Source organism: Kineococcus sp. AC630 (assembly GCF_979255925.1).
The window spans coordinates 55869-112372 of the sequence record NZ_CEEDMJ010000004.1; the positions used below are offsets into that span (position 1 = coordinate 55869).

General features: G+C 71.8%; 60 protein-coding genes (2 of these 60 cut by a window edge). 33 read left to right on the top strand and 27 right to left on the bottom strand.

The annotated features are described in order from the left end of the window. Both AC0I8G_RS05450 and AC0I8G_RS05455 read left to right on the top strand, forming a co-directional pair. A protein-coding gene (locus AC0I8G_RS05450; protein ID WP_471729028.1) for an asparaginase crosses the window boundary here: on the top strand, positions 1–160 show its 3' portion. The gene continues 776 nt to the left of window position 1, outside the view; only the last 160 of its 936 coding nucleotides appear in the window; the start codon falls outside the window, past its left edge; the stop codon is at positions 158–160. A 79-nt stretch (positions 161–239) separates the two neighbouring features. Beyond that, entirely contained in the window at positions 240–2633 is a 2394-nt protein-coding gene (locus tag AC0I8G_RS05455) for an excinuclease ABC subunit UvrA (RefSeq protein ID WP_471729029.1), read from the top strand. A gap of 1 nt (position 2634) precedes the next feature. On the opposite strand, the gene AC0I8G_RS05460 is transcribed toward AC0I8G_RS05455, so the two are convergent. From AC0I8G_RS05460 to AC0I8G_RS05480, 5 genes are read right to left on the bottom strand one after another with little or no spacing between them, the layout of a single operon-like run. Beyond that, positions 2635–2934, bottom strand: coding sequence for a hypothetical protein (locus AC0I8G_RS05460; RefSeq protein WP_471729030.1), 300 nt, complete (start codon positions 2932–2934; stop codon positions 2635–2637). Next, on the bottom strand, positions 2927–3547 hold the full coding sequence (locus AC0I8G_RS05465) for a hypothetical protein (RefSeq protein WP_471729031.1): 621 nt from the start codon (positions 3545–3547) through the stop codon (positions 2927–2929). Before AC0I8G_RS05465 ends, AC0I8G_RS05460 begins: the two co-directional genes overlap by 8 nt. Then, the gene (locus AC0I8G_RS05470; protein WP_471729032.1) at positions 3544–4302 is read right to left on the bottom strand and encodes a hypothetical protein; all 759 of its coding nucleotides are present in this window, start codon (positions 4300–4302) and stop codon (positions 3544–3546) included. The genes AC0I8G_RS05465 and AC0I8G_RS05470 overlap by 4 nt, the downstream gene beginning before the upstream one ends. Before the next feature lie 53 nt (positions 4303–4355). Next, the gene (locus AC0I8G_RS05475; protein ID WP_471729033.1) at positions 4356–4961 is read right to left on the bottom strand and encodes a hypothetical protein; all 606 of its coding nucleotides are present in this window, start codon (positions 4959–4961) and stop codon (positions 4356–4358) included. After that, complete coding sequence (locus AC0I8G_RS05480) at positions 4958–5701, bottom strand: hypothetical protein (protein WP_471729034.1); 744 nt, start codon at positions 5699–5701, stop codon at positions 4958–4960. Before AC0I8G_RS05480 ends, AC0I8G_RS05475 begins: the two co-directional genes overlap by 4 nt. An 88-nt stretch (positions 5702–5789) precedes the next feature. Between AC0I8G_RS05480 and AC0I8G_RS05485 the strand changes: the two genes are divergently transcribed. After that, positions 5790–7085 carry a Kelch repeat-containing protein gene (locus AC0I8G_RS05485; RefSeq protein WP_471729035.1) on the top strand — a complete coding sequence of 432 codons (1296 nt, stop codon included), beginning with the start codon at positions 5790–5792 and terminating at the stop codon, positions 7083–7085. A 19-nt stretch (positions 7086–7104) separates the two neighbouring features. Here the strand turns inward: AC0I8G_RS05485 and AC0I8G_RS05490 are convergent, their stop codons facing one another. Beyond that, complete coding sequence (locus AC0I8G_RS05490; protein WP_471729036.1) at positions 7105–8010, bottom strand: epimerase; 906 nt, start codon at positions 8008–8010, stop codon at positions 7105–7107. 35 nt (positions 8011–8045) lie between these two features. Here AC0I8G_RS05490 and AC0I8G_RS05495 point away from each other — a divergent pair, with 35 nt between their 5' ends. Next, positions 8046–8453 (top strand): ester cyclase, encoded by a 408-nt coding sequence (locus tag AC0I8G_RS05495; RefSeq protein WP_380257063.1) that lies wholly within the window; start codon positions 8046–8048, stop codon positions 8451–8453. Positions 8454–8460: 7 nt separating this feature from the next. On the opposite strand, the gene AC0I8G_RS05500 is transcribed toward AC0I8G_RS05495, so the two are convergent. Next, positions 8461–9324 (bottom strand): GmrSD restriction endonuclease domain-containing protein, encoded by an 864-nt coding sequence (locus AC0I8G_RS05500; RefSeq protein ID WP_471729037.1) that lies wholly within the window; start codon positions 9322–9324, stop codon positions 8461–8463. Then, a complete protein-coding gene (locus AC0I8G_RS05505) occupies positions 9321–9731 on the bottom strand; it encodes a helix-turn-helix domain-containing protein (protein WP_471729038.1) in 411 nt (136 codons plus the stop codon). The genes AC0I8G_RS05500 and AC0I8G_RS05505 overlap by 4 nt, the downstream gene beginning before the upstream one ends. Before the next feature lie 95 nt (positions 9732–9826). Between AC0I8G_RS05505 and AC0I8G_RS05510 the strand changes: the two genes are divergently transcribed. From AC0I8G_RS05510 to AC0I8G_RS05540, 7 genes are all read left to right on the top strand, one after another. Next, complete coding sequence (locus AC0I8G_RS05510; protein ID WP_471729039.1) at positions 9827–12640, top strand: Na+/H+ antiporter subunit A; 2814 nt, start codon at positions 9827–9829, stop codon at positions 12638–12640. Further along, a complete protein-coding gene (locus AC0I8G_RS05515) occupies positions 12637–13074 on the top strand; it encodes a Na(+)/H(+) antiporter subunit C (protein WP_328293844.1) in 438 nt (145 codons plus the stop codon). Before AC0I8G_RS05510 ends, AC0I8G_RS05515 begins: the two co-directional genes overlap by 4 nt. Continuing rightward, the gene (locus tag AC0I8G_RS05520; protein ID WP_471729040.1) at positions 13071–14672 is read left to right on the top strand and encodes a Na+/H+ antiporter subunit D; all 1602 of its coding nucleotides are present in this window, start codon (positions 13071–13073) and stop codon (positions 14670–14672) included. Before AC0I8G_RS05515 ends, AC0I8G_RS05520 begins: the two co-directional genes overlap by 4 nt. Further along, positions 14669–15271 carry a Na+/H+ antiporter subunit E gene (locus AC0I8G_RS05525; protein ID WP_471729041.1) on the top strand — a complete coding sequence of 201 codons (603 nt, stop codon included), beginning with the start codon at positions 14669–14671 and terminating at the stop codon, positions 15269–15271. The genes AC0I8G_RS05520 and AC0I8G_RS05525 overlap by 4 nt, the downstream gene beginning before the upstream one ends. Continuing rightward, positions 15268–15546, top strand: a complete 279-nt coding sequence (locus AC0I8G_RS05530; RefSeq protein WP_471729042.1) for an MrpF/PhaF family protein — start codon at positions 15268–15270, stop codon at positions 15544–15546. The genes AC0I8G_RS05525 and AC0I8G_RS05530 overlap by 4 nt, the downstream gene beginning before the upstream one ends. Further along, the gene (gene mnhG, locus AC0I8G_RS05535) at positions 15543–15905 is read left to right on the top strand and encodes a monovalent cation/H(+) antiporter subunit G (protein WP_471729043.1); all 363 of its coding nucleotides are present in this window, start codon (positions 15543–15545) and stop codon (positions 15903–15905) included. Before AC0I8G_RS05530 ends, mnhG begins: the two co-directional genes overlap by 4 nt. Positions 15906–16008: 103 nt before the next feature. Then, a complete protein-coding gene (locus tag AC0I8G_RS05540) occupies positions 16009–16230 on the top strand; it encodes a LuxR C-terminal-related transcriptional regulator (RefSeq protein ID WP_471729044.1) in 222 nt (73 codons plus the stop codon). Between the two features lie 13 nt (positions 16231–16243). On the opposite strand, the gene AC0I8G_RS05545 is transcribed toward AC0I8G_RS05540, so the two are convergent. Continuing rightward, complete coding sequence (locus AC0I8G_RS05545) at positions 16244–16951, bottom strand: metal-dependent hydrolase (RefSeq protein ID WP_380162305.1); 708 nt, start codon at positions 16949–16951, stop codon at positions 16244–16246. 221 nt (positions 16952–17172) lie between these two features. On the opposite strand from AC0I8G_RS05545, the gene AC0I8G_RS05550 reads away from it, so the two are divergent. The 3 genes from AC0I8G_RS05550 (at position 17173) to AC0I8G_RS05560 (ending at position 20015) form a co-directional block, all read left to right on the top strand. Next, positions 17173–18483, top strand: a complete 1311-nt coding sequence (locus AC0I8G_RS05550) for a Kelch repeat-containing protein (protein ID WP_471729045.1) — start codon at positions 17173–17175, stop codon at positions 18481–18483. 707 nt (positions 18484–19190) lie between these two features. Then, the gene (locus tag AC0I8G_RS05555; protein WP_471729046.1) at positions 19191–19445 is read left to right on the top strand and encodes a hypothetical protein; all 255 of its coding nucleotides are present in this window, start codon (positions 19191–19193) and stop codon (positions 19443–19445) included. 168 nt (positions 19446–19613) lie between these two features. Then, positions 19614–20015 (top strand): hypothetical protein, encoded by a 402-nt coding sequence (locus tag AC0I8G_RS05560; RefSeq protein WP_471729047.1) that lies wholly within the window; start codon positions 19614–19616, stop codon positions 20013–20015. A gap of 76 nt (positions 20016–20091) precedes the next feature. On the opposite strand, the gene AC0I8G_RS05565 is transcribed toward AC0I8G_RS05560, so the two are convergent. Continuing rightward, entirely contained in the window at positions 20092–20754 is a 663-nt protein-coding gene (locus tag AC0I8G_RS05565) for an SMI1/KNR4 family protein (RefSeq protein WP_471729048.1), read from the bottom strand. Positions 20755–20962: 208 nt separating this feature from the next. Here AC0I8G_RS05565 and AC0I8G_RS05570 point away from each other — a divergent pair, with 208 nt between their 5' ends. The 4 genes from AC0I8G_RS05570 to AC0I8G_RS05585 all read left to right on the top strand — a co-directional run bounded on the left by AC0I8G_RS05570 (position 20963) and on the right by AC0I8G_RS05585 (position 23712). Further along, on the top strand, positions 20963–21196 hold the full coding sequence (locus tag AC0I8G_RS05570; RefSeq protein WP_471729049.1) for a hypothetical protein: 234 nt from the start codon (positions 20963–20965) through the stop codon (positions 21194–21196). A gap of 195 nt (positions 21197–21391) precedes the next feature. Continuing rightward, complete coding sequence (locus tag AC0I8G_RS05575) at positions 21392–22117, top strand: hypothetical protein (RefSeq protein ID WP_471729050.1); 726 nt, start codon at positions 21392–21394, stop codon at positions 22115–22117. Positions 22118–22490: 373 nt separating this feature from the next. Continuing rightward, on the top strand, positions 22491–22862 hold the full coding sequence (locus AC0I8G_RS05580; RefSeq protein WP_471729051.1) for a VOC family protein: 372 nt from the start codon (positions 22491–22493) through the stop codon (positions 22860–22862). A 634-nt stretch (positions 22863–23496) separates the two neighbouring features. Then, positions 23497–23712 carry a hypothetical protein gene (locus tag AC0I8G_RS05585; protein WP_471729052.1) on the top strand — a complete coding sequence of 72 codons (216 nt, stop codon included), beginning with the start codon at positions 23497–23499 and terminating at the stop codon, positions 23710–23712. Positions 23713–24416: 704 nt separating this feature from the next. On the opposite strand, the gene AC0I8G_RS05590 is transcribed toward AC0I8G_RS05585, so the two are convergent. The 5 genes from AC0I8G_RS05590 to AC0I8G_RS05610 form a co-directional block, all read right to left on the bottom strand. Continuing rightward, on the bottom strand, positions 24417–24833 hold the full coding sequence (locus tag AC0I8G_RS05590) for a PIN domain-containing protein (RefSeq protein ID WP_471729053.1): 417 nt from the start codon (positions 24831–24833) through the stop codon (positions 24417–24419). After that, the gene (locus AC0I8G_RS05595; protein ID WP_471729054.1) at positions 24830–25195 is read right to left on the bottom strand and encodes a type II toxin-antitoxin system Phd/YefM family antitoxin; all 366 of its coding nucleotides are present in this window, start codon (positions 25193–25195) and stop codon (positions 24830–24832) included. The genes AC0I8G_RS05590 and AC0I8G_RS05595 overlap by 4 nt, the downstream gene beginning before the upstream one ends. A gap of 131 nt (positions 25196–25326) precedes the next feature. Then, positions 25327–25701: a hypothetical protein gene (locus tag AC0I8G_RS05600; RefSeq protein ID WP_471729055.1), complete on the bottom strand. Its 375-nt coding sequence runs from the start codon at positions 25699–25701 to the stop codon at positions 25327–25329. Between the two features lie 114 nt (positions 25702–25815). Next, positions 25816–25995 (bottom strand): hypothetical protein, encoded by a 180-nt coding sequence (locus AC0I8G_RS05605; RefSeq protein ID WP_471729056.1) that lies wholly within the window; start codon positions 25993–25995, stop codon positions 25816–25818. Between the two features lie 65 nt (positions 25996–26060). Continuing rightward, a complete protein-coding gene (locus AC0I8G_RS05610; protein WP_471729057.1) occupies positions 26061–28397 on the bottom strand; it encodes a putative bifunctional diguanylate cyclase/phosphodiesterase in 2337 nt (778 codons plus the stop codon). Between the two features lie 202 nt (positions 28398–28599). Here AC0I8G_RS05610 and AC0I8G_RS05615 point away from each other — a divergent pair, with 202 nt between their 5' ends. After that, a complete protein-coding gene (locus AC0I8G_RS05615) occupies positions 28600–29190 on the top strand; it encodes a dihydrofolate reductase family protein (protein WP_471729058.1) in 591 nt (196 codons plus the stop codon). A 560-nt stretch (positions 29191–29750) separates the two neighbouring features. Here AC0I8G_RS05615 and AC0I8G_RS05620 read toward each other — a convergent pair. The 3 genes from AC0I8G_RS05620 to AC0I8G_RS05630 all read right to left on the bottom strand — a co-directional run bounded on the left by AC0I8G_RS05620 (position 29751) and on the right by AC0I8G_RS05630 (position 31485). After that, positions 29751–30182, bottom strand: a complete 432-nt coding sequence (locus AC0I8G_RS05620) for a hypothetical protein (RefSeq protein WP_471729059.1) — start codon at positions 30180–30182, stop codon at positions 29751–29753. Between the two features lie 195 nt (positions 30183–30377). Next, on the bottom strand, positions 30378–30836 hold the full coding sequence (locus AC0I8G_RS05625) for a DMP19 family protein (RefSeq protein ID WP_471729060.1): 459 nt from the start codon (positions 30834–30836) through the stop codon (positions 30378–30380). Next, positions 30829–31485 (bottom strand): TetR/AcrR family transcriptional regulator, encoded by a 657-nt coding sequence (locus tag AC0I8G_RS05630; RefSeq protein ID WP_471729061.1) that lies wholly within the window; start codon positions 31483–31485, stop codon positions 30829–30831. The genes AC0I8G_RS05625 and AC0I8G_RS05630 overlap by 8 nt, the downstream gene beginning before the upstream one ends. 99 nt (positions 31486–31584) lie before the next feature. On the opposite strand from AC0I8G_RS05630, the gene AC0I8G_RS05635 reads away from it, so the two are divergent. Together AC0I8G_RS05635 and AC0I8G_RS05640 are read left to right on the top strand one after the other, a co-directional pair. Next, positions 31585–32046, top strand: a complete 462-nt coding sequence (locus tag AC0I8G_RS05635; protein WP_471729062.1) for an SRPBCC family protein — start codon at positions 31585–31587, stop codon at positions 32044–32046. Continuing rightward, positions 32043–32447, top strand: a complete 405-nt coding sequence (locus AC0I8G_RS05640) for a DUF1304 domain-containing protein (RefSeq protein WP_471729063.1) — start codon at positions 32043–32045, stop codon at positions 32445–32447. The genes AC0I8G_RS05635 and AC0I8G_RS05640 overlap by 4 nt, the downstream gene beginning before the upstream one ends. A 351-nt stretch (positions 32448–32798) precedes the next feature. On the opposite strand, the gene AC0I8G_RS05645 is transcribed toward AC0I8G_RS05640, so the two are convergent. Continuing rightward, on the bottom strand, positions 32799–33620 hold the full coding sequence (locus AC0I8G_RS05645) for a sugar phosphate isomerase/epimerase family protein (RefSeq protein WP_471729064.1): 822 nt from the start codon (positions 33618–33620) through the stop codon (positions 32799–32801). 107 nt (positions 33621–33727) lie between these two features. After that, positions 33728–34291 (bottom strand): hypothetical protein, encoded by a 564-nt coding sequence (locus tag AC0I8G_RS05650; protein WP_471729065.1) that lies wholly within the window; start codon positions 34289–34291, stop codon positions 33728–33730. 223 nt (positions 34292–34514) lie between these two features. Between AC0I8G_RS05650 and AC0I8G_RS05655 the strand changes: the two genes are divergently transcribed. Further along, a complete protein-coding gene (locus AC0I8G_RS05655) occupies positions 34515–34910 on the top strand; it encodes a hypothetical protein (protein ID WP_471729066.1) in 396 nt (131 codons plus the stop codon). Between the two features lie 148 nt (positions 34911–35058). Here the strand turns inward: AC0I8G_RS05655 and AC0I8G_RS05660 are convergent, their stop codons facing one another. The 3 genes from AC0I8G_RS05660 to AC0I8G_RS05670 all read right to left on the bottom strand — a co-directional run bounded on the left by AC0I8G_RS05660 (position 35059) and on the right by AC0I8G_RS05670 (position 37665). Beyond that, positions 35059–36183 (bottom strand): baeRF2 domain-containing protein, encoded by a 1125-nt coding sequence (locus tag AC0I8G_RS05660; protein WP_471729067.1) that lies wholly within the window; start codon positions 36181–36183, stop codon positions 35059–35061. A 70-nt stretch (positions 36184–36253) separates the two neighbouring features. Then, complete coding sequence (locus tag AC0I8G_RS05665; protein WP_471729068.1) at positions 36254–36649, bottom strand: YchJ family protein; 396 nt, start codon at positions 36647–36649, stop codon at positions 36254–36256. Beyond that, on the bottom strand, positions 36646–37665 hold the full coding sequence (locus AC0I8G_RS05670; RefSeq protein WP_471729069.1) for a LacI family DNA-binding transcriptional regulator: 1020 nt from the start codon (positions 37663–37665) through the stop codon (positions 36646–36648). Before AC0I8G_RS05670 ends, AC0I8G_RS05665 begins: the two co-directional genes overlap by 4 nt. A gap of 92 nt (positions 37666–37757) precedes the next feature. On the opposite strand from AC0I8G_RS05670, the gene AC0I8G_RS05675 reads away from it, so the two are divergent. Then, positions 37758–38753, top strand: coding sequence for a Gfo/Idh/MocA family protein (locus tag AC0I8G_RS05675; RefSeq protein ID WP_471729070.1), 996 nt, complete (start codon positions 37758–37760; stop codon positions 38751–38753). Positions 38754–39037: 284 nt separating this feature from the next. Next, positions 39038–40372, top strand: a complete 1335-nt coding sequence (locus AC0I8G_RS05680; RefSeq protein WP_471729071.1) for an EAL and HDOD domain-containing protein — start codon at positions 39038–39040, stop codon at positions 40370–40372. Between the two features lie 116 nt (positions 40373–40488). Here the strand turns inward: AC0I8G_RS05680 and AC0I8G_RS05685 are convergent, their stop codons facing one another. Beyond that, entirely contained in the window at positions 40489–41754 is a 1266-nt protein-coding gene (locus AC0I8G_RS05685; protein ID WP_471729072.1) for an ROK family transcriptional regulator, read from the bottom strand. A gap of 221 nt (positions 41755–41975) precedes the next feature. Between AC0I8G_RS05685 and AC0I8G_RS05690 the strand changes: the two genes are divergently transcribed. From AC0I8G_RS05690 to AC0I8G_RS05730, 9 genes are all read left to right on the top strand, one after another. Beyond that, the gene (locus tag AC0I8G_RS05690; protein ID WP_471729073.1) at positions 41976–43709 is read left to right on the top strand and encodes an ABC transporter substrate-binding protein; all 1734 of its coding nucleotides are present in this window, start codon (positions 41976–41978) and stop codon (positions 43707–43709) included. A 4-nt stretch (positions 43710–43713) separates the two neighbouring features. After that, positions 43714–44700, top strand: a complete 987-nt coding sequence (locus AC0I8G_RS05695; RefSeq protein ID WP_380256998.1) for an ABC transporter permease — start codon at positions 43714–43716, stop codon at positions 44698–44700. A 10-nt stretch (positions 44701–44710) separates the two neighbouring features. Continuing rightward, positions 44711–45694 carry an ABC transporter permease gene (locus AC0I8G_RS05700; RefSeq protein ID WP_471729074.1) on the top strand — a complete coding sequence of 328 codons (984 nt, stop codon included), beginning with the start codon at positions 44711–44713 and terminating at the stop codon, positions 45692–45694. Continuing rightward, positions 45691–46569 (top strand): ABC transporter ATP-binding protein, encoded by an 879-nt coding sequence (locus tag AC0I8G_RS05705; RefSeq protein WP_471729075.1) that lies wholly within the window; start codon positions 45691–45693, stop codon positions 46567–46569. Before AC0I8G_RS05700 ends, AC0I8G_RS05705 begins: the two co-directional genes overlap by 4 nt. Then, positions 46566–47495 carry an ABC transporter ATP-binding protein gene (locus tag AC0I8G_RS05710; protein ID WP_380256992.1) on the top strand — a complete coding sequence of 310 codons (930 nt, stop codon included), beginning with the start codon at positions 46566–46568 and terminating at the stop codon, positions 47493–47495. The genes AC0I8G_RS05705 and AC0I8G_RS05710 overlap by 4 nt, the downstream gene beginning before the upstream one ends. Positions 47496–47519: 24 nt before the next feature. Continuing rightward, entirely contained in the window at positions 47520–50003 is a 2484-nt protein-coding gene (locus AC0I8G_RS05715) for a glycoside hydrolase family 2 protein (protein WP_471729076.1), read from the top strand. Positions 50004–50026: 23 nt separating this feature from the next. After that, a complete protein-coding gene (locus AC0I8G_RS05720) occupies positions 50027–50860 on the top strand; it encodes a LacI family DNA-binding transcriptional regulator (RefSeq protein ID WP_471729077.1) in 834 nt (277 codons plus the stop codon). A 143-nt stretch (positions 50861–51003) separates the two neighbouring features. Continuing rightward, positions 51004–51357, top strand: coding sequence for a hypothetical protein (locus tag AC0I8G_RS05725; protein ID WP_471729078.1), 354 nt, complete (start codon positions 51004–51006; stop codon positions 51355–51357). A 76-nt stretch (positions 51358–51433) separates the two neighbouring features. Further along, entirely contained in the window at positions 51434–53827 is a 2394-nt protein-coding gene (locus AC0I8G_RS05730; protein WP_471729079.1) for a diguanylate cyclase domain-containing protein, read from the top strand. A 51-nt stretch (positions 53828–53878) separates the two neighbouring features. On the opposite strand, the gene proS is transcribed toward AC0I8G_RS05730, so the two are convergent. From proS to AC0I8G_RS05745, 3 genes are all read right to left on the bottom strand, one after another. Next, positions 53879–55306 (bottom strand): proline--tRNA ligase, encoded by a 1428-nt coding sequence (gene proS, locus AC0I8G_RS05735; RefSeq protein ID WP_471729080.1) that lies wholly within the window; start codon positions 55304–55306, stop codon positions 53879–53881. A gap of 81 nt (positions 55307–55387) precedes the next feature. Next, on the bottom strand, positions 55388–56149 hold the full coding sequence (locus AC0I8G_RS05740) for a hypothetical protein (RefSeq protein WP_471729081.1): 762 nt from the start codon (positions 56147–56149) through the stop codon (positions 55388–55390). 206 nt (positions 56150–56355) lie between these two features. Next, positions 56356–56504, bottom strand: partial view of a VOC family protein gene (locus AC0I8G_RS05745; protein ID WP_471729082.1) — the 3' portion only. The gene runs 235 nt beyond the window's last position; only the last 149 of its 384 coding nucleotides appear in the window; its start codon lies off the right edge, out of view; its stop codon occupies positions 56356–56358.

Genomic DNA, 56504 nt, shown 5'->3' on the forward strand with positions numbered 1-56504 from the left:
CGCCTCCAGCTACGGCGCGGGCGGCGGCGGGTCGGAACTCGCCGCGGTGGGCGCCGTCCCCGCCGGGCGGTTGCGGGCCGGGCAGGCGCGGGTCCTGCTGGCGACGTTGCTGCGGTCCGGCCCCGGCGACCTGGCCCGGGAGTTCGCGCGGCGCGGTTGATCGCGATCGGAGAAGCCCCGGGACCCGGCACCCCGCTAGCGTGGCGCGGAGGCGACGGCGTGCGAGGGACGGGGACACGATGGCCAGGGTCACGAAGCAGGCCGCGACGAAGGCCGGGGCGGAACCCGCCGCGGACACCCACGACGTCATCCGGGTGCACGGGGCCCGGGAGAACAACCTCCAGGACGTCAGCGTCGAGATCCCCAAGCGCCGGCTGACGGTGTTCACCGGGGTGTCGGGTTCGGGCAAGAGTTCACTGGTGTTCGGGACGATCGCGGCGGAGTCGCAACGCCTCATCAACGAGACCTACAGCGCCTTCGTCCAGGGTTTCATGCCGACGATGGCCCGTCCGGACGTCGACGTCCTCGAGGGCCTGACGACGGCCATCATCGTCGACCAGCAGCGCATGGGCGCCGACAGCCGGTCCACCGTGGGGACGGCGACGGACGCGAACGCGATGCTGCGGATCCTCTTCAGCCGCCTCGGCGAACCCCGCATCGGATCGCCGCAGGCGTTCTCGTTCAACGTGGCCTCGGTCTCGGGTTCGGGCGCGTTCACCGTGCAGAGGGGGGCCGCGACGAAGGCCGTGAAGGCCAGCTTCTCGCGCACCGGGGGGATGTGCCCGCGGTGCGAGGGCCTGGGCAACGTCTCCGACCTGGACCTCTCGCAGCTCTACGACGACTCGAAGTCCCTCAACGAGGGTGCGCTCACGATCCCCGGGTACAGCGTCGACGGCTGGTACGGGCGGATCTTCAGCGGCTGCGGGTTCTTCGACCCGGACAAGCCGATCGCGAAGTTCACCAAGAAGGAACTGCACGACCTCCTCTACCGGGAACCCACGAAGATCAAGGTCGACGGCATCAACCTCACCTACGAGGGTCTGGTCCCGAAGATCCAGAAGTCGATGCTGTCCAAGGACGTCGACTCGCTGCAGCCGCACATCCGCGCCTTCGTCGAACGCGTCGCGACGTTCGCGGTCTGTCCGGAGTGCGAGGGGACCCGGCTCAGCGAGGGCGCCCGCTCGTCGAGGATCGACGGCGTCAGCATCGCCGACGCCTGCCGGATGCAGATCAGCGACCTCGCCGGGTGGGTCCGCGGGATCACCGATCCCTCCGTCGCACCGCTGCTGGAGACCCTCACGGGAACCCTCGACTCGTTCGCCGCGATCGGGCTGGGCTACCTGTCGCTGGAACGCCCGTCGGGGACGTTGTCCGGGGGCGAGGCGCAGCGGGTGAAGATGGTGCGCCAACTGGGTTCGGCCCTGACCGACGTCACCTACGTGTTCGACGAACCCACCACGGGGCTGCACCCGCACGACATCGCGAACATGAACGACCTGCTGCGGCGGTTGCGGGACAAGGGGAACACCGTCCTCGTCGTCGAGCACAAACCCGAGACGATCGCGATCGCCGACCACGTCGTCGACCTCGGTCCCGGCGCCGGCGCCGGCGGTGGCCGGGTGTGCTTCGAGGGCAGCGTCGACGGTCTGCGCGCCAGCGGCACCGTCACCGGGAGGCACTTCGACGACCGCGCCCGGTTGAAGCCCACCGTCCGGACGTCGACGAGTTCGCTGCCGATCCGGGGCGCGTCGCAGCACAACCTCAAGGACGTCGACGTCGACGTCCCGCTCGGGATCCTCACCGTCGTCACCGGCGTCGCGGGATCGGGCAAGAGTTCCCTCGTCCACGGTTCGCTGCCGCCGGGGGCGGACGTCGTGTCGGTGGACCAGGCGCCCATCCGGGGTTCGCGCCGCAGCAACCCCGCCACCTACACCGGGTTGCTGGAACCGATCCGCAAGGCGTTCGCGAAGGCGAACGGGGTGAAACCCGCCCTGTTCAGCGCGAACTCCGAGGGGGCGTGCCCGGCCTGCAACGGCGCCGGGGTGGTCTACACCGACCTCGCGATGATGGCCGGGGTGGCGACGACCTGCGTCGAGTGCGAGGGCCGCCGGTTCGACGACGCCGTGCTGGAGCACCTGTTCGACGGGAAGAACATCGCCGAGGTCCTGGCCATGTCCGTCGCCGAGGCCGAGGAGTTCTTCGGCTCCGGGGACGCGGGGATCCCCGCGGCGCACGCGATCCTCGACCGTCTCGCCGACGTGGGACTGGGGTACCTGACGCTGGGACAACCGCTCACGACGTTGTCCGGCGGTGAACGTCAGCGCCTCAAGCTCGCCGTGCACATGGGCGGCAAGGGCGCGACCTACGTCCTCGACGAACCCACGACCGGGCTGCACCTCGCCGACGTCGAACACCTCCTCGGCCTGCTGGACCGGCTGGTGGACTCGGGGAAGTCGGTCATCGTCATCGAGCACCACCAGGCCGTCATGGCGCACGCCGACTGGATCATCGACCTCGGCCCCGGCGCCGGGCACGACGGCGGAACCGTCGTGTTCGAGGGGACCCCCGCGGAACTCGTCGCCGACGCCTCCACGTTGACCGGCCGCCACCTCGCGGCCTACGTGGGTTCCTGAGTCAGTCCTGCGGGGTCCGGCCGGCGAGCAGGGCCCCGCAGGTCCAGTAGGCGAGGGCAGCGAGACCGCCCCAGGCCAGGGAACCGATCGCGAGGACGAGGGTCACCACCGCGGCGACCGGGGAACCGTCGACGGTGCCCGCAGCGTGGGAGAACTGCGCTGCAGCCGCCACGAGCAGGAGGATGGCCAGGCCGAGACCCGCGATGGCCGAGTCCTTCAGCCGGTCGAGGTTCCTCTCCACCGGGTTCGACCAGGCCGCGTCACCGTCGGTCCAGCCGCGCTCACCGTCGAGTTCACTCATCGGGCCATCGTGGCGGGTCCGGGGAGTCGACGGGACGGGAACGGCCAGGTCCACGGCTGACGACGCAGAGGACGACCGCCGCCAGTGCGAGGACGACCGCGAAGAGTTGCGGAGCGGCTCCCGGAGCCCAGTCCACCCAGGTCGTGGGGGTCGAACCGTCCTGGGCCTCGGCGAGTTCACGCGCCGTCGGTTCTCCCAGCGCCGCCCACGCCGAGAGGGTGGCGGTGGCCGCCGTCCACAGCGCGCACACCAGGCCCAGCGCGGCGACCGCCCACCGCGCCCCGGGCGCGAGCAGCCAGCCGGGCCGGCGGCTCGCGACGACCCCGGCCAGGACCACGACGGCGACGGCGGTCAGGGGCCCGGCGGAACCCACGGTCGACAGCGACTCGACGAGCTCCCACCGGTCGGAGAAGACCGCGGAGGGGTAGCCCGGACCCGCCAGGTACGGCGCCATCACCGACGCGTCGGCCCGGAGGTGCTGCACCGAGGCCACCGCGAGGAACAGCGGCAGCGCGGCCGTCCCGAGGAGGACCCAGAAGACCCACGACCACCGGTCGCCCGGGTCGTCCGGCTCGAGGTCGTCGTCGACCGGGGACGGGACGTCGCAGCTCATGCGCCGGGCCGGCGGTAGTGGGCGTACTCCTCGGCCGTCGGACGGGGGAACGCCGGCGGGAGCTCGGCGACGACGGGCTCCCGCTCCTCCGGTGCGCCCTCGTCGACCGCGCCCACCTCCTCGGCGTCGACCACGACGGGCGCGGACTCCGGTTCGCCCGGGTCGACGTCCGCCGCGCGGTCCGGCTCCCCCCGCGGGGCGGGAGCACCCAGCAGCACGACGCCGACCACCACGCCGAACACCACGACCGTCCCCAGCGCCGACAACGGCCACGCGAGGTCGAGCAGGGTCGACGTCGTCGAGTACCAGCGCCGGTCGTCCTGCGGGACCTGCAACCGGAGGACGTCCACGACGAAGACCACGGCCGCGCACACGGCGGACAACGCCCCCGCCCCGACCGCCAGCCGGCGACAGCCGCGGTGCAGCGGCCACCGCCGTCCCCCGGCGAGGTGCAGAACCGCGACCACGACGCAGACCGCCACGGAGGCCAGCAGCAGCCGGTCCGGCGGGGCGGTGTAGTCGAGGACGCTCCACCGGTCCCAGAAACCGATGTCCGGTTGGAGCGACGTCGACTCGTTCCCGGACCCGTCGGAGGTGTAGGTCAGGAAGTAGTTCCGGTCCCGCGCGCCGCTGAGCACGCGCTGGTCGACGACCAGGAGCAGGACGGGCAGCAGGACGGCGACGACGGCGAGCGCCCACGCCACGACGTGCAGCCCGAGCGGCGTCTTGGGCGGGTCGTGGATCTCCTGGGACACCCTCCGACCCTAGTGATCGTCGGCGGGGAACGGGCCGCTCCGCGGAACTCGACTCAGCCGGTCGCGGGTTCCCCACCGCTCGCCCTCCGAGGCCGGGTGGCGAGGCAGAGCCCGAGCGCCACGAGCGCGACAACGGCCGCGAGGAGCGTGAGGCCGGCCGCCGGGAGCCACTGCAGCGGGACCACCCGCAGGTACCCCTGCGCGTCGCCGTCCTGCTGCCGCGCCGTCGGCCCGCGGAACTCCGCCCACGCGGACACCGCCGTCGTTCCGAGCGCCCACAGCGCGCACCCCGCGGCGAGCGCCCCGACGGCGAGTCGCCGCCGGGCCACGACCAGCCACTCCGGTCGTCCGCTCACCACGACCGCCGCGAGGACGAGCAGGGTGAACGCGCTGATCGCCGTGGGCCAGCTCAGGGGGTCGTAGGTCAGCAGCGTGCCCCAGCGGTCGGTGAAGACGGAGGGTGGACGCTGCAGGTCGCTCGCCTCCTCGACGACGTCGGGAGTGGTGAGGACCCGTTGCGTCGCAGCGACGGACAGGGCCAGCGGTGTCGCGGACGCGGCGAGGAGCAGCCAGAACACCCACGACCAGCGGGAGCCCGGCCGTTCCGTCTGGACATCGTCGAGCTCGTCGGGTTCGAGGGGTCCGAGGTCGGTGCTCATGCGCCGGGCCTGCGGTACCGGGCGTAGTCCTCCGCGCTCGGGCGGGGGAACGTGACGGGGACCTCGTCGGGTTCAGGCTCCACCGGCACCGGGGCCTCCGGGAGTTCCGGGGGTTCGCCGAGTTCCGCGGGTTCCGCAAGTTCCTCGGAGTCGGGTTCGGGTTCGGGTTCGACGAACGGGAGGGGACCGCCCACGAGCACGATCACCGCGACCACCCCGAAGACGACGACCGCGACCATCGCCGACACCGGCAGGACCAGCTCCACCAGCCCCGTCGTCGGCGTGAAGTAGCCGCCGTCCTCCGGGGACCGCTGGGAGACGGCGACCGTGACCCCCAGCACCGCGAGCGCGACGAGGGCGGACACCGCACCTCCCGCGGCCGCCACCCACCGGCAGGGACGCGGCACCGGGAACCGGTTCCCGGCCGCGACGTGCACCGCCGCGACGAGGACGCAGACCGCCGTCGCGGCCAGCAGCACCCGGTCGATGGGGACGACGTAGGAGACGAGGGTCCACCGGTCCCAGAAGGTGACCCCGGGGGCCTCGGTGACGATCGAGCTGCCGTACTCGTCGGAGCTCGAACTGGTGAAGTACTGGGCGTCGAGGGCGCCGGCCAGCACGTGCTGGTACACCCCGACGGTCAGCACCGGCAGCGCCAGGCCCACGGCGGCGAGCGCCCACACGGACACGGTCAGGGCACGCGGAGTGCGGGGCGGGTGCTCGACGGTCTCCTGCGACACCCTCCGACCCTAGTGATCCAGGACGCTCGCAGGGGCGGCTCGGAGCAGAGCGCTGCGGGGCGGACGGCGCACCCGTCACCATCGGGGGGTGCGGACGTGGAGGTTCCCGGCGGTGGGTCTGGTGGCGTTGTTGGTGACGTTGCCGGTAGCGGCGGCGTGTTCGGGCGGCGACGGGTCCGCCGAACCGCCTGCCCCGGACACCCGCGGCTGGACGGCGCTCCCGGCCCCGCCGGTCCGGGCCCCGGTGCTGCGGCGCGGGCAGGCCGCGGTCTGGACGGGTACGGAGGCGCTCGTCTGGGGCGGACTCCCCGTCGGCACCGACGGCTGCTTCTTCACCCCACGACCTGACGGAGCGGCGTGGGACCCGGCCACGCGGACCTGGACGGCGATGGCGCCGTCGCCGATCGGCGCCCGGCAGGACGCCGAGATGCTGTGGACGGGGAGCGGCGCGGTGCTCGTCGGGGGCCGCGATCCGCTGGCCGACTGCGAAGGCCGGCCCGGGGGTGCCCTCAGCAGCGCGCTGTTCACACCCGGTCCCGCCGGCGGCAGCTGGACGGGGCTGCCCGACCTGCCGTGGCCGGCGGACGCCGTGGTGGCGACGAGCGCCTGGGCCGGCGACCGGGTGCTGGTGTGGTCGCCGGCCCAGGGCGGGTGGGGCTTGCGACCGGGCGACCCGGCCTGGACCGCGCTCCCCACACCCGGCACCGAGGTGACCCGGCCGGGCGGAGAGAACGCCTTCGCGACGGCGCACAGCGTGTGGACGGGTGCGGAGTGGATGGTGTGGTCCAGCGAGGCGTCCACCGCGGGAACCGTCGAGGCCGGGTTGGCCTACGACCCCGCGGCGGGTTCGTGGCGTGACGTCGCCGTCGGACCCGCGCTCGCGCAGGGCACCGACGTGGTGTGGACGGGGAACCAGGTCCTGGCCTACGACCCGCTCGCCGGGGTGCTGGCCTACGACCCCTCGAGCGACCGGTGGAACCGTGGTGAGGAAGGGCCGATCCCGCTGCTGACCACCGGCTCCGGCAACGGTGGACCCGTCGTGACCTGGGCCGGGACCCGGTTGCTGGTGTGGGGTGGCTCGCGCGAGCGGGATCTGAGCCGTTGCACCGACGGTGACGGGCTGGACGACTCCGCCTCCGACTACGGCGGCGTCTGCAACCCCGCGACCGGTCCGCTGGGCGCGGTCTACGACCCGGCCACGGACGAGTGGACGGAGATCACCGACGGTCCCTGGCCGCGCCGGACGGAGACCGCGGCGGTGTGGACGGGTCGCGAACTGCTGCTCGCGGGGGGCCGCGACCTGGAGGTGGAACGGGACGGGCGGCCCCGTCCGTACCCGGACGCACCCGCGGAGGCGGTGGTGACGTTCACCCCTCCCGCGTGACCCGGGGCGCGCTGCGCCGTCACCGACGCGCCAGCAGGTCCTCCAGCGCCCCGTCCAGGTGGGGGTGGGTGAAGCGGAACTCGGCGGCGGCGAGCTTCGCGGACACCGCCCGGCGGCCCGTGAGCCCGAGGGCGGGGTCGGTGCGGAGCAGCACGGCGCCGACGTGCAGCAGCGGCGCGGGGGTCGGCGGGGCCGGTGGGCGGTGCAGGACCCGCCGCAGGCTCCGCATGAGGTCGGCGTTGCGGACGGGGTTCGGGGCGGTGACCACGAGCACGCCCTCGGGGGGCTCCTCGGACCCCAGGCACCACGACACGACCCGCAGCCAGTCGTCGACGTGGATCCAGCTGAACCACTGCCGGCCGCTGCCGACCCGGCCGCCGAGGCCGATCCGGGTCAGCCACCCGAGCCGGTCCAGCGCGGGGGTCCCCCGGTCGAGGACGATGCTGGTGCGCAGCACCACCTGACGTCGGGCGTTCACGCCGGCGGCGGCGGACTCCCAGGCGGTGGCGACGCCCGCCATCTGCGGCGGGCCGTCGGCGGGCGGGGAGGACTCGGTGATCAGCCGGTCCCCGGCGTCACCGTGGATGGCCAGCGTGCTGGCCTGCACCCACACGGGAACGGGTTCGTCGAGGGTGGCCGCCGCGGCGGCCAGGGCGCGGGTCGGGTCGACGCGGGAGGAGGTGAGCAGGTCGACGTTCGCCCGCGTGGGGCGGCGGTCGACGAGTTCGCCGGCGAGGTTCACCACCGCGGCCCCTTCGAGTTCCCGCGCCCACGGGCCGAGCGTCCGCCCGTCCCAGCCGACCTGGCGGTGCGGACCGTCGACGGGTCGGCGGGTGAGGACGACGACCTCGTGACCCGCGTCGGTCAGGTGCGCGCTCAGGCGTCGGCCCAGGGCGCCGGACCCGCCGGCGATGACGATCTTCACCACCGCAGGCTAGGGAGAGGTGATCGGATGTGCGCATGACTGGAGAACCTTCGGACGTCGTCGCCGTCTACGAGCAGTACCTGGCCGCCTGCAACGAACGTCGCTTCGACGACCTGCGGAACCTCGTCGCCGCGGACGTCAGCGGGTCCGGGCCCACCGACGGGATCGACGCCTACGTCGAGGGCGTCGCCGCGGTCGTCCGCGGCTTCCCCGACTACCGCTGGGACCTGCAGGAGCTCCTCGTCCAGGGGGACACGGTCTGCGCGCGTCTCACCGGCCGGGGCACCCACACGGGCACGTTCAGCGGCGTCGCCGCCACCGGCCGGGCGATCGAGGTGCAGGAACTGGTCGTCTACCGCATCCGGGACGGCCGGATCGTCCACTGCTGGGGCGACCTGTTCCCCGTGGTGCGCGACGCGCTGACGGCGACGGGCGGGTCGTGACCGCGGGTCACTCGCAGGCGGTGCCGTCCCCGTCGCCGTCGAGGTCGGTGCTGTACCCGGGGTCGCCGCGGTGCAGCGGGACGGCCCCGGCGGCGCGGGCGGCGGCGCAGCTCGTGAACGCCACCGGGGGCGCGGAGGTGGTGCTGGTGGCGGTCGCGGTGGACGTGGCGGTGGACGTGGCGGTGGCGGTGGAGGTGGCGGGGCAGTCGGCGAGGACCGCGGCCATCGCGTCCCGCTCGGCCGGGGTGACCCACAACCCGTACTTGGCCTTCACGTCCACCTGGCGCTGGACGTAGGTGCAGCGGAAACCCCGGTCCGGGGGGAGCCAGGTCGCGGCGTCACCGTCACCCTTGGCCGAGTTGATCGGGCCGTCGACGGCGAGGAGTTCCAGCGGGTCGTTGGCGAACTCGACGCGCTTCGCGGCGTCCCAGGACCGCGCGCCCTTCTGCCAGGCGTCGGACAGCGCGACGACGTGGTCGATCTGCACGGCCTCGCTGGTGCCCTGGCCGCGGGTGAAGGAGATCGTCGCGCCGCCGTAGGGGTCGTCGAGGGTTCCGGTGAGGACGACGCAGTCCTGCGTGCCGGGTTTGAACGTGACGTCGGTGAGGTCGCGGGCGAGGACGTCGTCACGGGTGTCGCAGCCGTTGTGGTCGGTGTCGACCCAGCCGTTGCCGAACTCCTCGCGGGAGTAGCCGGTCTTGGCGGCGCGGCCCTTCACGGTGAGGGCGTCGAGCGTGGGGTCGACGGGCGCGTCGTCCTTCGCGGTGCCGCACCCGGCGAGGAGGACGCCGGCCAGCCCCAGCACGAGGACCCGTCGGACCCGTCGCACCCCCCGGTCACCGGCCCGTGCGCGGCGGAACGTGAGCCTCACGCGGGGCGGGGTCCGGGCGTGCGCAGGTGGCGCTGGCGCTCGGCGTAGTCGAGGACGTCCTCGAGACGGACCCGGCGGTGGGTCCCGGGTTTCGTGAACGGCAGGGCGCCGGACTCGAGCAACCGGACCATCGTGGGCCGGCTGACGCCGAGGACCTCCGCGGCCTCCTGGGTGGTGAGCAGGGCCTCGTGCGGGGTGAGCGTCACGGCCTCGCCGTGGGAGAGGGCGATCACGGCCTCGCGCAACGCGGCGGCGAGTTCCGCGGGCACCGCGGCGGAACGCCGTCCGACCTTGAGCACCAGAGGGCTGTCCGGTTGCGCGGCAAACAGTTCAGCGAGTCCGGTCAGCCCCTCGAGAGCGGGGCGGACGGTGACCTCAGCGCCGTGACAGGCGACGGTGGACGACACCCCGCCACGGTAACAGGATCGTCTCGAATCGAACAGAACGAAAGTTGGGGGTAGGCTGTGCGAACCGACCTGCCCCCCGATCGTGAGGACCGGCCGTGCTGACACTGCTGATCGTCCACGCTGTCGCCGCGGTCCTCGCTGTGCCCCTGGTGCGGTGGCTGGACCGGCGCGCGTTCACCCTGCTCGCCCTCGCCCCGACCGCCACGACCGTCTGGGCCGCCGTCCAGGGTCCCGCCGTCCTGGCCGGGAACGGCCCGGAACTGCTCGTCCCGTGGGTCCCCTCGCTGCACGCCGAACTGGCGTTCCGCCTCGACCCGCTGTCCTGGGTCCTCATCCTGCTCGTCGGCGGTGTGGGCGCGCTCGTGCTGTTCTACTGCGGCAGCTACTTCCACCGCGACGACCCCGGGACCGCGCGGTTCGCGGCCGTCCTGACCGCGTTCACCGGCGCCATGACCGGCCTCGTCCTGGCCGACGACCTGGTGCAGCTGTACGTGTTCTGGGAACTCACGACGGTGTTCTCGTACCTGCTCATCGGCTACGACTCGCACAAGAAGGCGGCGCGGCGCGCCGCCACCCAGGCCCTCGTCGTGACGACGCTGGGCGGGCTCGCGATGCTCGTCGGGTTGATCGTGCTGGGTCAGAGCGCGGGCACCTACCGGATGTCGGAACTGCTGGCGGACTTCCCGCCGGGAACGGCCGCGACGGTCGCCGTCGTGCTCGTGCTGGTCGGTGCGGTCTCGAAGTCCGCCCTGGTCCCGTTCCACTTCTGGCTGCCCGCCGCGATGGCCGCGCCGACCCCCGTCAGCGCGTACCTGCACGCCGCCGCGATGGTGAAGGCCGGCGTCTACCTCGTCGCGCGGTTCGCCCCCGCCGCAGCGGTTCTCCCCGCCTGGCAGACCACCGTGATCGGGCTCGGCCTGGCCACGATGCTCGTCGGCGGGTACCGCTCGCTGCGCCAGCACGACGTGAAGCTGCTGCTGGCCTTCGGCACCGTCTCCCAGCTGGGGTTCCTCGTCGTGCTCGTCGGGGCCGGCACGCAGGCCGCCGCGAGCGCGGGGATCGCCCTGCTCGTCGCCCACGCGACGTTCAAGGCCGCGCTGTTCCTCGTCGTCGGGATCGTCGACCACCAGACCGGCACCCGCGACCTGCGCGAACTCTCCGGGCTCGGACGGCGGATGCCGCTGCTCGCGGTCGTGGGGACGGTCGCGGCGGCGTCGATGGCCGGGTTGCCGATCACCGCGGGGTTCGTGGCGAAGGAGGCCGCGTACACGGCGTTCACGCACGACCGGCCGTGGATCCTCGCCGTGCTGGTCCTGGGGTCCGTGCTCACCGCGGCGTACTCGGCGCGGTTCGTGTGGGGAACGTTCTGCCGCAAACCCGGGGTCCCCGACTCGACCGCCCCGCGGCCCTCGGCCGGGCTCATCGCCGCACCGCTGGTCCTCGCCGCCGTGACGTTGCTGGTGGGGCCGCTCGCCGGGTTCCTCGACCGCCCCGCCGCGCTCGTCGCGCACGAGAACTCCGGGGAGGAGGCCGAGCACCTCGCGCTCTGGCACGGGTTCACGCCCACCCTGGGGTTGACCGCCCTGACGTTCGCGCTGGCCGCCGCGCTGTTCCTGGGGCGTTCCGCGGTGGAGCGGTTCCAGGCCCGGATGCCCCACCCCGTCGGGGCGGACCGCGCGTACCGGCGCAGCGTCCACGCCGTCGACCGCGTCGCCGTCGAGGTCACCGGCGCGACCCAACGTGGTTCGCTGCCGATCTACCTGGCCTCGATCCTGCTGGTCGTCGTGATCGTGCCGGGCGGGGCGCTGTTCTGGAACCGACCGTGGCCGGCGGACGTCGTGCTCGCCGACAACGCCGGGCAGGTGCTCGTCGGGATCGTCGTCGTCACGGCCGCCGTCCTCACCGTCCGGGCCCGTCGTCGGTTGCGGGCGGTCATGCTCGCCGGGGTCACCGGCTACGGCGTGACGCTGCTGTTCGTCCTGCACGCCGGCCCGGACCTCGCCCTCACCCAGGCACTGGCCGAGACGATCACCCTCGTCGTGTTCGTCCTCGCGCTGCGCCGGCTGCCCCCGTTCTTCTCCTCCCGGCCGCTGGTCGGCACCCGCTGGGTGCGGATCGCGATCGGGATCGCCGTCGGGGTCTGCACGTCGTGCTTCGCCCTCGTCGCCTCCGGAGCGCGCATCGCGACCCCCACGTCGATCGCGCTGCCCGAGTTCGCGTACGAGTACGGAGGCGGCAAGAACGTCGTCAACGTCACGCTCGTCGACGCCCGCGCCTGGGACACCATGGGCGAGATCTCGGTGCTGCTCGTCGCGGCGACCGGCGTCGCGAGCCTGGTGTTCCGCCGCCGGATGGGCTCGATCGACCGGGCCCTCGCCGCGCACCACGAGGAGGCCCCCGAGGCGCCCCAGCGCAGCCGGCTCGCGAACTGGCTCCCGGCCGGCAGCACCGTCTCCCCGGAGCGCCGGTCGGTGGTCTTCGAGGTCGTCACCCGGCTCACGTTCCACGCGATCGTCGTGCTGTCGCTCTACCTCGTGTTCTCCGGGCACAACGCCCCCGGCGGAGGTTTCGCCGGGGGGCTCGTGGCGGGGCTCGCGCTCGTCGTCCGCTACCTCGCGGGGGGTCGCTACGAGTTCAACACCGCGGTCCCGATCAACGCGGGCTGGCTGCTGGGCTGCGGGTTGTTCCTGTCGGCCGGCACCGGCCTCGTGGGGATCCTGCTCGGCGGGAACGTCCTGCAGACCGCGATCATCCAGTTCGACGTCGCCGTCCTCGGCCACGTGAAGCTCGTGACGTCCGTGTTCTTCGACGTCGGGGTCTACCTGCTCGTCATCGGCCTCGTCGTCGACGTCATCCGCAGCCTGGGCGCCGAGATCGACCGCCAGATCGAGGAGGAGGTCTCCGCGTGAGCCCCAACCTGACGCTGATCGTCATCTCCGGGGTGCTCGTCGCCAGCGGCGTCTCGCTGCTGCTGGAACGCACGCTGACCCGCGTCCTCATCGGGGTCGTGCTGCTCGGCAACGGCATCAACGTGCTCTACCTGGTGGCCAGCGGCCGACCCGGCCGGGCGCCGATCCTCGGCGGGGGCACCACGGCGGAGAACATGAGCGACCCGCTGCCGCAGGCGATGGTCCTGACCGCGATCGTCATCACCCTCGGGATGGTCGCGTTCGTCCTCGCGCTCGCCTACCGGAGCTGGCAGATCGACGGCCACGACGAGGTCCAGGACGACGTCGAGGACCGCCGCATCGTGCGGCGGGCGGAACTCGACGAGACGTCCGGCAGCTACGACGACGACACCCACGAGACCAGCGAGGACGAAGGGGAGGGGGTTTCGCGGTGACTCCGTGGACGATCGACCTGGCGACCGAGTGGCCGCGCGTCCTGCTGCCCCTGCCCGTCGTGCTGCCGCTGTTCGCGGCGGGCCTCACGCTGGCCCTCGCGCGGCGGCCGCGGGCGCAGCGCACCATCAGCGTCACCGCGCTGAGCATCGTCGTGATCGCCTCGATCACCATGCTCGTCCTCACCGACCGCGGGACGGGCACCTACTCCATCGACGTCGGGGGCTGGCCCGCCCGCCTCGGGATCCCGCTGGTCGCCGACCGGTTGTCGACCCTCATGCTCGTCGTGAGTTCCGTCGTCACCCTCGCCGTCCTCGTGTACTCCCTCGCGCAGGGTGTCGCCGACGGCGAGGAGGGGACCCCGGTCTCGATCTACCACCCGACGTACCTCGTGCTCTCGGCCGGGGTGTCGAACGCGTTCCTGTCCGGGGACCTGTTCAACCTCTACGTGGGGTTCGAGATCCTGCTGGCGGCCAGCTACATCCTGCTGACCCTGGGCGGGACGAAGGCCCGCGTCCGGGCGGGGACGACCTACGTCGTCGTCAGCCTGTTGTCGTCGATGGTGTTCCTCACCGCGATCGCGCTGGTCTACACGGCGACCGGCACCGTGAACATGGCCGAACTCTCCGTCCGGCTGCAGGAGATCGACCCCGACGTGCGTCTCGTGCTGCACCTGCTGCTGCTCGTCGGTTTCGGCATCAAGGCCGCGGTGTTCCCGCTGTCGGCCTGGCTGCCCGACTCCTACCCGACGGCGCCCGCGCCGGTCACCGCGGTGTTCGCCGGGTTGCTGACCAAGGTCGGCGTCTACGCGATCATCCGGACCGAGACGCTGCTCTTCCCCGGCAGCGAGGCGAACACGCTGCTGCTGTGGGTGGCGCTGGCGACGATGGTCGTCGGGATCCTCGGCGCGGTCGCGCAGAACGACGTGAAACGTCTGCTGTCGTTCACGCTCGTCAGCCACATCGGGTACATGGTGTTCGGGATCGCGCTGGGGACGACGGCCGGGTTGTCCGGTGCGGTGTTCTACGTCGCGCACCACATCACCGTGCAGACGACGCTGTTCCTCGTGACGGGTCTCGTCGAACGCCACTCCGGCAGCACGTCCCTGGACTCCCTCGGGGCCCTGGCGCAGAAGGCCCCGCTGCTGGCCGTCCTGTTCTTCGTCCCGGCGATGAACCTCGCGGGGATCCCACCGTTCTCCGGGTTCCTCGGGAAGCTCGGTCTGCTGCAGGCCGGCGTCGACGTCGGAACCCCGCTGGCCTACGGGCTGGTCGCGGGGGGCGTCGTCACGAGCCTGCTGACGTTGTACGCGATCGCCAAGGTGTGGAACCGGGCGTTCTGGCAGGAACCCCTGGTCGATCCGGACGACGACCCCGACGACGCCGGGAACACCGGTCTGGCGACGGCCACCGAGGTCGGGGTCCGCACGCCGGTCGGGATGCTGGCGCCGACCGCGGCGCTCGTCCTCGTCGGGGTGGGGATCACGTTCGTCGCGGGCCCGCTGTTCGGGATCAGCGACCGCGCGGCGCAGGACCTGCTGGACCGCACGCCCTACACGTCCACCGTCCTGCACGACCGGGTCCCGGAGGTCGCCGAGTGAGCGCGAAGGTGCGGTCCCTGCGCGAACGCGTCAGCCTGCCGATCCTGGTGTGGCTGGTCGTCCTGTGGTTGCTGCTGTGGGGTGACGTGTCGTGGGCGAACGTGATCTCGGGAACCCTGCTCGGGTTGCTCGTCACGGTCGTCCTGCCGTTGCCGCGGGTGCGGTTCGGGATGCGCCTCCGCCCGCTGCGGATCGTCGCGCTGCTCGCCCGGTTCCTGGTGGACCTGGTCGCGGCGAGCGGTCAGGTCGCGTGGCTCGCGGTGCGGCCGGGCCGCCAGCCGCGGAACTCCGTGGTGCGCGTCCCGCTGCACAGCGGCTCCGACCTGTTCGTCGCGATGACCGCGGAACTCGTGTCGCTGGTCCCGGGGAGCGTGGTCGTCGAGATCGGGGCGCCGTCGGCCCGGGGTGGGCAGGGGTCCATCTACATCCACGCGCTGGGCGTCACCGGCGAGGAGGGCCGGGAACGCATCCGCCGCGAGGTCCTGCTCACCGAGCGCCGCATCATGACGACGTTCGCCGAACCCGCGGCCTACGCCGAGTACCTGGACCGCTGCCGCGCGGACGGTTCGGCCGCCCTGTGCGAGAGGAGTCCGCGATGACCGTCGTCGTCGGAGCGTGCCTGGCGATGCTGACGGTCGCGGCCTTGCTCGCGCTGCTGCGGGTCGCGAAGGGCCCGACGATGCTGGACCGGGTGGTCGCCCTGGACGTCCTCGTCGCGATCGTCGTCATCGCGCTGTGCGTCGAGGCCGCGACGAACCGGCACGCGACGACGTTGCCGGTCATCGTCGTCCTCGCGCTGGTGGGTTTCGTGGGATCGGTCAGCGTCGCGCGCTACGCGTCGAAGGAATCTCCGGAAGAGAGGGGTGAACGGTGAACTGGTCGCTGATCGCCGATGTGGTCTCCGCGGTGTGCCTGCTCCTCGGGTGCCTGCTCACGTTGCTCGCCGCGATCGGGTTGCTGCGGTTGTCCGACGTCCTGGCCCGGATGCACACGACCGCGAAACCCCAGGTGCTCGGGGTGCTGCTGGCGCTGACCGGGGTCGGGCTGCAGCTGCGGCAGGGGACCGACATCGCGACGCTCGTCGCGATCGGCGCGTTCCAGCTGCTGACCGTGCCGGTCGCGGCGCACATGGTGGGGCGCGCGGCGTACCGGACGGGTCAGGTCGACCCGGCGATGCTCGACCGGGACGAGCTCGCCGAACGGTTGGCGGAGGAGGAACGCTCACCGTCCTGAGGAACCGCCGTCCCGGGCGAACAGGTGGGCCGAGCCCCCTGGTGCGGTCACCGGGCCCTGACGTAGCGTCACGGTCGAGGCCCACGGCGACAGGGAGCGACCAGTGACCGGTGACCACCAATTCCCCCGGCTGTCGCGCACCGAAGCCCGACTGCTCGAACTCGTCGCCGACGGACGCGCCCTCACCACCGCCGGCGCGGAACTCGCCCTGTCCCCCACCACCGTGAGCTCCACCGTCGTCGACCTGCGGGAGCGGTTCGGCGTCGCCAGCACGGCGGCCGTCGTCGCGGCCGCCCGGGACGCGGGGATGCTGGCGGGCGGATAGCCCGCCCGCACCCTCACAGCAGCGGCGCGAGCAGCTCCCGGACCGGGCCGACGTGGCGCACCAGACCCAGCAGGGTCAACGCCGGGAAGACGAGGTACTGCAGCAGCGGTTCCGGACCGCGCCCCGCGTCGAAGAGCCGCAGGCCGACCGTCCGCTTGCGTCCGCGGAGCCACGTCGTGAAGGGCAGCGGGACACCGTCGGTGGTCAACGCGTCACCCGCGATGTGGACGACGATCCCACCCGCCACCGCGACGGGCAGCCAGGGCAGCACCACCCCCTGCGCGGTGAGCCACCAGGCACCCAGCCCCGAGATCAGCAGGTTCCCGAGCGCGGTCTTCTCGGCGTTGCCCGGGACGAGCTGGGCGACGGCGTGCAACGCGAGCCCGATCGCGAGCGCCAGCACCACCAGGGCGGACCAGCGGTGGTCCGCGGCGAGGGCAGCGAGGACCCCGAAGACGAGGGGCGCGACGATCACGTCGTGGGTGCCGCCGCGGTGGCGGACGGCGAGCGCCCCGATCGCGCGGGAGAGCAACCTCGTCGGCGGTCCCCACATGGAACCCGCGGTGGAGCCCTTCTGGTCGAGGTCGGGCAGGTAGGCGAACCCGCCCCAGCCCACGACCCAGGCGAGTTGCTCGAGGGGGGCGTCGACGCCGACGTGCGTCGCGAGGCCGAGGGTGAGAGCTCCTGCCGCCAACCCGCTGGCGGCGTGCGCCGGGCCCATCACGTGCGTCCAACCTCCAAGATCAGCTGGGGTCAGCCTACCGACGGTGCATCGAGATCCGTACCGAGCGTGCAGGTCCAGGGTGTCGAGGCAGTTCTGCAGGACCGTGACGTGGCGCCAGGGAGGTCGCCCGGCTCACCACTCGTGCCGAGGAGCAGGAGGTTCCTGGCGAACAAGGCTCCAGGCCGTCATCAGCAGGCATCGTCAGGCAGTCTGGAGGGGTGAGCCACGACCCGCAGATCGCCACCGAGGGCGTCGCGAGGTACGCCCACGATCCTCCGCCGCGACGACGGACCGTACTCCGCACCGGTGCACTCGCGGTGCTCCTGTCCCTCACCGCCTGCGTCAGCGCCGACGCCGGCTCGAGCGAGTCCGAAGCCGTGCCCGCCGCCGCCGCCGAGGGGGTTCCGGTGACCGACGCCTGGCGTTGGTCTGCAGTGCCTGAACCGCCGACGACCCCACGATGGCACGCGGTCACGGCGTGGACCGGCAGCGAAGCCTTGTTCCTCGGAGGGTCCAGCGAGCCGGCGTGCCCCTCGGACTCGCACACCCCCTGCTTCACCGAGTACGACCCCTCCACCGCTCACCGCGACGGAATGGCCTACAACCCCACCGAGAACCGGTGGCGGCGCACCGCAGCAGCTCCGCAGGGGATCCTGGACAGCCCGCACACGGTCGTCGGCCAGCGGGTCTACGTCCTGGCCGACGACGCACTGCTCGTCTACGACGCCGGACGAGACGACTGGACGCAACTGCCACTGCCTCCCGGTCACCCGGCGAACTCCAGCCCGGGCTACTCCCTGACCGCCTTCGACGGAAAGCTGCTGGCGCTGGCTCCCGGCTCCTTCGCAGCCCCCGGAGAGACGCCGCCCCCGCAGCTTCCCGACTCCACCTACGACCTCACCCACGGCGACGGCGGCCAGTGGCTCCCCCTGCCCGATGACCCCTTGGACTCCATGGTCTTCCGCAACGCACTGCCCACCCCCCACGGGCTGCTGCTCGTGGCCAGCGACATCGCCCGCTCAGGCCCCACCGACCCGCCTCCCCTGGCCCGGGCGGCCCTCCTGGACTCGACGTCCTCCACCTGGCGACGCCTACCCGACAGTGATCAGCTCTTCGCCGGGAACTGGACGTGGACCGGTGAACGCGCTCTCGACGCCACCCCCGGCGGTGACGCCGGCCTGGACGGCTCCTACGGGCGCCTCGTCCCCTACAGCGGGGCGCTGACCCTGCCCGCCGGCACCTGGAGCTCCGTACCCCAACCCCCCGATCCTGGGTCCGGCTCCCGGGGGTGGCCGGTGGAGGCGACCGCTGGGGCGCGCGTGACCACCCGCGGTTCCACCTACGACGACACCACCCAGACCTGGACACGCATCCCGGCACCGGAGAAGGACCGCGCCGCTGAGGAACCTGGTCCTGCGGTGTGGACCGGCCAAGGACTCCTCGTCCTGGGCAGCCGCGCCATTCCCACGATCAACGAGGAAGCCGTCATGCCCACCCGGAGCGCGTGGGTCTACCACCCCTCGCGTTGATCACCAGGATGAGCTGCACACTCCGCCACGACCTACCGGTCATCCGCTGTCGCGGACGTCGTCGACCGCCCGGATCTGCCGATGTCCGCTCGGTTGCTGAGCCGTGAACCCCACCACGACGATCTTCATGTTCACCACCATGGGCGGAGTCGGGCAACCCGCGCCCGAGGCCTTCGTGCCCTGGACCTGTCGAGTGCGCGGGTCGTCAGCATGCAGCGTTCCACTGAACCCACTGTCGCCGAGACCGCCGTCTCCACTTCACCTCATGACGCAGAGGAACCAGGGCCACCCCCAGGCCCGGTACTCCGCTTCTCCATCGACAGCTGGGAAATCCTCGGCGGGTCACCACGCCCTGTCGTCGGTCAGCCCCTGGACGGCTTCCGCGTCATCTTCCGTCCTTGCGAGCCCGAGGATCCGTACGGCCTGGCTGCCCTGGACGAAGACATCGACGTCGACGCACTACCACCTCAGGTAGCAGTACCTCCCGAGGCGCGAGGCGGAGTGCGCCGCGGACACCTGCACGCCGAATGGCACGTCACTCCGAGCGAAGGAGCGCTCTTCGACGCTGGGAGGTTGTCGGGCCTGGTGGTACGCACTCGAATCATCAGCCTGGATCGTCGCCTGGAGGTCGTCGAGGGCCTCGGTCCTGCAGGAGAGGCGATGGGGGTGTGGTCGGCGATCCCGGGCCCCTTGCGCCTTCGCGAGGTGTGCGCGGCACCCCGAACAACGGGCGTCCGGTCCTCCATGTCGTCCACCGCCACCCTTGGTGGACCTTCACCACCGGTCTACGCCGCTGGCTCGACACCGACGACTACCCGCCAGCGGGTGACCCCAGCCTCGATCTCGATCCCGCCCGACAGCTGGCCATCGCCGTGGTCCGCGACGACATCAGCGAACCCCTGGCCACCTACGCCGACAACCTCGTCCCGGACGACCGATGGCACCTGGTGGTGGGGCGATGAGCCACTGCCCGGTGAGAACCACCGCCGAGGCCAGCGACCGCCCGGAGGCTGAAGTCGACGTCACGGTCATCCCGCAGGTCGTGCGTGCGTGCTCAATGCGCGGTCCGCGGGATGAGCACGATGTGCCCGATGCGCCCGCGGCACCCCAGCATGAGCAAGGCTGCGGGTGTGTCCGACGCCAGGCGACTGATCACCTCCATCGACATCAACGAGGCGACAGGAGAGGAGTTCAACAACGACCACCGCTCCTCCATCTCGGCGCTGCACGAGCTCGAGCTCACCGATGGGCGGCGGCTGACCCTTCTCGACGACCGCGGCTGGTCCACCGGGGGTACAAGCGACGTCTGGGCCTACGAATCGCTGGACGGCCTGGCAGAGACCGCACGCACGGTGGTCGGGCCCGATGAGCCGCCCGAGGGACGTTCCTACGAGGAGGAGGCGGCGCTGCACTGGGCCTACCTGGCGGGCATCGCCCAAGAGCACGGGGTGAGCATCGAGGCCGGCGAGCTGGCGGCGCTGCCGCACGACGTGAACGTCAGCCCCGGGATCCGAGCACGGCTGACCCGCTGAGGCGCGGTGCGGTGCGGTGCGGTGCGGCCAACGTCACGGTCATCTCGTGCTGCGGGCGGTGACCCAGGTAGCAGCCTCAGCCCGATCCGCGGGCCAGGCACCGCGACACCGACCCCAACGACTCGTCGATGTCCCAGCGCAAGACGCCATCGACGACTTGCGGCCGCCAGAACCGGCACGCCGTCTGGTTCTCCAGATGGTCAGCCACATCGCTGAACATCTGCCCGATCGACCACCACCCCACTCCGGCGGAATCGAAGTTCTCCTTCATCCACTCCGTCACGCATCCCTGCCGAGGACCAGGACGGCAGTCCACGAACAGCACGTCACCGCTTTGGTCCTCATCCAGCGGCACGAAAGAAGGCAGGAAGACCCCGGCCATCTCCCCGGCGTCCTCACCAGCCGCATCGACCAGCTGCGCAGCGACGTCCTCGTCGCCACCGGCCAGGTCCGCCCAGATCTCCTGCTGCATCCGCCAGTCGTCCAGGCAGCGCTGCAGGGACATCGGCGACGACCAGCCGGGCAGGATCGAAGGCCAAGCATCACGCTCCCAGCCGTCGTGCAGCCCGAACCACTCCTGCAGCTCTGACGGCCAGCTCACTCCGGTGCGCTCCTGTGCTGCCGCCAGCTCTGCGGCCGGGGCCGGCGGTCGCAGAGCCTGTGCGGTGGCGGGAGCGTGGGTCTGCAGCCAGGTCATGATCCGAGTCCACGAAGTGGTCACGGGGGCAGTGCTGTTCATGGCGCCATCCTGGCTCCTCGATGTTCACGCGGCGGGCGGTTCGCGATCACGTCACACGATCAGGTCGCGGCGCCATCCCGGCTCATCCAGTTGCGGCGCTGCGTACGCTCATCGTGCGGTGCGCACGAAGCGCACGGTCATCCCGCAGAACGGGTGCTCTCTGAGACTGTCGACCGTCTCGACTCGAACGATCCGCAATGCTGGGCGCGTGGCCCGTCAGAAGAACCCGTGGTGGAGCATCACCCGTACGCGACGACAGTCCTTCGTCCTCGGCCTGCTGATGCTGGTGCTGTCCTTCCTGCAGATCACCCGGCTCGTCATCGAAGACAGCACGTCCTGGTGGCGTTGGGCACTTGGCGTCCTGATACTCGCCACGGCTGCCTACTACCTCACTGCCTGGCGGGTCCGCGGCGGCCGTGAGACGAAGCCTTCCAAGTCCTGAACTGCAGTCGTGGCGCGCAACGGGACGCACGGTCATCCCGCGCTGCGCGTGACGTCGCGGCTCGGGCGCTGCCACGGACGATGCAGACCCTCCGAACCTGTCGACGCCCTCGCGACAGCAACCCCCTCGGCTCCCCGTAGATCCGTCTGAAGAAACGCCACACGCCCTCATCACTCCTCCGGCACAGTCAAAAGCGTGCCCCGCTGGTTCCTCCTCCTCTCCGCCCTCGCCGGCCTCAACTTCGCCGTCCCGGCCGGGCACGCTGCCCTGACCGGCGACCTGCGCCTGCTGGTGATCGGCGTCATCCTCACCGGGTTCTGCTGGTGGCCCCTCGTCACCTGGCTGAGGTACCGCAACGCCACCACCGACACCGACATCGACGCTGACACCGCCACCGACGGCACCGCGCCGGAGAACCTCCGAGCACGAGGACAACGGCGCTGGATCGTGCCCGTACTGCTCCTGCTCGTCGTTGCAGTGCTCGGTCTGGTGCGACACCCATTCGCCAGCCTCATCCCTCTGTGGGCGCTGGTGCTGGCCGCAGTGACGATCTGGCAGATGCGCAGCGGAGGCGACCAGATCGACTTCACCGACGAAGCCCTCGTCGTGCGCTTCCGCAACGGCCGAGAGAAGCGCTACCCCTGGTCGGACGTGCTGGAGCTGTCGTGGTCCTCCCCGCACTGGGCCAACACCGGATCAGGTCCGGTGGCCCGGGTCCGCGGGAGCGCCTTCGACAGCCCCGGACCGACCAGCCCCACCCAGCTGGGTGCCGTCCTGCTCGCCGGTCACGAGAACCGCCTCTGGGGACGCCAGCAGGTTCGCAGGGCTGCGGCCGCACACGGCATCCCCTTCACCGACGACCTCATCACCGCCATCAACTCCGGGCGACGGAAGGCGCGGCTGCCAGGGGAGGCCTCCTGAACGAGAACCACCAGGACGCTCACCACCTCGCGGTGAGCTCGCTCAGGAGATGGGGGCAGACGTCGAGGACTTGATCATCTCGACGACCCAGCCGTTCGAGAGCTGCTCGAGCTCGCCTTGACCGATCAGCTGGCCGCGAGGTTGTCGATCCGGTTCCTGCGCGGGACCGCACCATCACCGGGCAGCTGTACGAGCGGATGGTCTTGCTGCTGGCCTGAGCCTTGGGCAAGAGGTCGCCGAGCGTTCCAGAGGACGTCCTTCCCACCCTGAGATCCGAAGACCCCACATAGCTCTGGAACTTCAGCGCCCTCGACACGACGGGCGCCTCAGTGGATGGTGAGCCGCAGAACACCACTCGACCGAGGAGCCGAAGATGACGACGCTGCAGGCAGAACTCTGGGTGGACCACCCCGAGGAGGCGATCCGCTTCTACGAGGCCGGGTTCGGAGCGCACGTCGCACACTCGATGGGCACCGGGGATGAGCGACTGGCTCAACTCGACGTGGACGGGGCCCGATTCTGGGTCGGAGCCGCCGATCCCGACCTGCACCGCGCCAGCCCCGCATCCGGATCCCTCACGAACCGGACGTTGCTGGTGGTCGACGACCCCGACGGCTTCGTCGCCCGAGCCGCCGCCGCGGGCGCCGAGGTGACCTCCCCGGTGGGGGACGAGCACGGGTGGCGTCTGGGACGGCTCGTGGATCCGAGCGGTCACGAATGGGAGATCGGCCACCCACAGGACTGAGCTCGTCACCGAACGGACTGGCCGCGTCAGACACGTCCGACGCGACCAGACGCGGCCGACGGTCTCCTTCTCCTCTTCCGACCCGGCGCGAGCATGCCGCGGTCAGCGTCCTTGCCGGGCTGGCCCTGTCCGCCGCCGGCGTCGCACTTGCAGTCACCCTCGACACCCGAAGGCGACAGCCACCGGCGCGTTACGGCGGGGAGGAGCACGTGTGGTCCTTCCCCGCGCTGCCCGCGCTGCCCGCCGCGGGCGCCGCCGTCACCCTGGCTCGCTTCAGCCTCCACACCGTGCTGCGGCGCCGCTGACCAGGTCAACCCCGACCGCCGATCCTGATCATCAACACCACCGGCAGGTTGGGTCGGCTCCCCGATGACCGCACGGTCATCCCGCGATGCGCACCAACGACGAACGGCAGGTCCTGATCCTCAACTCTCCTCCAGGTCGCCCACCGTGCAGTCCCCAGCCAGATGTCGCCGTCGCAACAGACTGATCCCAGCAGACAGAGACCCCCATGCCCCGGCGTCCTGACACGGTGACCGATCGCCCTACGCCGCCACCCGTTCTTGCCCGGCTGCTGGGTCGACGGCGCGGAACAGATCCCAAGAAACCCCTCCTGGTCGCCCTGGACTGCCTCATGGCTGCCATCGCCCTCTACCTGGCCTTCATCGGCTACCTGGGCTTGCCGCCCTGGTTCGCCGTGGCCCTCACCCTCTTGGCCGGCCTCGCGATCTTCTACGCAGTGCGAGAACTGTTCCTCTGGCAGCAGCACCTGCGCCTCACCCACCGACGAGGCATCCCTGACGCCGCGTCGCCGCGGACGCTCCCGACGTCTGACACCCCACAGTGGTAGGCCACGCACGCCACTGCGCCCCAACTCGTCGCCGATCACGTCGCGGTAGCAGTACGACGATCTTCCCGTACCTCACTGACTCCACCAGGGCCGAAAACGCACGGTCATCCCGCTGATGGAGCGCACTCCAACTCAGGCGTTAGCCCCGGCGTCGTCACCAACGTCATCGTGGTCACCGTCGCCACCCACCAAGACTCCGACGCCCTCACCTCCGTCCTCCGTACCGTGCTCCTGCTGCCGTCCCCGACCCGTCTCGCTCACCGCCAGCCCCTCAACACCTCACACCGTTCGCGTCGAGAAACCCATGCTGTCCTCAGGGACACGACGGTGCCGGATTTCACGGTCATCCCACTCATGACCCAGACCCGGCTCATGGCCCATCGTGATGGTGCTGACGATGGTGGCCCGGCTCGCCCTGTCGCCGGGAAGACGGTAGACGAAGCTCGCGTCGATCTCGACCGCGTCCAGGGGAAGACCCCCGGCGGTTCAAGGAGGAACACTGCTGCCGAAGTCGTCCAGCCACAGCTGCCCTCCAAGGCTGCCAGGCTCAACACGTCCACAGAACGAGTGTCATCGCGACGGTCGAACTCCGCTGGACCCGAACTCCATCGCACGACGGGGTCACGTTCCCTCCTCGCGAGCGCCGAGGCGAAGCAGGGCAAGGCCTTCGCACCTCACCGCCTCACCGCCATGGAGTCATGGAGTCAGCGCAACGTGGTGACCGCCACGACCCCCTCCACCGCCCGCGCCAACGCTTCATCGTCAGTGACCAAAGTGAGACCGTGCACCAGCGCAGTCGCGGCGATCATCAAATCGTTCATCCGTTTGCGGGGATGCTGCCCCGCCCCCAACGCCGCCTGGCTCACCTGCCCAAACGCCAACGCCACGGCCATGTCCACCGGGATCGGACGCCACTGACTGGTCGCGAACAACCGCTGGTTCTCCCGCAACGCCAAATCGCCACTGCCGGACCGGCGGGCGTTCTCCACCCCAAAGGTCAACTCCACGATCGTGACGATGCTCAACTGCGTACTCACCGCCGCCGGGACCCCAGCGAAGCTCTCCCCCGGCACCGCCTCCAACACACTGATGACGGCATTGGTGTCCAGCAGGTGAGTCACCGGCCAGCCCGACGCGACCGGCGGCGCGGCTCACTTGGCGACTCCCCCGACGGCTTCTTGCTTCTCGACTGCTCACTCGAGGGAAAGGGATCGCGAGCGTCGGTGTCCAGCCTCTCGTCCACGTCACGGCGCAACTCCATCGCCTTCCCCGGCCCCATGAAGTGCAGTGCCCCCACCACCTCACTCAACGGCACCGCATCCCGCGGACCACCGCCACCCAGCCGGGCGCTGAACGCGCCCACCGGGGCGATCTCCGCCACCGGACGACCCCGGTTGGTCACCGTGAAGGACTCCCCCGCCTCCACCTCCCGCAGCACCCGCGCGTAGTCGTTGCGCAAGTCTCGGGCGTTGATGCTCTGCATGGCTACAAGCGTAGCCATGCAGTACACCGCGCACCAGCCCGCGAGCGCCGGCGACGCCACCCACGCTGGAATCGAGACGCACCGACGTCCCGGACATGACGATGAGCAAGCGGGCCACCAGCCCCGATCAGTCAGCCATTGCCTGCCTCAGCGATCAGCCACGGCTCCTGGTCACCGTGCCGGACCAGCACGTAGCCCCACCCGGAAGGTTCGCCAGTGGAGAAACCCTGGTCGGGATCGGTCACGGTGAAAGTCACCTGTACCGACACCACCTGCTCGTAGGCCTTCAACTCATCCGGGCTCCACGTGGTGTCGTAGGGCACGACCTCGGAGGAGACGTCCACGTCCTTCAAGCCCGGGTCCTCCCCGTGCTGCCACTGGTCCTGCGCAGCGAACCCGGGAGTCGACACCTGCGCCGCGCTGTCCTCGTCCTCGTGCTGGACCGCGTCGAGGTAGGCGCGGACCACATCATCGGGCGCCTCGGAGGCTGTGGGCTGCTGGGCCACCTCGGCTCGCGCCTGCCCTGAGGGACCGCAGCCGGCCACCGCCACAGCGAGCGCCAACGTCAAGCCCACCGAGGACCATGTGAACACGCGGCGTTGATCTCTCACCACTCCGGTCTAGCAGCCGTCGCGCAGGTTCGTTGGAGCTTGCCCCGGTAGGCCGGACACCTTGATCATGACCGACACCTTGCTCGGCGCAGTCTCCACCGTGCCGACTCCACCCGAGGCATCGGATGACCAAAGGTTGCCGTGCACGGCTTCGGCGTTCAGCACGTCCATCGCCGGGTTCGGCGTCACGATCGAAACGGTGCCGCCAGCTCACAGGAACCGCAACGACTGCTGACGGTTGAGCCCACCCTCCTTCAGGTGGCGAGGAGGAGGGAGGCGGTGAGCTGCTGGGCAGGTTGGGGGCGTGCGTGGTGGAAACCCTGGGTGTACTCGCAGCCCAAGTCGACGAGCGTGGCCAACTGCTGCGCCGTCTCCACCCCTTCAGCGAGAGTAGCGATACCGAGCTTGGGGGCCAGGTGCAACACCGCCTCCACGATGGCCTCGCCGGCGGGGCTCCCCAGCGTGGCCGTGAAGGAACGGTCCAGCTTGAGGACGTCCATCGGCATCTGCTGCAACCAGGCCAGGGCGGTGTTGCCGGCGCCGAAGTCGTCCAGGGCGAGGCTGAGACCACTGTCGTGCAGCAGGTGCAGCAGCGGCAGGATGCGCGGTAGGTCCTCGGCGAGGATCCGCTCGCTGATCTCCAGGGTGAGCCCGACGGGGTCGGTGCCGTGGGCGGCGGCGATCGCGGCGAGCTGGGGCAAGAGATCGTGGTTGTGCAGCTGATGGCGATCCAGGTTGATGAACACCTGCGGCGGATCGGTCAGTTCCCGCGACCAGCGGGCCCTCTGGGCGGCGGCTTGGTGAAGCACCCACTCGCAGATGGTCGGCATCAGGGCGGCGTCCTCGGCAGCGGGGATGAACGCCGCGGGCGCGAGCAGGCCAAGCTGCGGGTGGTGCCAGCGCAGCAGAGCCTCCGCGCCGGTGACCGCGTGGTCGCTGGCGCGCAGGATGGGCTGCCAGTACAGCTCCAGCTCATCGCCGGAGGTGGCCCGGCGCAGGTCGCGCTGCAAGCCGAGGCGGTGCAGGAGGTGCTCGCGCAGGTGGGGCTGGAAGACCTCCGCCCGGTCGCGCCCCCGTCGCTTGGCCTCGTAGAGGGCGTGGTCAGCGGTGGAGAGCAGCGTGTCGGGATCACCGGGGCCGATCATCGTGCTGACCCCGATGGAGATGCTGACCTGAAGTTCCCCGTGATCGCGGGAGTGATCACCGGGCCCGAGGGGGTAAGCGCCGCCCGCGGCGACGTTGACGCGCTCGGCGAGGAGCAGGGCCTCGTCGGGGTGGTGCAGGTCCTCGGCCAAGACGACGAACTCGTCCCCACCCAGGCGGCAGACGGTGTCAGCCGGACGCACGGCGGAGCGCAGACGCTCAGCGAGGTCGATGAGCAGCCGGTCACCGGCGGGGTGGCCGTGAGCGTCGTTGACGTTCTTGAAGTGGTCCACGTCCACGAGGAGGAGGGCCACAGGGTGCTCGCTTCGAGCACTGCGGGCCAGAGCGTGGTGCAGGGCCTGGGTGAAGTAGCGCCGGTTGGGCAGGCCCGTCAACGGGTCGCGCACCGCCTCCTCGGCGAGGAGCTCACTGGCGTGCTGCTCCTCAGTGACGTCACGGCAGTTGATCACCACACCCGCCACACCAGGGGTGTGCAGGTGATTGGTGGCCTGAGCCTCGATCCAACGCGTCTGCCCGTCCCCGGTGATCACCCGGGCCCGGTCACGCAGAACCTGCCCCGGCTCCGCCGCGCGAGCGCGCTCCAGCAGGTCCTGGCCCCGTCCTTGGTCCTCCGGGTGCAGGGGAAGGCCGTACGGAGTCCCGGCCAGGGTGTTTCCGTCGGGGGTGAAACGCTGCGTCGAAGGGCTCGCGTAGGTGATCGTCTTGTTGCGGTCCACGACGACGGTGATGTCGCTGGAGTGCTCCACCAGGGCACGGAAGCGTTGCTCGCTGGCCACCCGTGCCGCCTCCGCGGCCCGCAGATCAGTGACGTCCTGCCAGATCGCGACCAGCAGATCACCCACCCGCGTGCGAGTCACCTCCAGCACCCGCCGCTCACCCCGGGCATCGAGGTGGTCCTCATCGCGGCGCAGCGGATGTTCTGAGGCGAAAGCCTCACGGCGCAGTGCGAGCCAACGCTCGCGCTGCTCGAGCGTTGTCACCTCGCCCAGTCGAGGCCATCTACCGTCGGCGCGGGGATCGGCCGCGACGCCCAGGCCGAGCCCGGCAGCGGAAGCCTCGATTCCTGCGGCGGACCCGGACATGGATCCGGACATGGTGAGCAACTCGAAGTCGGTGACTTCGCCCGACTCCATCACCGGTCGCATCACGACGACCAGTACCCGGCCATCGGTGTCCAGCCCTTCGAGCAGCGCCGTCAGCACCACCTCAGCGGTGACATCGCCTGCACTCACCGCGCCACGCTCCCTGCCGCCGCTGGGAGAGAGCTCCGTCGCCCCCACGCCAGTGTTCACTTCCCAGCTACGACTACACCACGCGATGTCCCAATTGCTCTCAGCGAGATGTCCGGGGTGAGTCTGTCCCTTGTTTCGCGTCAGCGTCTTGGTGGCACCTCGGAAGGTGGAGTTGCAGCGCACTCCGATGTTCACGGTCATCCCGCAGTGCGCGTGCTCGCCAGCGGTCGGCCACGTCCGCCCGTGTCGATGACCGAGTGGTCAGGCCATCCAGTACCGCGCGCGTTGTACGCCGCCGACTTCGACGGCCGCTCAAACCCCCTCCGATGCGGTGGACGATCACGATCGCCGTCACAGCCCTCACGTGCGACCGCCCCGCGGCGACTACCGTTCGATCGTGGCGAAGATCGTCGTGGTCAACTTCACCACCCTCGATGGCGTGATCCAGTCGCCGCTCTCCCCCGACGAAGACCGAGACGGCGGATTCGCAGCCGGCGGCTGGGTGCAGCCTCACATGGACGACGTCGTCGCCCGCGTCATGAGCGCCGCCACCACCAGCGCCAGTGCCTTCCTGCTAGGACGCAAGACCTACCTGACCTTCGCCGCGACGTGGTCGGTGGCCGACCAGGAGGAACCAGCGGTCGCAGCGCTCAACGACCTCCCCAAGTACGTCGCCTCCACGACCTTGACCGCCACCCCGTGGCAGAACAGCCACATCCTCGGCCCCGACGTGAGGACCGAACTGCTTTCCCTCAAAGAACACCCCGGCGGTGACATCGTCGTCTTCGGCAGCAGCGGACTGCTGACGACGCTGGCTGCCGAGGACCTCATCGACGAGTACACCCTGCTGGTCTTCCCGCTCCTCCTCGGCGCGGGGAAGCGGATGTTCCAGGACACCGCGCCCACGCGGCTGACCCTGCTGTCCACGATCACGTCACCGACCGGTGTGATCATCACCCGGTACGCCCGCCACCGCGACCACCCCTGACAGCAGGCACCTCAACACCGGGCGCGATACCGCGACGCTGTCCTCAGCGGTGCACGATCACGCCGCGATACGGGCGGACCGTCAGCGGCCGACGACGTCGCGGGCAGGGCCGCGACAGCCCAGGCCTACCTGCCTCGACGCTTTCTCACGAACGACGCGATCCCCAGGGGTCCGACGGTGGCCGCGAAGATCGCGGCGAGTCGCCACCAGAAGGGCACGGAGCTCTCCGCGGAGGAGACCCCTGCGATCGCCGCGAAGAGCACTGCAGAGACGAGGAACCTCGGCCAGCGGGGCGAGTCCAGGTCCATCTCCCAGGAAGCTCGCTCGGACTTCGGTCGGGAATCCATCCACCCGGACAGGGCAGAGGCGACAGCCGCAGGCACGAGCCACAGCATCCAGAGCACAGCGACACCCTCCCGGATCTGCTCGAGCCCTGCTCGGCACCACGACGAAGCTGGTCCATCTGCCGTGACGATCTACCGGTCATCCCGCCGTCCGCGCGGTCATCCTGCGAAGTTCACGCACATCACGACGCTGACAGCCGCGTCGGGAACGACGCTTCAGGCGGCGAGCAGCTGCCGAAAGCGCGCATCGGCAGCATTGACCGGCTCATCGGAGACGTCGGCGAGGAAGAAGGCGCAGAAGCGGGTCTGCGGACCAGCCTCGGCCAGCAGCTGACGCCATGACCACAGGTTGGGATGCGGCATGTGGGTCGCCGCCTCGGCTGGCGCCAGGAGCCCAACCGCCTGAGCGAAGCGCTCACGGGTCAAGGCGAAAACACCGGTCGTGGCGACGTAGCCGCAGATTGAGGCCAGGACCACCGCTGGAAGCGGTCGCACCGCACCGAAGTGGTTGATGTGTCCGAAAGTGAGCTCTGCACCCTCCTGGCGGGCCACGGTGTAGGCGGCGGGCATGACGAGCCCGGGGACGCTGGTGGCGAAGCGATCGAACGCGGCCTGCAGGTCTTCATCGCTCACCCAGGCTTCGACCACGCTGCCCTCCCATGGGTTCTGCACCAGCGTCCGCCCCCGCGGATCAACCGGATCTACCGTACTAAGCGCTCCGCGATCTCGCGGTCATCCCGCATTGTGCGCGCTGTCGCTGGCAGTCGACGACGTCGCCGTCCTGCCGATGAGTGCTGACCGTCTCCACGCTCGACGTGGGGTGGAACTCCTCACCCGCAGCAGTCAGGACGGCAGCAGCTCGGGGATGATCTCACGCAGGCGAGCAGCCACCGCCGCTTCCAGCCGCTCCGAGCGAGCGATCTCGAAGAACGCCGCGTCGAGCTGCTCCCACAACAGAGCGTCCACATCGCAGAGTTCCTCCCTGCCGGTGGGCCGGAACCGCAGGTACTCCTCGCGGGCGCAGGCGACGAGCCCGGCGACGTCGCTCAGACCAAGCCAGCGGTAGCCCTCGATCGCGTCCTCGATCGACTGCATGTTGTCGCTGAAGAAGATGTTCTCGATGCCTCCACCGACCAGTCCGCCGTTCTCGGCAATGCCGTGCAGGGCCATCGCCGCGCCAAGGGATCGAAGGCCGGGAAGGGCCGAGACGTCCTGGCGTTCGTAGGCGTAGATGGCGCGAACGTTCAACGCGTCGATCAGCGGGGTCATCGTCGCGGGCCTGATCGTTTCCTGCTCAATCACCAGCCGGTTTGCTGCTGCTCCGGTCCACGAGGTGGCGGACGAGCACGCGCGCGGCGTCCACGGCGACCTCGACGACGTCCTCGTCGCTCGTGTCCGCGTCGACCGAGGCGTTGACGGCGGTGTTGATGCTCAGGACGGCCATCCGCAGCAGCAGCGTGTCGGCGGGTACCGGTGACGGAAGGCACGCGACCAGCTCGTCGACGAACTCCGTCAGCCCGGTGCCGATGCGCCGGCCGTCGGCAGCGCTCACCGTTCCCGCGATCAACGGGTTCGCCGCGGCGAAGCGGATCCCGCGCAGCTTGTCCGCGGAGGAGGAGCCCACCCAGCGCAAGACCGCCGCCTCCAGAACGTCAAGAGTCTTCGGCTGCTCGCGCACCCACGCCAGGAGTTCTTCCGCCTCGAGGGCACGGTCGGTGAACAGGGAGCGCAGGATCGCCTCCTTGCTGGGGAAGTGGTAGTACAGCGACGCCTTGGTGATCCCCAACGTTTCCGCGATCTCGCGGAGCGAGGTCGCCGCGTAGCCCTGAGCAGTGAAGAGCTCCAGCGCGATGCGCTGCGCCTCCTGCCGGGTCTGGTCACCACTGCGACGAGCGGTCGTCATGCGCACGTCGGGACGGGCGGCCTTGTTCACGTCACTGTCGACACCCATGCGCAGCAGCCTACCGGGCGGCAGGCTTGACACCAACCTGCCGCACGGTAGGTAATGGATTCAAGACACCTCATCGTTCGCCCTCCCCAAGGAGTCACTGTGAGTGAGTACGAAGTCGTCCGCGAGTACCCCTACCCCCTCGAAGAGGTGTGGCGGGTGCTGACCGATCCCGTCCAGGTCGCGCAGTGGACCACCACCGGCCGAGGAGGACGCCCTGAGGGCTTCGCCCCTGTCGCCGGCACGAAGTTCCGCTTCGTCGGCAAGCCCACGATGGGCTGGTCCGGTGTCGTCTACTGCGAGGTCCGCGACGTCGATGCACCCCGCGCCCTGCGTTACACCTGGAAGGGGGACGAGGACTCCGACGACGTCACCGACGTGACCTATCTGCTCGAAGCCACCCCCACAGGGACCCGCTTCACCTGGAAGCACACCGGGTTCACCGGCGCGGGCGGGTTCGCCATGTCCAAGCTGCTCGCGAGTGTGCGCCGCAAGATGCTCACCGAAGGTGTGCCCCCCGTCCTGGCCACCTTCCACGCCGGTCGCCCTACGGACGCTGGGTGATCTCCCCCACCCTCGCAATCACCGTGGCCGCCAGCACGGTGGCCGCGGTGATGCACGGATGGATCTTCATCCAGGAGAGCGTCCTGTTCACCCGGCCCGCCACCCAACGCATGTTGGAGGTCGCACCGCAGCACGCCTCCGCGGTTCGCTTGTGGGCCTATCACCAAGGCATTTACAACCTCCTCCTGGCCCTGACCGCCCTTGTCGGAGCCGTGGAAATCGTGATCGGTGCCGTACTCATCGCCCAGACCATGATCATTACTGCCAGCGTCTCGATGGTCGTCGCCGCCGTCGCTCTGCTGCTCATCGACCCACGCCGAGGCCGCCTGCCCGGCTTCCTCGCTCAGGCACTACCGGCACTCATCGCACTCACCTGCCTCGTCGCCGGGTTCTCTGGCTGACGTCGGCGGACCCGCACCAGTTCCAGTCCTTGGCCGAAGCCGCACCGCGAGTCTCACGGTCTAGCGGGACGCTCGGTCATGCCGATGTCCGGGCGTTCAGCCCTGGCCGTCGCACCCACCGCTGTCACCACATGAGGTCACCCGTGGGTGAACCGAAACGGTCACCCGGGCGACCAGATCGGCGCACCCACGTCTTCCCCCACGACGGGGGTCGCCCTGTTGCACCGACGTCACGGTCATCCCGCTGTCATGGACGTCGACGACGTCGACGACGTCGCGCTCATGGCTCCCCCGACCCGCGCGGTCGGTGCCGAGCGGCCACGTCCGAAACACGGCCGTCCAGTCGAGCGCTCAGCTGAGGACGTCCTCCACGATCGCGCGCTGGACGGCCAGCCCCGCCCACTCATCATCACCGACCGCGTCGTAGACCAGGGCCAGCGGACCGCTGTAACCGGCGTCGAGGATCGAGGACAAGCTCGCGCGGTAGTCGACCTCATCGACCTCGCCCCCGTCCCAGTGGGCCTTGGCGTGGCAGGTCTCCGCGTAGGGGGCGACCTCGGCCAGGTCGGCGTACTTGCCCGGACCGCTCCAGTTCCCCAGGTCCACCAGCAGTCCCACCGCTCCGTCGAGGGGGTCGAGGACGGCCTGCACGTCCGCGGCATCGCGCGTCACGACACCCCAGTTCTCGGTGACGACGCGCAGATCCCCGGCACGGGCGGCGATGCGCCCCAGCGCCGCGGAACTGTCGGCTTGCGCGGTGTCGGTGCGGGTCTGGCCGGCCACCACCCGGATCCGGGCGGCCCCCAGGGCGACGGCGTCGGTGAGGTAGGAGGAGATCCACGCCTCCTCGCGCGCGGCCTCGCTCGGGTGGGTCAGATCACCGTCGTCCACCAGCAACGCGTCCAGCACGACACCGGCCTCAGCCAGCGCCGCGCGCAGTTCGGCGAGGTAGCTGGCGTCGCGGTGCGGGAGGTGGAAGTGGCACAGCTGCACCATGCGGTAGCCGTGCTCGCGCAGCGCGGCGGGCAGCTCGAGCAGCGCCAGCCCAGCGGGTTCGGTGGTGGTTGCGGCCCGGAAGCGGCCCAGGGTGCGGTCCAGGGACCAGGCGTGGACCGCCGTGGCCGGCAGCAGGTCGTGGCCGGGACCGGGATTGGTGTCATCGCTGACCGTCATGTCCCCAGCATCTCGTACGCGCACCTCCCCGCCCTTGGCCGGACCCCACGCCCACGGGCATCACGGTCATGACGATGAGCGGGATGCCGACCAAGTGGGTGAGGACATCAGCTGACCGCGGCCAGCGGCTCCCAACGGGCCGCGCCAGCAGCCACGTCGATCACCACCCGACCCAGCGGCTGCGTCGCTGCATCCACCACGAAGTCCGGCCCACCCCGACCGGCATCCTCACCCGGACGCCGGTCCAGGTACGGGGTGAGGGTGAAGACCACCTCACGCGCACCGCCGGGCAACGGATAGGGGCCATAGCTGCCCCGGGAGTACGGCTGCCCCGGCTCACCGGTGACGCTGCCGCCGCCGATGTTCCCCGCCTCCTGCACCTCCCGCGGCAGGGGCGGGTCGACCTCGTACTCCACATCAGCCACCGGGCTGACGAACCACTGCCCGGCGTCGGGATCGCCCTCATGGACCGCCGGGGCGATCTCGTAGTCCAGCGACACCATCTGCCAGGACTCACCAGCTGGCTCAGGCAGCCGGTTGCCTGCGGCGTCGGGCCAGTGGCCTTCGTCGCGCAGGTTCCGCAGGTGCAGGTGACGACCCGGGACCACCTCACCGCAGTCCACGTCGAAGGCCACCAGCAGCGTGCCCTGCTCGTTGTCGATGTCGCTCATGCAGTGAGCGTCGTGGGTCGCCCCGACCAGGCGCATCAGGGATTCCCCTGAGCGCACCCCGGGATCGAGGTACCCAACCGCACGGTCATCCCGCGGTGCGCGCGAAGCGCACGGTCATCCCGCGGTGCGCGCGGTCGGCGACGTCGCGGTCCTGGCGAGAGTCGGACGGTCCGCAGGCGCTGGACCGGCAGTGGACCGGCTGCCGTCCTGCCACTCTGCTCACGTGGACCACCCCGCACGCCGCGCGCTCCCGCTCCTGGTCCCCCTGCTGCTGATCGCCGCCTCGACCGGCTGCTCGGGGGAGGGGACAGGCGAGGTCATGGTGGAGACCACCCTGCACCTGTGCCGCCAGCAGGAGTGCCGAGACCTACCGGCAGCGGGGGCAGAGGTCACCTTCTTCGCCGGCGGCAGCGAGGTCGGGACCGCGACCCTGGACGACGCCGGCCGCATCACCAAGACCTTCGGCCCCGGCACGTACACCGTGGACGTCTCGATGCCCGAGTTCGGCCTGCACATCACCCAGGACCAGGTGACCCCCACCGGCCTGGAGGCCGACGGGGGCGTCACCTTCGCTCTGGCCTTCCCCGGCACCCTGGACCTGAGCGCCGACGCGTCGTAGCCCGACGCCGCGGTCACCCGAGAACTGCGTGCACCCGCCTCAGAAGAGAGCCCTCACTGCGGGCCCCGAACCAGACCGACCCCCGTGGATCGTCGAGCTCCCGCGTTCCGGGCGGGATCACGGCTGTTCACGACCCGCAGGACGGGCCCTAGTAGCGCAGGAGGGCGCCGATGCCGTCGGCCATCGCGACCAGGGGCGCCTCACCGTCCTCCTCCGGGAGCGGGACGAGGTGGATCTCGGCGTCGGAGGCGGCCAGGGCGCGGACGAGGGCCGCGTCGGCGCGGACCTGCACGGCGTCCTCGACGCCCAGGGCGTGCAGGTCCATCGTCGTGGTGCTGATCTCCAGCGGTCCCCGGCCGGCCCAGAGGAGTTCCGTCGAGCTCGGGTCGTCGAGCAGCAGCATCGTCGCCACCTGCCCCTTGCGCAGGGCGGAGACGACCGCGGCCATCCCCTCGACGGCCCGGCCCGCCCGGCCGCGTTCCTGGACGAAGTCGTCGATGACGGTCTGGCGCCGCGCCGCGCGGACGACGTCGAGGACCTCGGCGACGGCGGCCGTGAACGCCTTCTCGTGGGTGCCGGCCGCCCGCGAGCCGCCCTTGACGTCGCGGAGCAGGGCCCGCAGCGGGGCGGGGGCCTTCTCGCGCAGCGCGGCGGCGGCCTTCGCGTCACCGGTGAGCAGCACGACCTCGGGGTGCTCGCGGCGGACGAGGTCGGTGAGGTCGGCGGCGACGGCGGCGGCGTTGTGGTCCCAGGAGTCCTGCACGGACCGCTGGTAACGGTGCTCGGCGCGGTTGTCCCCGGACCCCTTGTGCAGCAGGTCGTGTCCCCCCTCGACGGAGTGGACCTCGGCCCCCTGGACCGCACCGGTGCGGGTGAGGGTGATGTCGGCGCCGGCCCGGTCGAGCTCGACGAGCACGTAGCGGACGTCGTCGGCCCTCGACCGCACGAGCGGCATGAGGTGCGCGACGGGGCCGGTGCTGACCTCTTCGCGCAGCGGCGGGGCGGGCAGCACGACGTCGAGCTGCAGCCCCTCCTTCGTGGCGAGCATCGCGCGTCCGACGTGACCCCCGACCCCCGTCGGTTCGGTGGCGACGGCGTCGAGCGCGGTCAGCGCGGTCTCGGGGGCGCCCTGGCCGGCCAGGGCCGACCGGGCGTCCTGCCAGCGCAGGTCGATGTCGTGGGCGCCGGTCGCCCGGTCGCGGGTCGCGTCGACGTAGACGGACACGTGCGGACCGGGGTCCAGCGCCAGGTCCTTGAGCCAGTCCAGCTTCACGGGACTCCTCCTCATCGCGGATGGTGCTCAACGCTCTTACCCGTGACTCAGAGTTTCAACCGGAGCGCGATCACGCGACCAGGTTTCCCACCGGCCCCACGTAGAGCCAGACGCCGGCGACGCGGGTGAAGGCCGAGTTCTCCTGCTGGACACCGCGGCGGCCCGCCTGGCGGTAGTGCGCCTCGAACTCGACGGTCCCGGTGTCGTCGAAGGGGCTACCGCCCGTGGTGGCGAGCACGAGGAGGCGGCGCCACTCGACGCCGGGGTCCAGGTCGAGCTCGTCGGGTCGGGTGGCGGGGTCCCAGGTGCGGAGCAGGTGCTCGCGGTCGCCCACGGCGAAGGCCGTGTAGCGCGAGCGCATCAGCGCTTCCGCGGTCGGCGCCGCCTGGCCCCCCAGGTACCGGCCGCAGCACCCGGCGAACGGCTCGCCCCAGCCGCACGGGCACGGTCCCTCGGGAGTGGTCACCCCGTCATCCTGCCCGGCGGCGGGGCCGTGGTGGAGCGCACGACGAGACGCGGGGCCACCAGCCGCAGGCCGACGGGCAGCTCGGGGTCCTCGAGGCGGGCCAGCAGGCGCTCCCCCGCGATCCGGCCGACCTCGCGGGCGGCGTTGTCGACGCTGGTCAACGACACCGCCCGCAGCCGGGCCAGCGAGGTGTCGTCGTAGCCGGCGACGGAGACGTCTGCGGGGACGTCGAGGCCGAGGTCGGCCGCGGCGGCGAGGACCCCGACGGCGCAGGCGTCGTTCGCGGCGAGCACGGCGGTCGGCCGCTCGGCGGCACGTCGGGCGTCACCGAGCAGGACGAGACCCGCGCGGTGGCCGGCGTCCTCGGTCATCTCGGCGACGGCCACCAGGGGTGTCCCGCCGCCGGCCCGGACGGCCGCCTCGAAGGCCTCGCGGCGCAGCCGGCCGACGGGCCCGGACCCGCCGACGTGGGCGATGCGGCGGTGGCCGAGGGCGAGCAGGTGGTCGACGACGAGCCCCACCCCCGCCGGGTCGTCCCCGGCGACGACGTCGAGGTCGGTCCCGGGCGGGGTGCGGGTGCCGGCCAGCACGACCGGCAGGTGCACCGCGACCTCCTCGACGAGGGTGAGGTCGGGCAGGGTGCCGATGACGACGAGCCCGTCGACGCGCAGGTCGGCGAAGGTCTGCGGGGCCTCGGGTTCGCTGCGGACCTCGGCCAGCACCGGTCGCAGCCCGGCCGCGCGCAGCACGGGCCGCAGTCCGTCGAGGACGTCCACGAACCACGGGTTGCGCAGGTCGTCGAGGACGAGCCCGACGGCCCGGGTGCGGCCCTGCGCGAGGCTGCGGGCGGTCGGGTCGGGGCGGTAGCCGAGCTCGTCCATCGCGCTGAGCACGGCGGCGCGGCGTTCGGGCGAGACCTTCGGGCTCTCCTGCAGCACGAGCGAGACCAGCGACTTGGAGACCCCGGCGCGCGCGGCGACGCTGCGGATCGTGGGTCGTCCCCCCGGATCGCTCACGCCTCTACCCTCCTTGACATCGGGTTGGTGGTGGGTCGATCGTAGAGGGCGTTGGACCGGTCCAACGACGATGACGTCCTGAAGGAGTCCCCTTGTCCGACCTGCACCTCGGCCTCGCCGGCGTGGGCCGCATCGGCGTCATGCACGCCCGCAACGTCGTCACGACCCCCGGCGTGGGCCGGCTCACCGTCGCCGACGTCGACACCGTCCGCGCGCGGTCCGTGGCCGACGAACTGGGGGTCGAGGCCGCCGTCGACGTCGACGCCCTGCTCGCCTCCGGGATCGACGGGCTGATCGTCGCGACCGGCACCGCGCAGCACCCCGAACTCATCCGGGCCGGCGTCGAGGCCGGCATCCCCGTGTTCTCCGAGAAACCCGTCGCGCCGGACGTCGCGCTGTCGCTGCCCGTCCTGGACTTCATCGCCGCCCACGACGGTGTCGTCCGCATCGGTCACCAGCGCCGCTACGACGCCGGCTACCTCGAGGCCAAACGTGCGCACTCGACCGGCGAGCTCGGCTGGCTGCACGCGATCCGGGCCGTGACCTGCGACGTGACCCCGCCGCCGGTGTCGTTCCTCGCGACCTCGGGCGGGTTGTTCCGCGACTGCTCCGTCCACGACTTCGACGTCATCCGCTGGATCACCGGCCGGGAGGTCGTCGAGGTCTACGCCCGGGGCAGCAACAACGGCGACCCCGATATCGGGGCCGTGGGCGACGTCGACACCGCCCTCGCCGTCTGCACCCTCGACGACGGGACCCTCGCCGTCGTCACGGCCTCCCGCTACAACGGGGCGGGCCACGACGTCCGGCTGGAACTGCAGGGCTCCACCGGGTCGCTGCTGGTCGGCCTCGACGAACGGAGCGCGCTGCGCTCGGCCGAACCCGGCGTCGAGTTCCCCGCCGGAACCCCGCACACGACGTTCGCCGAACGCTTCGCCGACGCCTACCGCGCCGAGATCGCCGCCTTCGCGGACCTGGTCCGAGGGATCGACGGGGAACTGTGCCGGCCCGAGGACGCCGTCGCCGCGTCCCGGGTCGCCGACGCCGCGCAGGAGTCGCTCGCGAGCGGGACGCCGGTCCGGGTCTGACCTCGGGAGCCGCCGGGGACACGAGCGGACGGGACGAACGGTCGGCGTCTGGTGATCGCCCGGATGCAGCAGTCAAGTACCGCGCCGTGCCGTCCGATCCTCCAGTGTCGAAGGAACCACGCGCGACGACGCGGACGCCGCACGTCCCCTGCAGACACCCCGTCGGAGACCCAGGACCGCGTCGGCGTGACTTCCCGCCTCGTCGCGAGACGGTGGCCGACAACGGCTTCGTGGTTCGGCACCGGTGAGGCGGCGGGTTCGAGGTGGGTGAGGAGGTGGTCGGTGTGACGACCGGCGTGGGAGCCGTGTGGGTCGGTGTCCAGGCGATCTGCACCGCCCAGCGGGAGGTCTACGGCTACGAGCTGCTGCACCGGACCGGACCGACGAACCGCGCGGAGCTGGTGGGCGCGGTCGAGCACGAGCGAGCCACCGCGCAGGTCATCGCCGCGGCGTTCGGGGAGTTCGGCACCGAGGAACTGGCCGGAGGCCGGCGGCTGTTCATCAACCTGACCCGTTCGTTCGTCACCGGCCAGCTACCGCTGCCCTTCGCCGCCGAAGGGGTCGTGCTGGAACTGCTGGAGACCGTCGACGTGGACCACTGGGTGATGTCCGGTCTGCGGAACCTCAAGCGACGTGGCTTCGCCATCGCCGTCGACGACTTCGACGGCGAGACCGAGCGGGTACCCGCCGTAGCTCTGGCCGACTACGTCAAGATCGACCTGCAGGTGAGCGGCGACCGCCTGCTCGACGTCATCGCCCTGGTCGAGCGGGTCAACCCGACGGCGGTCGTCGTGGTCGAGAGGGTGGAGACCGAAGAACAGTTCGAGGCGTGCCGTGCCGCGGGCGCCGACCTGTTCCAGGGGTACCTCTTCCACCGCCCGGACGTCCTGACGCGTCCCGTGCTCGACTCCTCCCACCTGAACTGCGTGCAGCTGATCGCCCTGTTGTCGGACCGGGACGCCCCCGTCGAGCGGGTGCTCGACCTGCTGTCCGCCGACCCCGGACTGAGCGTGCGCGTGCTGAAGACGGTCAGCTCGGCTGCCTACGCCCCCCGGGGGGGCATCACCTCCCTGCAGCAGGCGATCGTGCTGCTGGGCCGTCGGGAACTGCTCAACTGGGCGGTCCTGGTGCTGCTGAAGGGATCGGGATCCGCGCGGGTTCCCCAGCAGACCCTGACCTGGATCTTCACGCGCGCCGAGGCCTGCCGGCTGCTGCTGCCCGCCGACCCCGAGGCTGCCTCCACCGTCGGCCTGCTCTCCGCCGCCGCCGAGGCGCTGGGGTTCGACCTGGGCGAACTCACCCGGGGATGCACCCTGCAGCCCGCGGTCCACGCGGCCCTCACGAGCGCCACCGGGGTCCTGGGCACCTGTCTCGACGCCGTGCGGCTCCACGAGGACTCCCTCACGGGGGACCGCCGTGACCACCGCGTGCGCCTTCGAGGAGGGCTGGCCGCACGCCCCGACGGGCAGCCCGACCCGGGCGCCGTGCCGGCCTTCCCCGGAGCCATGCGTCCCGCCTCGGTGTCGCTGGCCTACCTGCGGGCTCAGGTCACCGCCCAGAACCGGGTGACGGAACTCCTCTCCCGCACGGCGGGGTCGACGGGCGGGCCGACCACCTGAGCGGTGGCCGGAGCGCGGAGGATCCTCGACGCCCCGGCGGCGGACTTCCTCGCCGACTCCTGCGCCGCAGCGGGGGTCCGGGGTAGCACCGGAGCCGACAGGGGTCCGGCGACCGGTCACCGCGTGAGGCGGTCCTGCAGGAGCAGCGCGGCGGCCCCCACCGCGGGGCCCGTCGCAGCGGCCGTGGAGACCGTGACCGTCACCGGCCGCCCCCAGACCCGGGAGGACGGGGCCCCGATGCGGGCCGTGATGGCCGACCCGTAGATCGCCGGGGCGGCGGCGAAACCCGGCCCGGTGAGCACGAGCAGGTCGAGGTCGAAGAGGTTCACGAGGGTCTCGGCGGCAGCGGCGACGTAGCGCGCGGAGTCGTCGAGGATCGCCCGGCAGGCCTGCCCGCCGGTGCGGGCAGCGCGGGCGACGGCGGAGAAGTCGGTGAGCAGGGCCCGGCGGGCGACCCGTTCCAGCCCGGCCTCGCGGCGTGCGTCCGGATCGGCCAGGGCACGCGCGACCACCGTCTCCGGACCGGCCATGACCTCCAGGCAGCCGGAACCACCGCACGGACAGGGCGGGCCGTCGACGACGACGCAGACGTGCCCGAACTCCCCCGCGTGCCCGCGCGAGCCCCGGTGGGCGGCGCCGTCGATCACGATGCCCGCGCCCAGCCCCGCCCCCAGGTACAGGGCGGCGAAGGAGCGGGAGTTCTCCACCCGGGCGACCCAGTACTCACCGACCGCGGCCGCGGTCGCGTCGTTCTCCACCAGGACCGGCCACCCCGTGACCCGCTGCAGGGAGCGGCGCAGCCGTTCGCCGTCGATCGCGCCGACCGCGCCGGCCGCGGGGCGGGCGGGATCGGCGGGGTCGGACTCGCGACCGGTCCGCCGCAGCAGGCCGCCCCCGGGACCTCCCCAGACCAGTCCGATCCCGAGGCAGGTCCCGCGGTCCTGCCCGCTCTTGGTCAGGAGCTGGTCGACGTCGGAGGCCAGGCGCGCGGCGAGGTCGTCGGTGGCCGGCTCCGCGGACCCGTCGACGGGGGCGAACCGCCGGGTGAGCCGGGCCAGCACCCCACCGGTCTGACTGGTCAGCACGTAGGTCACGGTCGTCGTGGCGAGGTCGATGCCGACGGCGGTCCGGCCGCCGGGGTCCAGCTGCAGGAGGGTTCGCGGCTTGCCGCCGGTGCGGGTACGTCCGGCCTCGACGACGACGCCTTCGGACAGCAGGCGCTTCACGGTGGTGGAGACCGAGGCCTCGGTGAGTCCGGTGAGGGCCGCGAGCTCGACCCGGCTGACCTGACCGGCCGCCCGCAGGGCGTCCAGCAGCCGCTCGCGGGCCCCGTCCCGGCGCGGTCGACGGACCGACCTCGGCGGATCCTCCACCGACGTCATCGATGCTCCTCGGGCTGATCAGGGCGGGGCGGCTCCTCGTGAGCTGTTGCGCACTCTAGTGCTGCCGAGTCCCGTGCGCGGTAGTCCTTGACGTGACTTCCTCAAGTTAATTAAGTTAGAACGGACGGACCGCGCTCCACCCCGGCACCGATGGCGGTGCACGCGGAGCGGCCCGGCACTCGCACCGCCGCGAGCTGCGGCCACAGACCGAGGACACCGCCATGAACCTCTCGATCAGTGCCACCCCCCGAACCGCCGGGCTCCACCGCCCGCGGCGCCTGTCCCGCCTCCTCCGCCTCACGGTCGCCGGTGCCGCAGCCCTGACCCTGCTCGCGACCGGGTGCTCGGCCGGCGGGTCGGGAAACGGCGACGACGCCTCCACGCTCGTCGCCTACACCGGCCAGGCCGGCGACTACCAGGTCAACTTCAACCCCTTCTCCCCCTCCGACATCGGCGGGGCGGGGCTGATCTTCGAGCCGCTGTTCTTCATCAACAAGACCGCCGCCGACGCCGATCCGAAACCCCTGCTGGGCACCGAGTACACCTGGAACGACGCCGGGACCGAACTCGACGTCACCCTGCGCGACGGGGTCACCTGGTCCGACGGCAAACCCTTCACCGCCGACGACGTCGTCTTCACCTTCCAGATGCTGCTGGACCACGAAGCCCTCAACAGCACCGGTTTCGACGGGACGGTCACCAAGGTCGACGCGACCCACGTCACCTTCACCTGGCCGGAACCCGCCTACACCGCCGGACCCGACGTCCTCAGCGCCACCGTCATCGTCCCCCAGCACCTCTGGAAGGACATCGACCCCGAGTCCGACGTGCTCGAGAAGCCCGTGGGCACCGGCGCCTACACCCTCAGCGAGTTCAAGGGCCAGGCCTTCACGATGGAGGCCAACCCGAAGTACTGGGGCGGGAAGCCGAAGGTCGCGAAGGTCCGCTACCTCGCCCTCTCGGGCAACCAGGCCGGTGCCGACGCGATCGCCGCGGGCACGATCGACTGGCAGACCGGCCCGATCCCCGACATGGCGAACACGCACGAGAACTTCCCGAACTACGACACCGGGTCCGTCGCCCAGAACCAGATGGTCCTCGGCGCCTGCGCGAACGCCGACCTGGGGTGCCAGGGACCGCAGACCGACCCCGCCGTGCGCCAGGCGTTGTTCTACGCCATCGACCGCACCCAGCTGAACAAGCTCGCCTTCCAGGACACCGCCTCGGAGATCTCCCCGAGCATGGCGCTGACCAGCACCCAGGCCGACACGATCTCCGCGAAGGTCGATCCGGAAGTGGCCCCGAAGACCGCCGAACCGCAGACCTCCGCCCAGGTCCTGGAGGCCGACGGCTGGGTCAAGGGCGCCGACGGGATCTACGCCAAGGACGGGAAGAAACTCACCCTGACCATCGAGGTCGTCACCGGCTGGACCGACTACATCACCGCCATCCAGACCATCGCCGCGCAGGCCAAGGCCGCCGGCATCGACATCCAGACCGCCCAGTCCTCGTGGAACGAGTGGACCGACAAGCGGTTCAAGGGGAACTTCGAGCTGGCCATCGACTCGCTGTACCAGGGACCGGCCCCCGACCCGTACTACCTCTACAGCTACTTCTACGACGGCCGGATGACCGCCCCGGTGGGGACGAAGGCCAACGGCAACAACTGGTCGCGGTTCTCCGACCCCGCCGTCGACGCCGCCCTCGACGCCCTCCAGAAACTGCCCCCGGAGGACACCGCCGGGCGCCAGGCCCAGTTCGACGTCATCCAGTCCGCCGTCGCCACCCAGATGCCCTACGTCCCGGTCATGACCGGCGCCAACACCAGCGTCTGGAACGTGAAGAAGTTCTCCGGCTGGCCCACGAACGAGGACCAGTACGCCTTCCCCGCCGTGTGGTCCGACTTCGACGCGGCCGAGATCCTCAAGACCCTCACGCCGCAGGCCGCGAGCTGACGTCGTGAACTACCTGCTGCGCAAGCTCGGCTTCTACGCCATCGCCTTCTGGGCCGCGCTGACGCTGAACTTCGTCATCCCTCGGTTGCTGCCCGGGGACCCGGTGGACATCCTGCTGGCCAAGCTCAGCCAGCGCGGGACGGTCATCACCCCCGAGACCCGCAAGGCGTACGCGATCCTCCTCGGCGGGGACACCGACGCCTCGCTGCCCGCGCAGTACGTCAGCTACCTGGGCAACATCCTCCACGGCGACCTCGGGACTTCGATCAGCTACTTCCCCGCCCCCGTCACCCAGGTCATCTCGGCCTCGATGCCCTGGACGGTGGTGCTCATCGGGCTCGCGACCCTCATCGCGGCGTTCCTCGGAGTCCTGCTCGGGGCGTTCGTCGGGTGGCGGCCGGGGACGTGGCTGGACTCGATGGTGCCGGCGACGACGCTGCTGGCCGCCGTGCCGTACTTCTGGCTGTCCCTGGTCCTCGTCTACGCCCTCTCCCGGCTGCTGCACCTCTTCCCCGCCCAGGGCGGCTACGACGTGGTCCTCTCCCCCGGCTGGAACCTGGAGTTCATCGGTTCCGCGGTCTACTACGGGTTCCTGCCGGCGCTGACCATCGTGCTCGCCTCGATCGGGGGCTGGCTGCTGGGGATGCGCAACATGATGGTGTCGACGCTCTCGGAGGACTACGTCCTCACCGCGCGCGCCAAGGGCCTGCCCGGGCGCTGGATCCTGCGCGACTACGCCGCCCGCAACGCCGTCCTGCCCTCGGTGGCCGGTTTCGCCATCTCCCTGGCCTTCGTGGTCTCCGGCTCGGTGGTCACCGAACAGGTGTTCTCCTACCCGGGGATCGGTTCCCGCCTGCTGGCCGCGGTCACCAACAACGACTACGCGCTGATGCAAGGGGTGTTCCTGTTCATCACCCTCGCCGTCCTCGGCGCGAACCTGGTCGTCGACCTGCTCTACGGCCTCATCGACCCCCGCACCCGGGCCCGCTGAGAGGACCGCGATGACGAACATCGACTCCGTCGCCGACACCGGCGCCGCCCCCGGAGCGGACCTCACGCTCCCGGCCCCCTCCCGCCGGCCCGTCCCGGCCTGGCGGATGCTGCTCCCGACGATGACCCCGTGGCTGGCCGCGGGCCTCACCCTCGTGCTCGGGATCTGCCTGTTCGGGCTGATCGGCCCGCTGCTGGTCGGTGACCCCGACGCCATCCGCGACGTGGGCCTGCAGGGTCCCACCGGCGACCTCTGGCTGGGCACCACCCAGACCGGCCAGGACGTGTTCGCCCAGCTGGCCTTCGCGACCCGCGGTTCCCTCCAGATCGGTTTCCTGGTCGGGATCCTCGCCACCGTGCTGTCGGCGTTCTTCGGCATCTACGGCGCCTACCTCGGGGGCGCCGCGGACGAGGTCTTCTCGTTGCTGACCAACGTCTTCCTGGTCATCCCCGGTCTCCCGCTGGTCATCGTCATCTCGGGTTTCGTGCCGCGGGAGAGCAGAGGGCTGTGGACGATCGCGGTCGTCCTGGCCCTCACCAGCTGGGCCGCCTCGGCCCGGGTGCTGCGCGCGCAGACCCTCTCGGTCCGCCACCGCGAGTACGTCTCCGCCTCCCGGCTCTCCGGTGAGCGCGCGTGGCGGGTCATCGTCGTGGAGATCCTGCCCAACCTGCTCCCGGTGCTGGCCTCGCAGTTCGTGTTCGCGGTCATCGCCGCCGTCCTCGGGGAGGCGGGGCTGTCGTTCCTCGGTCTCGGCGCCTCCGGTTCCTCGACCCTCGGCACGATGCTGTTCTACGCCCAGAACGGCTTCGCCCTCCCGCTGGGCGCCTGGTGGTGGTTCGCCCCGCCCGGCCTGCTCATCGCCCTGCTGGGCACCGGGCTGGCCCTGGTGAACTTCTCCATCGACGAGATCGTCAACCCCCGGCTGAAGAACACCCGCCTGCACCGCCGGCGGACTCGACTGGCGGCCCGTGCCGCCCGGAAGGCGGCCCGGTGAAACCCCAGGACCACGGACGCGACGTCGTGCTGAGCGTGCGCGACGTGACCGTCGTGTACGAGACGGAGGAACCGGTCACGGCCGTGTCCTCGGCGAGCTTCGACCTGCACCGCGGGGAGATCCTCGGCCTGGCCGGGGAGTCCGGCTGCGGGAAGACGACGCTGGCCTACGCCGTGAACCGCCTCCACCAGCCCCCGGCCCGCATCGCGTCGGGGTCGGTCGTCCTGCACGACGCCGACGGCAGCGACGTCGACGTCCTGGCCCTGGACGAAGAGCAGCTGCGCCGGTTCCGCTGGTCGAAGCTGTCGATGGTCTTCCAGGGCGCGATGAACGCGCTGAACCCGGTGCGCAGCATCGGCGCGCAGCTCGACGACACCCTGCGCGCCCACGCCCCGGCGATGGACCGCTGGGCCCGGGCCGCGCAGGTGCTGGAACGCGTCGGGGTCGACCCGGGGCGGCTGCGGTCCTACCCGCACGAGCTCTCCGGCGGGATGCGGCAGCGGGTGATGATCGCCATGGCCATGCTGCTGGAACCCCAGGTGATGATCATGGACGAGCCGACGACCGCGCTCGACGTCGTCGTCCAGCGCGACATCCTGCGCGAGATCGTGCGGCTGCGCGACGAGATGCGCTTCGCGGTCGTGTTCATCACCCACGACCTCCCGCTGCTGCTGGAGATCAGCGACCGGATCGCCGTCATGCGCGGCGGGGAGATCGTCGAGCTCGACACCGCCGACACCCTCTACCGCGACGCCGCCCACCCCTACACCCGCCAGCTGCTGGGCTCCTTCCCCAGCCTGAGCGGTTCCCGCGGTTCGTTCATCCGCACCGGCGTCCACGACGACCGGCTGGCCACCTCCGAGGAGATCGCGTGACGACCGTGTCGGTGACCGGGCTCACCAAGGACTACTCGCTGCGCGAGGGCCTGCGGCGCAAGCCCCTGCGCGCCGTGGACCGCGTCAGCTTCGACCTCCTCCCCCGGCGCACCGTCGCCCTGGTGGGCGAGTCGGGGTCGGGGAAGTCGACCATCGCGAAACTGCTGGCCCGCCTGGAGAAACCGAGCGCGGGGTCCATCGACGTCCGCCTCGACGACGGGACCCCCGTGGTGGGGTCCGTCTACCAGCGCCAGGTCCAGATGGTGTTCCAGGACCCCTTCGCCTCGCTGAACCCCTTCCACTCCGTCGGCCACCACGTCGCCCGCCCGCTGCTGCTGCACCAGCGCACCCGCGGGGCGGCGCAGACCCACCAGCGGGTCCTGGAGATGCTGGAACGGGTCAACCTCGGCCCCGCCGAGGTGGTCGCGGCCCGCCGCCCGCACGAACTGTCCGGCGGGCAGCGCCAGCGCGTCGCGATCGCCCGCGCGCTGGCCCCGGGGGCGAAGGTCCTCGTCGCCGACGAACCGGTCTCGATGCTCGACGTGTCGATCCGCCTGGGCGTGCTGAACCTGCTGGCCCGCCTGCAGCGGGAGGAGGACCTCGCGGTCCTCTACATCACCCACGACCTCGCCACGGCCCGGCACTTCTCCGACGAGATCCTCGTGCTCTACCGCGGCCGCGTCGTCGAGCGCGGCCCGGCGGACGCGGTGATCCTCGACCCCCACCACGACTACACGCGCCTGCTGGCCCAGGCCGCCCCCGACCCCGAACGCCCCGGCAAGGTCGTGGCCACCGAGGCGGTGGCCGACCGCGCCGGCATCGACAACTCCGTCTGCTACGACCACCACCGGCAGGAGTGGATCCGGATCGACAGCGTGCCCGCGCCTGCGCGAGGCTCCCACCCGGTCCCCACCGCCCGCCCCTGAGAAACCCTGAGAGAGGACGACCCCGTGGACGTGCGCACCCTGCACCACGGTTGGACCCTGCGGCCCGTGGCCGGCGACCTGCCGCCGGAGGTCCGCGCGGCGAGCGACGCCGGCCCCCTGGACGCCGTCGTGCCGGGATCGGTGCACACCGACCTGCTCGCCGCCGGACTCATCCCCGACCCCTACGCCGCGCAGCACGAGCAGGAGCTCGCCTGGCTGCACCGCACCGGGTGGGAGTACGCCCACCGCCTCACCGAGGCCGCCCCGGAACCCGGGGAACGCGTCGACCTCCAGTTCGACGGCCTGGACACCGTGACCACCGTGACCCTCGGCGACGTCGTCCTGGGGCGCACGCAGAACATGCACCGCCGCCACCGCTTCGACCTCACCCCCCACCTCGGGGACGGTCCGCGCGACCTGCGGGTGCGCTTCGACTCCGCCCTGGAGCACGCCGAGACCGTCGAGAAGGACCTCGGCCGCCGCCCCCGCGCCTACGACCACCCGTTCAACGCGGTCCGGAAGATGGCCTGCAGCTTCGGCTGGGACTGGGGCCCGGACCTGCAGACCGCGGGGATCTGGCGGCCGGTGACGGTCTCGCGCTGGCGCACCGCGCGCCTGGCCGGGGTCCGCCCGCTGGCGACCCTCGACGGTTCCACGGGACACCTCGCCGTCCACGTCGAGGTGGAGCGGTCCGGGCTGGAGGAGGCCGGGGCGCTCACCGTCGGCGTCCGGGTGCGCGACCTCCCGGGGCGCGACGACCTCACCGCCACCCTCTCCCTGGACCCCGCGACCACGACCGGCGTCGTGGAGGTCGAGGTTCCTAACGCCCCCGTCTGGTGGCCCCGCGGCCACGGCGACCAGCCCCTCGTGGGCGTCGACGTCGACCTGCGCGCCGGCGACGCCGCGCTGGACGCGCGCACCCTGCGCACGGGTTTCCGCGACGTCCGCCTCGACGGGTCCGCCGACGAGTTCGGCACCCGCAGCACCCTCGTCGTCAACGGGGTCCCCGTCTTCGCCAAGGGCGTCAACTGGATCCCGCGCGACCACCTGCTCACCCGCCTGGACCGCGAGCGCTACGCCGCCGCGCTCACCGACGCCGTCGACGCGCACTGCAACCTGGTGCGGGTGTGGGGCGGGGGGATCTACGAGGACGACGCGTTCTACGAGCTGTGCGACGAACTCGGCCTGCTGGTCTGGCAGGACTTCCTGCTCGCCTGCGCCGCCTACGCCGAGGAGGAACCGCTGCGCTCGGAGATCGAGGCCGAGGCGCGGGAGAACGTGGCCCGCCTGGCCCACCACCCGGCGCTCGCGGTCTGGAACGGCGGCAACGAGAACCTCTGGGGCCACGAGGACTGGGGGTGGAAGGAGGAGCTCGGGGGTTCCACCTGGGGCCAGGGGTACTACGAGGAGGTCTTCCCCGCCGTCCTCGCCGAACTGGACCCCACGACGGTCTACGTCCCCGGCAGCCCCTCCAGTCCCGGCGCGCCCGGGGTCCACCCCAACGACCCCGACCACGGCACCCACCACGTGTGGGACGTGTGGAACTCCGAGGACTGGACCGCCTACCGCGACCGGGTTCCGCGCTTCTGCTCCGAGTTCGGTTTCCAGGCCCCGCCGAGCGCGGCGACGCTGGCCGAGCTGCTGGTTCCCGAGCAGCGGGTGAAGACGTCCCCGGTGTTCCTCGCCCACCAGAAGGCACAGGACGGCAACGGGAAGCTGGACCGCGGGATGGAACCCCACACCGGGGTCCCCGAGGGTTTCGCGGACTGGGTGTGGGCCGGGCAGCTGAACCAGGCCCGCGCGATCACCTTCTCGGTGGAGCACTTCCGCTCCTGGTGGCCGCGGACCGCGGGCAGCGTCTACTGGCAGCTCGACGACTGCTGGCCCTCCACCTCGTGGGCCGTCGTCGACGGCGCGGGCCGGCGCAAACCCGGGTTCCACGCGCTGAAGCACGCCCACGCGCCGCGACTGCTGACCGTGCAGCCCCGCGACGGCGAGGACCACCTCGTCCTGGTGAACGACACCGCGCTCCCGTGGACGGCGCGGGTCGGTGGACGGGTCACGACCCTCACCGGGCGGACGGTGCGCGCGGAGGACTTCACGGTCGAGGTCGCCCCGCGTTCGGTGAGCAGCACCCCGCTGCCCGCCGCGCTGACCGGTTTCGCCCCCGCCACCGAACTGCTCACCCTGGACGCCTCGGGGCTGCGCGCCGTCCAGGTCCTCGCCGAGGACCGGGACGTCGCGTGGGACCCGGAACCGTTGCACGCGGCGGTGACGGCCGTCGCGGACGGGTACACCGTCCGGGTCCACGCTCGGAGCGCCGCCCGCGACGTCACCCTGCTGGCGGACGCGGTCGCCCCCGACGCCGTGGTCGACGACGGGCTGGTGACGTTGCTCGCCGGGGAGTCGCGGACGTTCCACGTGCGCACCCGGACCCGGGTCGATCCCGCGGGGTTCACCCACCGCGACGTCCTGCGCACGGCGAACCAGTTCGGGGCGCACCGGTGAGCCCGTCCGGGACGATCGGCCTGGTGATCCCCGGGCCGGCCCGGCGGATCGGGGTCGAGCCGTACTTCGCCGAGCTCGTGGAGGGCATCGAGGAGGTGCTGCACCCCGTGGGGTACAGCGTCCTCGTGCTGGTGGCCGCCGACCGGGCCAGCGAACTCGCGGCCTACCGGCGCTGGGCCGCCGACGACGGGGTCGAGGGCGTGGTCGTCGTCGACCTCGTCGAGGGCGACGCCCGCCCGGCGCTCCTGGAGTCGCTGGAACTGCCGCACGTCCTGGCCGCCCACCTGGACGATCCCCGGGCCTGCACGAGCGAGGTCGCCGACGACGCCCAGCGGATCGGTGCGGCCATCGAGTTCCTCGCCGGGATCGGGCACCGCCGCATCGGTCACGTGTCCGGGCCGGCGCACCTCGTGCACACCGCCGAGCGCTCGGCGACCATCCAGGAGGTCGCCCGCCTCCTGGACCTGGACGTGCGGACCGCCGAGGCGGACTACACCGCGACGGCCGGGACCAGTGCCGTCGCGAGCCTGCTGGACGTCGCGGACCCCCCGACGGCCGTGATCTTCGACAACGACGTGATGGCCGTCGCCGCGCTGGAGTTCCTCACCGAGTCCGGGATCTCCGTGCCCGGTGACGTCAGCCTCATGTCCGCCGACGACTCCCCCCTGTGCGAGCTGACGGTCCCCCCGTTGTCCGCCATGAGCCTCGACGTCCACCACCGCGGTGAGCGGCTGGGCACCGCGGTGCTGGCCCTCCTGGCCGGCGGCGACGCGCGCCAGCCTCCGAGCCCCCCGTCGCAGGTGCTGGTGCGCGAGACCACCGCGCCCCCGGCGGACCGACGGGCCCACGGGGTGTGACCCGGGCTGGCACGCTGGAGGACGTGAGCGCCCACGCCGTGGTCCGGCAGGTCCTGCCCGTCCCCGCCGACGTGGCCTTCGACGTCGTGCACGACTACCCGAACCGGCTGCGCTAGGACACCCTGCTGCGGGCGGCGTACACCGTGGGCGGTGCCGCTCCCGACCGCGGCGTCGACGCCGTCTGCCGGGCCCGCTGGACCCTCGGCGGGCTGACCTTCCGCACGCGCTACGTGACCTTCCGCCGCCCCGACCTGGCGGCGGTCACCCTGACCTCACGGTCGCCGTTCTTCGCCGCGTGGGCCGCCTCGATGCGCCACTGCGACCTCGAGGACGGGCGCAGCGAGGTCGTCTACACGCTGACGTTCACCGGTGCCCCCGCCCCGCTGTCCCGCGTCGTCGAGGCCGTCGCCGTGCGGGCGTTCCGGTGGGAGACCGGGCGGCGGCTGCGCGCCCTGGCCGCTCACCTCGAACGGTCCGGCCCGGCCGGTCAGGGGTGACGGTGGCGGCACCGGGAGCACGCCGTCGCGGAGGTGCCCGCCTCAAGCGGCGGACGTCGACTGCCGACGTCAGGGTGTGGAAACCTCCGCGCCGCTGAGCCCGGGCGCCCCCGGCGCCGGAGACCGGACCGACGCCTCCGTCCTGACGTGGTGGCGGGCGCACCCCGCGGCGATGCACCTGGCGTTCGCGGTGGCCTACGCCGGTGCGGTCGTGGCCGGCCGGGCGACCCGGTTGCCGGGTTCGACCCTGTCGCTCGTGTGGCCGGCGGCCGCCGTCGGTTTCCTGTGGGTCGCCTGCTGCTGGCACCAGCGCCGTGGCCGGGTCCTGGCCGTCGCGGCGGTGGCCGTCCTGTCGGGGCTGCTCAACGCCGCGACCGGCGCCGGAGCGCTGCTGGGGGCCGCGTTCGCGGTGGCCAACGGCGTGCAGGCCGCCACCTCGTGCCTCGTGGCGCACCGCTGGCACCGTCGCGGCGGCAGCGCGCCGTGGCGGTTGCGGAACCCCGCGGACCTGACCGCCTTGGTCCTGGGGTCGGTGGCCGGGTCGGCGGCCGCGGCCTGCGTCGGACCGCTCGCCCTGCACCTCAGCGCCGGCACCCCGCTGCTCCCGGCGGCCGGGGCGTGGCTGGTGCGCAACGCCGCCAGCACCTTCGTCTTCGCCGCCTTCGCCCTGCGGCTGGCCGACCGGGGCCGGCGCTGGCGCACCGGCTGGCGCAGCGGCACGGAGATCGTCGCCGCGACCGTGGTGGTGGTCGCCGCGTACACGGTCGTCTTCACCCAGACCGAGCACCTGCCGCTCGCCTTCGCGCTGCTGCCGTTCAGCATGTGGATCGCGCTGCGCTTCCACACCACGACCACCACCGGCCACGTCCTGCTCATCGGGATCTGGGTCGTGGCCGCGACCATGGCCGGGCGTGGGCCGTTCGCGGTGGACTCCCCCGCGACCCGGGTGCTGCTGGCCCAGGCCTTCGTCACCGTCATCGGGCTCGCCGCCCTGGTCCTGGCCCTGATCCGGGACGAGCGCGCCGACCTGGTCGCCGGTCTGCGCCGGGCCCAGCAGGAAGCCGACGAGCAGGCCGCCCTGCTGCGGGAGGTCTTCGAGACCACCGGCGACGGGTTGAGCGTCTACGACGCCCGCGGTGCGGCCCTGCTGCGCAACCGCGCCGCGATGTCGCTCTTCCCCGACCTGCCCCTCGACCTCACGCAGGAGCGGTGGACGGAGTTCTTCTCCATGCGCCACCCCGACGGTCGGCCCTGGCCGGTGCCGGACCTGCCCGTCTCGCGTGCCCTGCGCGGGGAGACGGTCGAGAACGCGGACGTGCTCGTCACGACGCCGGCCGTTCCCGCCGGCCGGCTGCTGAACCTCAGTGCCCACCCGCTGCCCCCGGCCACCGGGCAGCGCTGGGCCGGGGGCGTGGTCCTGGCCGCTCGCGACGTCACCTCCGAGCGGGCCGCCGCGGCCCGCCTGGCCGCCTCCGAACGCCGCTTCCGCGCCGCGTTCGACACCGCACCGATCAGCATGATGATCGTCGGGCTGACCGGCCGGGACGCCGCGCAGATCCTGCAGGTCAACGCCACGTTGAGCGAGTTCACGGGGTTCGCCGCGTGGGAACTGCTCCAGCTCGACCACCACGCCCTGACCCACCCCGAGGACCGGGGCGAGTGCGTCACCGCGTTCGCCCCCTTCCTCCAGGGCCGGGCCCACGAGGCCCGGGTGGAGAAGCGCTACCAGCACGCCGACGGCAGCACCCGCTGGGGCCTGCTGTCGGCGACCGTCCTCACCGACTCCGGGTGGAACACGGCCACCAGCGGTGAACCCGACGGCGAGCCGTACCTGCTGTGCCTGATCGAGGACATCACCGGCCGCAGGGCCGCCGAGGACCTCCTGCGGCACCAGGCCCTGCACGACCCCCTGACCGGACTGCCCAACCGCACCCTGATGCACGACCGGCTCACCCACGCCCTGGCCGCCACCAGTCGGGACCACACCCGGGTGGGGGTCCTGTTCTGCGACCTCGACGGGTTCAAGGCCGTCAACGACGCCGCCGGGCACGCCACCGGGGACGACCTGCTGCGCGAGGTCGCCGACCGCTTCTCCACCTGCCTGCGCCCGGGGGACACCCTGGCCCGCCTCGGCGGGGACGAGTTCGCCGTCGTCTGCCCCGGGCTGACCGAGGAGCAGGACCTGCCGGCCATCGCCGAACGCCTGCTGGCGAGCCTGCGGGCGCCCGTCGTGCTGACGCGCGGCACCTTCACCGTCGGGGCCAGCATCGGGATGACGTCGGCCTGCGTCCCGGCCGGGGTGCACGCCGTGACCCCGATCGGCGACGACCCGGACACCGACGGGACCGACGGCGTGGGTGCCCTGGCCGAGGCGGTCCTCGCCGAGGCCGATGAGGCGATGTACGAGGCCAAGCGCGGCGGCAAGAACCGCGCCCACCGACACGGGCACCGTCCGATCGGCCACCCCTGACGCCACGGGGTGCTGCAGCGCAGCCCGCCGACCCCGGCGGTTCGGTCGCGGTCAGTAGCTCCGGGCGACGACGGCGACCAGGTCGTCCTCGTCGTCGGCCTCGGGCAGGGAACCGTCGGGCCGTTGCAGGCACCGCACCGTCACCGCGTTCCGGGCCAGCTCCGCCTCCCCGTCGACGCCGAGGGCGCGCCACGGGATCCGCCCGAACCCGGTCCGTGCCACCTCGGCCGCTTCCTGCACCGAGGACACGTCCACGGTGCGGTCCCGCAGGCGTCGCCGGCCCCGCTGCAGCAGGTCGCCCTGCACCTGCTGCAGCAGCGCGGGCACCAGCGAGGCGACCGCCTCCAGGGTGGGACGCCGTCGTTCACCGCTGTCACGGCGGACCAGGGTCACGACGCCCTCGCCCACGTCGCGCGGTCCGACCTCCAGCCGGACGGGCACGCCCTTGAGCTCCCAGCCGGTGACCCGGCGCCCGAAGCCCTGGTCGGTGCGGCGGTCGACCTTCACGCGCACCCCGGCCGCCGAGAGCTGCTCCTGGATCCGCTGGGCGGCGCCGAGGCTGGCCTCGTCCTCCTTCACCACCACGACCACGACCTGCGTGGGGGCCAGCGCCGGGGGGACCACGAGACCCCTGTCGTCCCCGTGACCCATGACGAGCCCGCCGACGACCCGGGTGCTCAGACCCCAGCTGGTGGTCCAGCACAAGGGCCTCCCGCCGTCGGCGTCGGCGTAGCGGATGTCGAAGGCGGTCGCGAAGTTCTGGCCCATCTCGTGGCTGGTGGCCACCTGCAGCGCCTTGCCGTCGCCCATCATCGCCTCGCAGGCCAGGGTGTTGACGGCGCCGGCGAAGCGTTCCCGGACCGTCTTGAGCCCGACGTGCACGGGCAGCGCCAGGACGTCGTCGAAGAAGTCGCGGTAGACCTGCAGGTGGATGCGGCGGGCGTAGGCCGAGGCGTCGGCCCGCGTGGCGTGGGCGGTGTGCCCCTCCTGCCACAGGAACTCGGTGGTGCGCAGGAACAGGCGCGGGCGCAGCTCCCAGCGCACGACGTTGGCCCACTGGTTCAGCAGCAGGGGCAGGTCGCGGTGACCCTGGATCCACCTGGCCATCAGCTCACCGAAGACGGTCTCGCTGGTGGGACGCACGACCAGCGGCTCGGGCAGCTCCTTGCCCCCGGCGTGGGTGACGACGGCCAGCTCGGGGCTGAAACCCTCGACGTGCTCGGCCTCACGCTGCAGGTAGCTCTCGGGGATGAGCAACGGCAGGTAGACGTTCTCGGCGCCGGCCCGCTTGATGCGGGCGTCGACCTCCGCCTGGACCCGCTCCCAGAGGGCGTAGCCGTAGGGCCGGATGACCATGGTGCCGCGGACGGGACCGTTGTCGGCGAGTTCCGCCTTGTCGACGACGTCCTGGTACCAGCGCGGGAAGTCCTGGGCCCGGGGGGTCAGGACCGGAGCTCGCTCGTCGGTGACCGGTGCCATGGACAGCGAGCCTAGGTCGGACGTGTCCGTCGTCGCCCGGGTTTTCTCGCGGGGCCGTGGCGTCTCCGGCCGCACCGGGGGTCAGGTGGGCAGGTCCACCCCGTCCGCCAGCAGGGCGACACCGGCCACCGGGTCACCGGACGTGTTCACGCTGACGTCGAAGACGTGGTCGGCCGCGGTGCTGCGCCAGGCCAGGCGGGTGTCCCCGGAGTCCGCGTACTGGACCCCGAGCACGGTGCCGTTGCGCCACTGCAGCGTGGTGAAGTCGGACCGGGAAGGCTCGCTCGTCGCCGCAGCGGTCGGCGGCTGGGCGGTGTCCCTGCCGTAGAGGATCGTCATCCACACCAGTCCCTCGCGGCGGGCCTCGTCGAAGGGCGTGCCGTCGGCGTCCACACCCGGGGGCAGGTAGGCGACGGTCACGCCGTGGACGTCGGCGGCCGGATCCGCCGACGGTGCCGGTGGATCGGCCGCCGAGGGGACCGGGTGCTCGAAGACGGCGGCACCCTCGGAGCTGCCGCAGGCGGCGGTGAAACCGCGTTCCCGCAACGTCGGGAAGCTGGGGACGGGGACGTCGAGGTGCTCGGCGACCTCGTCGCACGCCAGGGTGGTACCCACGAGGTCACCGACGCTGTCGAGCAGCGCCAGCGGGTCGCCGCGACGGGAGAACTCCGGCGCGGTCAGCGCCGCGACGGCGCTCTCCTGGGCAGGCGTCAGCACCAGTGCGGGTCGGTTCCCGTCCTCGGGGGAAGGAGAGCTGCCCGGGGCGCTGCCGCAACTGCAGAGGACGCAGGCGGCCGCGGTCAGGCCTGCGGCTCGCCGCACCGCTCGTGCTCGTCCACCCATGCCGTGCCTCCTCGCCGGTGATCACGTCGTGCGGGACGCACCCGCAGTCTCGCCGTCGTCGGGCCCGGTGTCTCACGGCTGGTGTCAACGACACGACGTCTCCCGGGCCAGCGGGTGGCGGCGACGTTCGGCGGCCAGGGCGCGGTCGTGCCGGCGTTCCCGTCTGCCGGGCATCGCCGGCGTTCCGCCGTGGTCAGGCGTCGTGGTCAGGCATCGTCGTCAGGCATCGGCGTCTCCTGGAGGTAGACCAGCTGGTTGCCGTCGGGGTCGCTGAAGTGGAACATCGCCGGCACGCCGTCCCAGCGCAGGACCTCCGCGTTGTGAAGCACCACACCTTCGACGCCTGCCAGCCGTT

What these genes read in the sequence shown, in the direction of transcription:
- AC0I8G_RS05455 (WP_471729029.1), top strand. Translation starts at nt 240, where the DNA reads ATGGCCAGGGTCACGAAGCAGGCCGCGACGAAGGCCGGGGCGGAACCC.
- AC0I8G_RS05460 (WP_471729030.1), bottom strand. Translation starts at nt 2,934, where the DNA reads ATGAGTGAACTCGACGGTGAGCGCGGCTGGACCGACGGTGACGCGGCC.
- AC0I8G_RS05465 (WP_471729031.1), bottom strand. Translation starts at nt 3,547, where the DNA reads ATGAGCTGCGACGTCCCGTCCCCGGTCGACGACGACCTCGAGCCGGAC.
- AC0I8G_RS05475 (WP_471729033.1), bottom strand. Translation starts at nt 4,961, where the DNA reads ATGAGCACCGACCTCGGACCCCTCGAACCCGACGAGCTCGACGATGTC.
- AC0I8G_RS05495 (WP_380257063.1), top strand. Translation starts at nt 8,046, where the DNA reads ATGACTGGAGAACCTTCGGACGTCGTCGCCGTCTACGAGCAGTACCTG.
- AC0I8G_RS05530 (WP_471729042.1), top strand. Translation starts at nt 15,268, where the DNA reads ATGACCGTCGTCGTCGGAGCGTGCCTGGCGATGCTGACGGTCGCGGCC.
- AC0I8G_RS05545 (WP_380162305.1), bottom strand. Translation starts at nt 16,951, where the DNA reads ATGGGCCCGGCGCACGCCGCCAGCGGGTTGGCGGCAGGAGCTCTCACC.
- AC0I8G_RS05565 (WP_471729048.1), bottom strand. Translation starts at nt 20,754, where the DNA reads ATGAACAGCACTGCCCCCGTGACCACTTCGTGGACTCGGATCATGACC.
- AC0I8G_RS05580 (WP_471729051.1), top strand. Translation starts at nt 22,491, where the DNA reads ATGACGACGCTGCAGGCAGAACTCTGGGTGGACCACCCCGAGGAGGCG.
- AC0I8G_RS05585 (WP_471729052.1), top strand. Translation starts at nt 23,497, where the DNA reads ATGGCTGCCATCGCCCTCTACCTGGCCTTCATCGGCTACCTGGGCTTG.
- AC0I8G_RS05595 (WP_471729054.1), bottom strand. Translation starts at nt 25,195, where the DNA reads ATGCAGAGCATCAACGCCCGAGACTTGCGCAACGACTACGCGCGGGTG.
- AC0I8G_RS05630 (WP_471729061.1), bottom strand. Translation starts at nt 31,485, where the DNA reads ATGGGTGTCGACAGTGACGTGAACAAGGCCGCCCGTCCCGACGTGCGC.
- AC0I8G_RS05645 (WP_471729064.1), bottom strand. Translation starts at nt 33,620, where the DNA reads ATGACGGTCAGCGATGACACCAATCCCGGTCCCGGCCACGACCTGCTG.
- AC0I8G_RS05650 (WP_471729065.1), bottom strand. Translation starts at nt 34,291, where the DNA reads ATGAGCGACATCGACAACGAGCAGGGCACGCTGCTGGTGGCCTTCGAC.
- AC0I8G_RS05685 (WP_471729072.1), bottom strand. Translation starts at nt 41,754, where the DNA reads ATGACGTCGGTGGAGGATCCGCCGAGGTCGGTCCGTCGACCGCGCCGG.
- AC0I8G_RS05690 (WP_471729073.1), top strand. Translation starts at nt 41,976, where the DNA reads ATGAACCTCTCGATCAGTGCCACCCCCCGAACCGCCGGGCTCCACCGC.
- AC0I8G_RS05700 (WP_471729074.1), top strand. Translation starts at nt 44,711, where the DNA reads ATGACGAACATCGACTCCGTCGCCGACACCGGCGCCGCCCCCGGAGCG.
- proS (WP_471729080.1), bottom strand. Translation starts at nt 55,306, where the DNA reads ATGGCACCGGTCACCGACGAGCGAGCTCCGGTCCTGACCCCCCGGGCC.
- AC0I8G_RS05740 (WP_471729081.1), bottom strand. Translation starts at nt 56,149, where the DNA reads ATGGGTGGACGAGCACGAGCGGTGCGGCGAGCCGCAGGCCTGACCGCG.